The organism is Neotabrizicola paludis, assembly GCF_044142105.1.
Classification (GTDB): Bacteria; Pseudomonadota; Alphaproteobacteria; order Rhodobacterales; family Rhodobacteraceae; genus Pseudogemmobacter.
In genome coordinates this window covers 113,226-168,435 of sequence record NZ_JBGTYM010000001.1, presented here as the reverse complement: position 1 = coordinate 168,435, position 55,210 = coordinate 113,226, and the positions used below count along the sequence as shown (strand labels likewise).

Below are 55,210 nucleotides of genomic sequence, written 5' to 3'. Positions count from 1 at the left end.
CGCGGCGGGAAATTCCTGCTGCGCATCGAAGATACCGACCGCGAACGTTCCACCCCCGAGGCGACTGCCGCGATCCTGAAAGGTCTCACCTGGCTTGGCCTTGACTGGGATGGCGATGTCGTCAGCCAGTTCGAACGCAAGGACCGCCATGCCGAGGTCGCGCATGAGATGCTGACCCGCGGCACCGCCTATCGCTGCTTCTCGACCGCCGCCGAGATCGAGGCCTTCCGCGAAGCGGAAAAGGCGCGCGGCGTCAGCTATCCGGTCTTCCTGTCGCCCTGGCGCGACGCCGCCCCAGAAACTTATCCCACCGGCGCGCCCTATGTGATCCGCATGAAGGCGCCCCGCAGTGGCGAGACGGTGATCCGCGATCAGGTGCAGGGCGACGTGACCATCCGCAACGAGACCCTGGACGACATGATCGTGCTGCGCTCGGACGGCACGCCGACCTATATGCTGGCCGTCGTGGTTGACGACCATGACATGGGCGTGACTCATGTGATCCGCGGCGACGACCACCTGAACAACGCCGCCCGCCAGCAGATGGTCTATGACGCGATGGGCTGGGCCGTGCCGGTCTGGGCCCATATCCCGCTGATCCACGGCCCAGATGGCAAAAAACTGTCCAAGCGCCATGGCGCGACCGGACTCGAGGAATATCAGGCCATGGGCTACCCGGCAGCGGGGATGCGCAATTATCTGACCCGTCTGGGCTGGGCCAGTGGCGACATGGAGATATTCTCGACCGAAGAGGCGAAGGCTGCCTTCACGCTGGAAGGCATCGGGCGGGCACCGGCGCGGCTGGATTTCAAGAAGTTGGAAAACACTTGTGGCCATCATATCGCGATGATGGGCAATGCTGCACTGCTGCAAGAACTGGAAGCTTTCTTGGCAGAGACCGGCCAACCGGCGCTGACCGCCCCGCAGCGCGATCGCATGTCCATCGCGATGGACGCGCTCAAGGAACGCGCGAAGACTTTCCCGGAACTTATTGAAAAAGCGAGATTTTCGCTGATCGACCGGCCCGTCTCGCGCGATGAGAAAGCCGAAGCTTCGCTCGATACGGTATCCCGTGGTATACTGAAGTCCTTGACGCCGCGCCTGCAAAATGCTCACTGGACGAAAGAGTCGCTAGAACCCATTCTGACCGGAATCGCGGCTGAGAACGGCATTGGATTCGGCAAGCTTGCAGCGCCGCTGCGTGCCGCCCTTGCCGGTCGCAGCGTGACACCTTCGGTCTATGACATGATGCTTGCCATCGGTCGGGACGAAACGATTGCACGGCTGACGGACGCCGCCGCCCACTAGCGCGCGTCCCCGCAGCCTTGCGCCTGCTCCTGGACGGGGGCACGAGATTTGGCCACCGGCCGGACGCCGCGCTGCCGCGCGACCGGCCCAGAACGGGGAATGTGCCTATGTCAAACCGCAAAGCCACCTTGACGCTTGACGGGAAAAACTTCGATCTGCCAGTCATGTCGCCGACCGCAGGGCCGGATGTTCTCGACATCCGCAAGCTCTACGGCGAGGCCGATGTCTTCACCTACGATCCGGGCTTCACTTCGACCGCTTCCTGCGAGTCGACGATCACCTATATCGACGGCGATGTGGGCGAACTGCTCTACCGCGGCTATCCCATCGAACAATTGGCCGAGAAGTCGAGCTATCTGGAATGCTGCTATCTGCTGCTTTACGGCGAGCTGCCGACGCAGGACCAACTGGCCGATTTCTCGGACCGCGTGACCAAGCACACGATGGTGCATGAACAGATGCACTATTTCTTCCGCGGGTTCCGCCGCGATGCCCATCCGATGGCGACGATGGTGGGCGTGGTTGGGGCCATGGCGGCCTTCTATCACGACTCGACCGACATCACCGATCCCTGGCAGCGCGAAGTGGCTGCGATCCGCATGATCGCCAAACTTCCGACCATCGCGGCCATGGCCTACAAATATTCAATCGGCCAGCCCTTCGTCTATCCGAAGAACAGCCTCTCCTATGCCGGCAATTTCCTGAACATGTGCTTCGCCGTCCCGGCCGAGGATTATGTGGTCTCGCCCGTGCTGGAAAAGGCGATGGACCGCATCATGATGCTGCATGCGGATCATGAGCAGAACGCCTCGACCTCGACCGTGCGTCTGGCGGGCTCGTCGGGGGCAAACCCCTTTGCCTGCATCGCCGCCGGCATTGCCTGCCTCTGGGGCCCGGCCCATGGCGGCGCCAACCAGGCCTGCCTGGAAATGCTGCGCGAAATCGGCACGGTCGACCGCATCCCGGAATACATCGAGAAGGCCAAGGACAAGAATTCGGGCTTCCGCCTGATGGGCTTCGGCCATCGCGTCTACAAGAATTTCGACCCGCGCGCCAAGGTGATGAAGGAATCCGCCGACGAGGTGCTGGAGCTGCTGGGGGCCCACAACAACCCGCTGCTCCAGGTCGCCAAGGAGCTGGAGCGGATCGCGCTCTCGGATGAATATTTCATCTCGAAGAAGCTGTATCCGAATGTCGATTTCTACTCGGGCATCATCCTCGAGGCGATGGGCTTCCCCACCTCGATGTTCACGCCGATCTTCGCGATCTCGCGCACCGTGGGCTGGATCTCGCAATGGAAGGAAATGATCGCCGATCCGGCGCTCAAGATCGGCCGTCCGCGCCAGCTCTATGTCGGGCCGGTCAAGCGCGACTATGTCGATCTGCGCCACCGCTGAGGACCTTGCATCGCGATCTCTTGAAGGGCGGCCCTAGGGTCGCCCTTTTCATTTGACTTGCCCTGGCCTGACCGATGGCGCAATCAGGGGCCGAACGGGGCAGGAGCAGGCCATGTCCGAAGGCAAGGGGCGCATCCTCGCGCTGGATCTGGCGCGGACGCTGGCGCTTCTGGGCATGGTGACGTTCCATTTCACCTATGACCTTGATCTGTTCGGCTGGGTGCCGCCCTATACCTCGGTCACGGGCTGGTTCTGGTATCACGCGCGGCTCACCGCCGGCTCTTTCGTCTTCCTCGCCGGGGTGTCGCTTTGGCTTGCCCATGGCGCGGGCATCCGATGGCCCGCCTTCTGGCACCGCTTGGGCAAGATCGTCGCGGCGGCTTGCCTGGTGACCGGCGCCAGCGCGCTGGCCATGCCCGGCACACCGATCTTCTACGGCATCCTGCATTCCATTGCGGTGTCAAGCCTGCTGGGACTGGCTTTCCTGCGCCTGCCTGCGCTGGTCACGCTGGCGGTGGCGGCGGCGATCTTCACCCTGCCCTATGTCTTCAGCCACCCCGCCTTTGGTGGCTGGCTGGTCTGGACCGGGCTCGCCGATTACCGCCCCCTGACCCCCGATTTCGAACCCTTCTTCCCCTGGGCCGCGCCCTTCCTGGCCGGGATCGCGACGGGCCGGGTCCTCCAGCATCTGGGTCTGTGGGACAGGTTGCGCCACTGGCCCGCCGAGACGCCGCTGCTGCGCCGCCTCGCCTGGCCCGGAAAACACACGCTGGCGATCTACCTGATCCACCAGCCGGTGCTGATCGGTCTTGTCTTTGCCGCGACCTGGCTGAGCTACCGGCTCTGACCGTCCAGCGAAGCGATACGCCCGTAAAGCTCTACCCGCCGGTCGCGGAACAGGCCCCAGCTGGCCCGTAGCGCGGCGATGGCGTCAAGATCGACCATCGCCACCAGCACCTCCTCCTCCACGCGCCCCGCCTTTGCCAGCACCGCCCCGGTCTGGTCGGCGATGAAGCTTGAGCCATAGAAGGTCACCTCCGTGCCACCCGGCGCCTCTTCACGCCCGATCCGGTTCGAGGCGATCACCGGCATGATGTTCGCCGCCGCATGGCCGCGCATCACCATCTCCCAATGGCTGGCACTGTCATAGCCGGGGCTGGGCGGCTCCGAGCCGATGGCGGTGGGATAAAGCAGCGCCTCGGCCCCCATCAACGCCATGGACCGCGCCGCTTCGGGGAACCACTGATCCCAGCAGATCGCCACGCCGATGCGGCCGAAGGCGGTGTCCCAGACCTTGAAGCCGGTATCGCCGGGCGAGAAATAGTATTTCTCCTCATAGCCCGGCCCCTGCGGAATATGGCTCTTGCGGTAAATCCCCAGATTGCGCCCATCGGCGTCGATCATGGCGAGGCTGTTGAAATGCGCCTGCCCGGCGCGTTCGAAGAAGGAACAGGGCAACACCACGCCCAGCTCTTTCGCCAGCGCCTGAAAGCGCGCGATCAGCGGATGGCCCTCGGCAGGGCGAGCCAGGGCGAAATACTCGGCCCGTTCCTCGATGCAGAAATAGGGGGCCTCGAACAACTCCTGCACCAGGATGACCTGCGCGCCCCTGGCGGCGGCGGCGCGGATAACCCGTTCGACGGCATCGGCATTGGCGGGAAGATCCCAGGAACAGGCGAACTGGGTGGCGGCGAAGGTGACGGGGCGCATGCGGGACCGGCTCTCTGGTTGACCTCTCGCGGGGCTGCCTGCCCCCCGGCGGCGCCAAGAATATTTGAGCCTGGATGAAGGGGGAAGAGCGGTCTCGGCCTATTCTGCCGGGCGGCCTGCGGCAAGGGTGGCAGGCCAGCGGCGGCGGCCGCGCTGCGGCACGCTTTCATGCAGGCGTTCCGAGCGGTCATGGCCGATCCGGCGGCGGCGGCGATAAAGGAACCACTTGCCCCAGCTCATCCAGGTGCCGACCATCGGCGCCATCGGATCGCAGGGAAAGCGCCCGCGCCAGCCCGTCGGCAGCGCAAGGCCACAGCTTTCGGCCCGGTCGAGCATCCAGGTCAGCGGGATATTCGCCAGGGGCCGCGCCGGATCGAAGCTGCCGATCTGCCCGCCGATATCGCCATGCGCGCCCCGGAACCAGACCTGCTCGACATTGCCCTCCCATCCCGGCGGGCAATCCCACAGGACCGGCGAAAAGACGACCCGCGTCTCGTCCAGCGCCAGGGCATGAAAGCCGTGGCGGATCGAGGCGCCAAGCTGATGAGAGTGAAAGTCATTGCGCTTGTCGGCGAACATCCACAGAAGCGGCAGCCTTATGCCCAGAGCCTTCACCGTATCCCAGACCCCCACCATCTCGACCGGCGCCTCGGCATGGCAGTTTTCCCGCGCGAAGGCCCGCGCGGCATCGCTGCCCGGATTCTGGCGATAGTGACGATAGGCCAGGCGTACATTGCGTTCCAGCGCCGCAGTATGGTGCAGAAGACCCACGCGGTCGATCACCCCGGCAAGGCTGCGCACCGCGAAAGCCCCGCGCGAATAGCCGAACAGGAAGATGCGGTCGCCCTCACGATAGTGGCTGGCCAGATGGCCATAGGCCCGCATGATCAGCCTGTTGATCCCGCGCCCCTGAACGATATCCATGCCGCGCCGCCAGCCCTGCCATTGCAGGCCCGGCTGGTAGTACAGCGTCCGATGCACCTTCGGCCCACCTTCGGCCAGAAGCCTGTAGGTCAGACCGGCATTGGATTCCTGCCCCGGCTCAAGCGAGGACATCGTGCCATCCAGGATGATCACATGATCGACCCGCCCCCGCACCCGCCCCGGCTCCGGCGCAGCCGCAGGTTCGGTCTCAACGACCGGGCGGCGGCGGAACCAGCTGCGGAGACGGTCAAGCAGCACCCTTTGCCTCTTCGATCATCTGCCACAGCCGCAAGGGTGTGAAGGGCATGTCCACGCGGGCGACGCCCAAAGGCGCCAGCGCATCGCGCACCGCGTTCGAAATCGCAGCCAAAGCGCCCACCGTCCCCGCCTCGCCGCAGCCCTTCATGCCCAGCGGGTTGGTTGCGGTGATCGTCGGCAGGGTCGAGAAATCCATGCCCGGCACCTGATCGGCCCGCGGCATCCCGTAATCCATGAAACTGCCGGTCAGGACCTGCCCGGTCTCGTCATAGCGGAAATCCTCGGTCACCGCCTGACCGAAACCCTGGGCAAGCCCCCCTTGCACCTGCCCCTGCACCAGATTTGGCGCGATCAGCGTGCCAAAATCATCGACGACGGTGTAGCGGTCCAGCGTCAAAGCCCCGGTCTCGGGGTCGATCTCCACCTCGCAGAGATGGACGCCATTTGGGAAGGACCGTCCCTCCAGCGTGATCGTGGCGCTTTGATCGCAAAGGTCGGCCCGGCCCCTGTCGCGCGCCAAAGCCGCCGCCTCGGCAAAGCCCGCCTTGCGGTTGGTGCCCGGCGCGGCAAATTCGCCTTCGGCATAGTCGACGCGGTCCGCCCCCCATTCCCCCGCCAGAAAGGCGCGGAACCCCTCGACCATCTGCACGATCGTCTTGCGCGCCGCCGTGCCCTGCACGGTGACCGAGCGCGATCCGCCGGTGCCGCCACCCTTGGGGATGGCGTCGCTGTCGCCCTCGACCACGCGCACCAGATCGACCGGCAGGCCCGTCGCGGCGGCAACCATGCGGGCATAGACCGATTCATGGCCCTGCCCGTTCGACTGCGTGCCGACATAGATCGTCGCCCCGCCATCTGCATCCAAGGTGACGCGCGCGGTTTCCTCGGGCGAGCCGAGAATGGCCTCGATATACTGGCAGGTGCCCAGGCCACGGATCAGGCCGCGGGCTTCGCTGGCCGCCCTGCGCGCGGCAAGACCCGGCAGATCGGCGCGGGCCCGCGCGGCATCCAGAACGCCGGTGAAATCGCCCACGTCGATCACTTCGCCCACCAGCGTCTTGGCCGGGAAGGTCTTCACATGGTTCAGGGCCCGCAGCGTGAAGGGATCGGTGCCCAATTGCCGCGCCGCCTCATCGACCAGGCGCTCGATCGTCATGATCGCTTCGGGGCGCCCGGCACCGCGATAGGCATCGACCGGCGCGGTGTTGGTATAGACCCCGACCGCGTGCAGATGCGCCTTGGGAATGTCATAGACCCCGCACAGCACCTTGGCGAACAGCTCCGACTGAATCTCCTGCCCGAATTGGGAATTATAGGCGCCCAGATTGGAGACGAGGTTAACACGGTAGCCCGTCATGCGGTGGCCCGCGTCAAAGCCCATCTCCACCCGCGCCACCAGGTCGCGCCCGCCATTGTCGGTCAGCATCGCCTCGGTCCGGGTCGAGACCCAGGCCACCGGCCGGCCCAGCATCCGCGCCGCCTGCGCGATCACCACATATTCCGGGTAGCACATCGACTTCATGCCGAAGCCGCCGCCCACATCCGGGGTCGTCACCCGCACATCGGCCTTCTTCAGCCCCAGCATCCGGGCAAGTTCCGCTTTCTGGAACCACACCCCCTGCCCCGAGACGCAAAGATGCAGGCGTTTGCCATCCCATTCCGCCCAGGCCGCCCGCGGCTCCATCGAGGCGGCGGTGACCCGGTTGTGCAGCACCTCCATCGCCACGACGCTGTGGCTGGCCGCCAGCGCCGCCGCCGTGCCCGCAGGATCACCGAGATCATAGGTGAAGGCCAGATTGTCCGCCGCCCCCGGATGGAGCGGCGCCAGCCCCGGCTCCAAAGCCAGAACGGGGTCCAACTCGTCGATCTCGACGATGATCGCTTCTGCCGCATCCATCGCCTGCGCCGCGCTCTCCGCCATCACGCAGGCCAGCGCCTCGCCGACATGGCGCACATGGCCCTCGGCCAGCACCGGGCGCGCCGGCGTGGCGCCGCCCTTCACCACCATGGCCCACATGTCCAGCGTCACGCCCGCCGCGCGCAGGTCCTTGGCCGTCAGCACCGCTGCCACGCCGGGCATGGCGCGCGCTTCGCCTGCCTCCAGCGCCGTGATCGCGCCATGGGCCCGGTCCGAGCGCAGGAACTGCGCCACCAAAGCGCCTTCAGGCACGATGTCGCTGACATAGCGCCCCTTGCCGGTCAGAAACCGCAGATCCTCGCGCCGGGTCAGGTTTTGCGCCTGCCCGAACTTCATGTCGGCCGTCATCGGCGATCCTCGCGTCAAGTCCCGCAAAATGGTTACGCCCCCGGCCGGGTTTGTCCAGCCGGGGGCGCAAGCGCGTCAGCGCCGGTCACGGGTTTGCGAAACGATCAGACCTTGAGGCTGAGAACCGTGGCCATTTGCAGATCGCCAAAGCCGTTGAAGCGGCTGTTGGTGACAACCGAATAGCTGCCCATGCCATGCCAGATCACATAATCGCCCTCGGCGATGTCCGACGGCAGTGGCAGCTCGCCCGGCAGCCGGTCGACCGAGTCGCAGGTCGGGCCAAAGACGATGCGGTTTTCCGGCTTGCCAGTGCGCGGCGTGCCATCGGGTGCAACAACCTGGAAGCGGTCGATCACGCCGATCAGCGGCAGTTCGGTCAGCGTGCCATAGACCCCATCGTTCAGGAACACATGCTCGCCATCGCGCACCGATTTGACGCGCGCCGCCAGGGTGAAGGCATCGCCGCACATCGCCCGGCCCGGTTCGCAGACCAGCAGCGGGCGGTTGTCGCCGAAAGCCTCGGTCGCGACGCGGTCGATCAGGCGGAACGTGTCCTCCAGCGCCGGCACCACCGCATGCAGGCGGTGGTTCGGGAAACCGCCGCCCACATTCAGCCGGGCGATGGTCACGCCCGCCTCGGCCGCGATCTCGGCCGCGGCGCGGATATAGGCTTCCCAGGCATGCGGGTCGGTGCATTGCGTGCCGGGATGGAAGGTCAGCGAGGGGATAAAGCCCGCCTCGGCCACCACTTTCAGCAGGTCATCCGCCAGATCCGCCGTCGCGCCGAACTTGGCGCCGAAATTATAGGCCGCGCCCGCCACCGGCAGCTTGAAGCGCACCGAGATTTCCGTGCCCTCGGCCGGCACCAGTTCGATCAGCTTGTCCAGTTCCGAGCGCGAATCGACCGAGTAGCTCTTCACCCCCCGCGCCACCGCATGCTCGATCTCGTAGCGCGCGCGCACCGGGTTGTTGTAGTGGATCGCCGCATCGGGGGCGAGACGGCGGATCAGGTCGATCTCGAAGGGCGAGGCGCAGTCATAGCCGCGCACGCCCGCCGCGGCGAGGTTTTCCACCATCTCTTCGCCCGGGTTCGACTTGACCGCATAGGTCACCATGCCCGGGAAGCCGTCAATGAAGCGGCGCGCCGCGGCCTGCACCGCCGAAGGCGCGAAGAACAGCACCGGGTTTTCCGGTTGCTGCATCCGCAGAAATTCGGCCGGATTGGTCCAGATCGTCTTTGAGAGTCCCATCAGCTTTGTCCTTTCAGCCAATGAAGACGCTTCGCCCTTCCCTGGCAGTGGGCCGGGCACCAGCGTGGTTTCAAGTAAACCAGGCCAGGTGCGTATGAGCCGCCCTTTTCCTGCAGATAGGATGCGCGATATGTGTGACATCTTCACCGATTAAAACTATATAAATGCCGCGAAACATCGTCATAATGACGAAAAACATGATCAAACTGCAAGGTAGCCGCCATGGATGAACTCGACCGCTCGATCGTGGGCCTGCTTTCGGCGGATGCCCGCATGTCGGTGGCCACCCTGTCGCGACGGCTCAAGGTGGCGCGCTCGACGATTCAGGCCCGACTCGAACGGCTCGAGACCAATGGCGTGATCGCGGGCTATACGCTGAAGCTGGGCGAAGGGGCGCGCGAAGGGCGGCTGCGCGCAAGCGTTCTCTTGTCGATCGAACCCCGCGCCCAGGCCGCGATCCTGACCCGACTGAAAGCCATCGCCGAGATCGAGCGCTGCTTCACCACCTCGGGCCGCTTCGATCTTCTGTTGCAGATCGCCTGCCCGAACACCCAGGTGCTGGACCAGGTGCTGGACCAGATCGGCGCGATGACCGGGGTTAAATCCTCCGAAAGCCTGATCCACCTCTCGACCAAGATCGACCGCGCGGTCTAACCTCTTCTCCCGCGCGATCGGCTTGTCGTCGCCCCTGCCCGGGCATGGAAGATCGACGGGCCAGGCGCGCGCGCGCCCAAAGGATCGGCGGATTCCCCCGCCGCCTTTTGCGCGAATCTGCAACTGGCCCCACCCTGGACCTACCCCAGATACAGGAGCGCCCCCATGGCTTATGTCGACGGCTTCCTCATCCCCGTCCAGAATGTCCGCAAGGACGAATACACCGCCCATGAGGCCAAGTGGTGGCCCTTCTTCCGCGACAAGGGCGCGACCGGGCTTGTCGTCTGTTGGGGCGACGAAGTGTCCCCCGGCGAGCACACCGATTTCCTGCGCGCGGTCGATCTGCAACCGGACGAGACGGTGGTCTTCGCCTGGATGACCTGGCCCGACAAGGCGACCCGCGACAAGGCCTTCGCCGATATGATGTCGGACGAGGCCGAAATGGGCGAAATGCCTTTCGACGGCAAGCGCATGGTCTATGGCGGCTTCGTGCCGGTGCTGACGCGAGGAACCGCGCTCTGACAGCTCAGGGCATGGCGCGGCGCAGGATCGTTCCCAGCGCCGCGTCGCGTTCGCCCTCGGGCAGATCTGCAATCTGCGCCAACCGGCCCGACATCATCAGTTCTGCCAGACCATGCGCGGTGGCCCAGAAGGCCGCGATATCGCCCTCGCGCCCGCCCATCGCCATAACGCCATTGGCAAGATGCATATAGGCGGCGCTTCCGGCGTCGACCAATTCGTCCGAGGACTCGTCGATCCGCCGCGAGGTGAAGATCAGCCGGAACAGCGCCGGGCGCGCACAGGCGAAATCGACATAGCCCAGGCCCGAGGCCATCAGCTTCTCGGCCGCGCCATCGCCCGCCTGCGCCTCGCGCGCGGTCTGGGCGGCGACAAAGGCGCGAAACCCTTCCGCCGCCAATGCTGTCAGCAGCCCGGCCGTGTCGCCGAAATGGTGTTTGGGCGCGGCATGGCTGACACCTGCACGCCGGGCGACCGAGCGCAACGAGAACCCCTCGACCCCGGCCTCGGTCAATTCCGCTTCGGCCGCCGTCAACAGCGCCGCGCGCAGATTGCCATGGTGATAGGGTTTGTCCGCCATGTTCCATGCCTCCTGGCCCCGCGGGCCCAGCCTTGACCACCCATCTTTGCGCCGTCAAGTTTTTTCGCGCACACCGGACATATCCGGTGGCTCCAGGCCGGGAGGCGCCGCCTTTTCAGGCTGCGGCAGGCCTGCCGCGCAGCAGGAACGCCCCCACCGCCGCGGCGCAGCCCGCGCCCGCAAGCCCGATGGCAAGCCAGCGGAACACCCCGGCATCCGACGCTTTGTCGCCACGCGCGAATTCGAACAGCGTCGGCTCTTCCGGCAGGTAGTAAAGCGTCACCTTCTGCCCGACCTGCACCGCGTCATAGCGCGTCTGCCCGACCAGCTCATCCGCGGTCACCGCCTCGCCGGAAGGCGGCGTGAAGCTGACGGTCAGATAGTGGTTCGTGCTGCGCCGCCGGTCGCCGTCGCGGTCGTTCTCCTCCCGCTCGACGATGCGTTTGTCCGTGATCACCGCCTCGATTTCCTGCCCGCCCTCGGCCAGCCGCTGCGCGCTGGCGCCCAGCGATTGCGAGGCCAGCCAGAAGATCACTGCCATTAAAGCGAAGAACCCCGCGACCAGCCCCAGCACCAGCGCAGGCGCCACCTTGATCGAAAGCCCCGATCCCCGCGTGAAACCTCGCCGCATGTCCTGCCCTCCTGTCCACCCGCATCCTGCCCGATCCGTGCCGGAAATCCAGCCTCCCCCTTGGCCTTGGGGCCTGGATTCGCTATGCCCGCGCGGACTGCAAAGGATGACGCCCATGCCGATGGAAAAGACCTTCAACGCCGCCGAGGCCGAAGCCCGCATCTCGAAGACCTGGCTCGAGGCCAAGGCCTTCGCCGCCGGCGCCCATGCCAAGCCCGGCCACCCCGCCTTTTCCATCATGATCCCGCCGCCCAACGTGACCGGCAGCCTGCATATGGGCCATGCCTTCAACAACACGCTGCAAGACATCCTGATCCGCTGGCACCGGATGATGGGCGACGACACGCTCTGGCAACCCGGCACCGACCATGCCGGCATCGCGACCCAGATGGTGACCGAACGCGAGATGGCCCTGTCGCAGGAACCCGCGCGCCGCGAGATGGGGCGCGAGAAATTCCTCGCCCGCGTCTGGCAGCAGAAGGTCAAGTCGCGCGGCACGATCATCGGCCAGTTGCAGCGCCTGGGCGCCTCTGCCGACTGGTCGCGCGAGGCCTTCACCATGTCCGGCGCCCCCGGCGCGCCCGCGGGCGAAGAGGGCAATTTCCACGATGCCGTCATCAAGGTCTTCGTGGACATGTACAACAAGGGCCTGATCTATCGCGGCAAGCGGCTGGTCAACTGGGACCCCCATTTCGAAACCGCCATCTCGGATCTCGAGGTCGAGAACACCGAGGTTCCCGGCCATATGTGGCATTTCAAATACCCGCTCGCGGGCGGCCAGACCTACGAATATGTCGAGCGGGACGCCGAGGGCAATGTCACCCTGCGCGAGACGCGCGATTACATCTCCATCGCCACCACCCGCCCCGAAACCATGCTGGGCGACGGCGCGGTCGCGGTTCACCCGTCGGATGAACGCTACGCGCCAATCGTCGGGAAACTTTGCGAAATCCCGGTCGGCCCGCGCGAGCACCGCCGCTTGATCCCGATCATCACCGACGAATATCCCGATCCCAATTTCGGCTCGGGCGCGGTCAAGATCACCGGCGCGCATGACTTCAACGACTATGCCGTCGCCAAGCGCGCAGGCATCCCCTGTTACCGGCTGATGGACACCCGCGCCCAGATGCGCGCCGACGGCGCCCCCTATGCCGAGGCCGCCGCCGTAGCCCAGGCCGCCTCGCGCGCCTGGCTGATCGCCAAGGGCTACGCGCTCCCCGGCATCGCCGAACAGCCCGTCTCGCTGACGGAATCCGAGGTCGACGCCCTGAACCTCGTGCCCGAAGACCTGCGTGGGCTGGACCGATACGAGGCGCGCAAACGTGTGGTCGAACAGATCACCGCCGAGGGGCTGGCCGTCACCACGCTGAAAAAGACCATCGACAAGGAAACCGGCTCGGAACACCTGGAACTGGTGCCTTACGTCGAGTCGAAGCCGATCATGCAGCCCTTCGGCGACCGCTCGAAAGTGGTCATCGAGCCGATGCTGACCGACCAATGGTTCGTTGACACTGCCAAGATCGTCGAACCGGCGCTGGAGGCCGTTCGCACCGGCAAGACCAAGATCATCCCGGCAAGCGGCGAGAAGACCTATTACCACTGGCTGGAGAATATCGAGCCCTGGTGCATCAGCCGCCAGCTGTGGTGGGGGCACCAGATCCCGGTCTGGTATGGGCCGAATTACGATGCCGAGACCATCGAGGGTTTTGCCGCGGACGTGAAGATGCAACGAGGCCAAGTTGATTGGTTTTGTGATCGTATTGCGAATGGGAAGGCCTTCGTCGGCGCAAGTCGGGAGGATGCAGAGGCAGCAGCACGTCTCTATTACGGCGCAAATACAGAGTTTCGTTATGCAGAACTCGAAGAAGAAACCGATGGCGGCGTCGCGAAGTCACTTAAACTGAAACTCGACGCATCGGGTGACACGCCGCACGTTCTGGTCGAACTTCGCCGCGACCCCGACGTCCTCGACACCTGGTTCTCCTCCGGCCTCTGGCCCATCGGTACGCTGGGCTGGCCCGACCAGACCGAGGCGCTGCAGAAATACTTCCCGACCTCGGTCCTCGTCACCGGGCAGGACATCCTGTTCTTCTGGGTCGCCCGGATGATGATGATGCAGCTGGCCGTGGTGGGTGACATCCCCTTCCACACCGTCTACCTGCATGGCCTTGTCCGCGACGCCAAGGGCAAGAAGATGTCGAAGTCGCTCGGCAACGTCATCGACCCCTTGGAGATCATCGACGAATACGGCGCCGATGCGCTGCGTTTCGCCAATGCCGCCATGGCGACGCTGGGCGGCGTCTTGAAACTCGACACAGCTCGCATCGCCGGCTACCGCAATTTCGGCACCAAGCTGTGGAACGCCTGCCGCTTTGCCGAGATGAACGGCGTGTGGGACGGCCACGCCACCCAATCCGCCCCGCCGCAGCCCAAGGCCACGGCGAACCGCTGGATCATCGGCGAAACCGCCCGCGCCCTGGCCGAGGTCAACGCGGCGATGCAGGATTTCCGCTTCGACCAGGCGGCGGATGCGCTGTACAAATTCGTCTGGGGCAAGGTCTGCGACTGGTATGTCGAATTCGCCAAGCCCCTGTTCGATGGCGAAGACGCCGCCGAAACCCGGGCGACCATGGCCTGGGTCCTCGACCAGTCGATGATCCTGCTGCACCCGTTCATGCCCTTCATCACCGAAGAGCTGTGGGGCACGACCGGCGCCCGCGCCTCGCTCCTCGTCCATGCCGACTGGCCCACCTACGGCCTCGACCTGATCGATCCGGCGGCGCAATCCGAAATGGGCTTCGTCACCGCGCTGATCGACGAGATCCGCTCGGCCCGCGCCCAGGTTCATGTTCCGGTCGGCCTCAAGATCGACCTGATCGCCATCGACCTTCCCGAAGCCGCCCGCGCGGCTTGGGAGAGGAACGAGGCGCTGATCCGCCGCCTCGCCCGCATCGACAGTTTCAGCGAAGGCGCCGCCCCGAAAGGCGCCATCGCGCTGACGGTCGAGGGCGCAAGCTTTGCCATTCCCCTTCAGGGCCTGATCGACGTGGCCGAGGAAAAGGCCCGCCTGCAAAAGGCGCGCGACAAGCTCGCCAAGGAAATCGGCGGGCTGAAGGGGCGTCTCAACAACCCCAACTTCGCCAAATCCGCGCCGGAAGATGTGGTGATGGAGGCCCAGTCCAACCTTGAAGCCCGCGAGGACGAGGCGGCCAAGATCGAAGCCGCCCTCAAGCGCCTCGCCGACCTCGCCTGAGGCGGCGACCTGATCCGCAGGGCAGGACGCGCGGCCAGACGCGCCCTGCCCGCTTCATCTGGACGAAAATATGCCGGGGCGCGCGCAGCGGGGGGAAGCGCCCCCCTTGCCCTTCCGCGGACCGAGGCGCATCTTCTGTCCGAAAGGGGCAAGCAGATGTCCTGGCTCTCCCGCCTCGCCGAACGCCAGATTCAGAAAGCCCGCCTCAAGGGTCAGCTCCAGGGCCTTGAAGGCGAAGGCAAACCCCTGCCCGACCGCCCCGGCGATGCTTTCGTCTCTGCGGGCGATGCGGTCGGCTTCCGTATCATGGCGCAGGCGGGCGTCCTGCCCGAAGAGATCACCCTCAAGAAACAGGCCGCCGCGCAGCGCGCCCATCTTGCCACCCTGACCGACGCGGCCGCGCGGAAAGAGGCCATGGCCAGGCTCGCCCAGATCGAGATGCGGCAGGCTATCGCCGAAGAATCCCGCCGCAAGTTTCTCGGATAGTCCACCATGCCCCGGCTCTGCCGCGCCCTGCTGATCGCCCTCTGCCTTGGCCTGCCGCTTGCCTCCTGCGCGGGCCTGTCGCCCTGGGGCGGCTATCGCCAGGGTTTCTGAGGCGGGAATTTCTTTACAGATCGTAAATTCCAGATCGCAAGCTATTGATCTTGCTTGCCCACCCGAATGTCCCTGCGTGAGACACCCCTTGCGCCCGGCCCGTCCCTGGCCGTAACTCTGCCCATCATGACGCGCTTTCTCACCCCCCATGCCACCGCCCTGCCCTCGACCGTGCCCTTCACCGGCCCCGAGACGTTGGAACGCCAGTCAGGCCGCCCCTTCCGCGCCCGGCTTGGCGCCAATGAATCGCTGTTCGGCCCCTCGCCCAAGGCAATCGCCGCCATGGAACTGGCGGCGGCACAGGTCTGGCAATATGCCGACCCCGAAAGCCATGATCTCAAAGCGGCGCTGGCCGCCCATCACGGCTGCACGCCGGCCCATATCACCGTCGGCGGCGGGATCGACACGCTGTTCGGCACGCTCTGCCGCCTGACGCTTGACCCCGGCACCGCCGTCGTCACCAGCCTGGGCGCCTATCCGACCTTCAACTTCCACGTCGCGGGCTGCGGCGGCGCGCTGACCCGCGTGCCCTACAAGGCCAATCACGAAGACCCGGAAAGCCTGCTCGACGCCGCCCGCCAGACCAAGGCGCGGCTGATCTACCTGGCCAATCCCGACAATCCGATGGGCAGCCACCACCCCGGCCGGGTCATCGAGGATATGGTCGCCAACCTTCCCGACCACAGCCTGCTGGTGCTGGACGAGGCCTATTCCGACCTCGCCCCGCCGGATGCCGTGCCGCAGATTTCCCCCGACCACCCGCAGGTCATCCGCTTCCGCACCTTCTCGAAAGGCTATGGCATGGCCGGCGCCCGCATCGGCTATGCCCTGACCAACCCCGAGCTTGCCAAGGCTTTCGACAAGCTGCGCGACCATTTCGGCCTTGGCCGCATCGGGCAGATCGGTGCCCTGGCGGCGCTGGCGGATCAGGACTGGCTTGCCCATGTGAAGGCCCGGGTCATCCGCGCACGCGACCGCATCGCCGCCATCGCCCGGACGAATGGCCTCGAGGCCCTGCCCTCGGCCACCAATTTCGTCAGCGTCGATTGCGGCCGCGACGGCAGTTTCGCCCGCCGCGTCCTGGCCGAATGCCAGGACCGCGGCCTGTTCATCCGCATGCCCGGCGTGGCCCCGCTCGACCGTTGTATCCGCATCTCGACCGGGCCGGAGGCCGCGCTCGATGTGGTGGAAGAGGTGCTGCCGCAGGCCCTCAGGGCCGCGGCAGGCTGATCACTCGGCCGCCAGTTCCGGCTTGACCGGCCCGACCGGCGGCGCCAGCCCGGCGGGCTGTTCTGCCGCGCCCAGCCGCAGGGGCGGCACCGCGGGCGCCGCCTCCGGCTCGATCACGCTGCGCACGAAAGGCACGCTTTCGGCCATCACGCTGGGCATCGCAGCCTCGGTTCCCAGCACCCGGCGGAACACCAGCATGTTCTGGAAACTGGTCTTCACCCCGCCGGTCAGGCCCGCCCGCTCGTCGCAAGGCAGCACATCGGCCCGGACATAGTCCCAGCCCTCGGCCCCCATCTGGTTCATCAGCGTGGTCAGCGCCAGAGCGAACCGCTCCTCGGTGGTCTTGGCCCCCCGCGCCTTCTCGCCCCGGCGCGGCGCCGGGATGACCTTGAATTCATATCGCTGCATCTGGGTCTCCACCGATCCGGGCGGCACCATAACGGGATTCGCGCAACAGGCGCAAATGGACAAAGCGTGACCGACCGGCCTCGACCGGCGGTGCCTTGCCAAGCCCCCTTTCCCCTCACCGCGCTTCCGGCGCAGGATCGCCGGGCAAGATTCTGCGACAAGCGAAGGGGGAACCATGCCGACCGGCTTTTACCATGACGAGCGCTGCATGTGGCATTCGGGCGGCGAGCATGTGCTTTACCTGCCGCTTCAGCCCTGGCTGCAACCGCTGGCCTCGGGCGGCTATGCCGAAAGCCCCGAAACCAAGCGACGCCTGCGCAATCTGGTCGAGGTCTCTGGCCTGCTTGACCATCTGGCCCCGCGCAGCGCGCCCGCCGCGACCCGCGCCGATCTGGAAAGCATCCACCCCGCGGCCTATCTGGACCGATTCAAGGCCCTGTCCGACCAGCGCGGCGGCGACATGGGCGAGGAGGCCACCTTCTCGCATGGCGGATACGAGATCGCGGCGCTATCGGCGGGCCTTGCCAAAGCCGCGCTCTCCGACACCTGGCACCGCCGCGTCGACAATGCCTATGCCCTGTCGCGTCCGCCGGGTCATCACTGCCTGCCCGATCGCGGCATGGGCTTTTGTCTTCTGGCCAATATTCCCGTCGCGCTCGAGGCGCTTCGCGCCGAGGCGGGCCCGCTGCGCGCCGCGATCATCGACTGGGATGTCCATCACGGCAACGGCACCGAAGCGATCTACTATGACCGCGCCGACACTCTGACCATCTCGCTGCATCAGGAACGCTGCTACCCGAGTGACACCGGCGCCGCCGATGCCCTGGGCAAAGGTGCGGGGCTGGGCTTCAATCTCAACGTGCCCCTTCTGCCCGGCGGTGGCCACCGCGCCTATCTGGATGCGATGGAGCTGCTGGTCCTGCCCGCGCTGCACGACTTCCGGCCCGAGATCATCATCATCGCCTGCGGTCTCGATGCCAATGCCATGGACCCGCTGGCCCGGATGCAGGCCCATGCCGGAACCTATCGCGAGATGACGCGCATGTTGATGGAGGTGGCAGCGACCCATGCCCAGGGTCGTCTCGTCGCGGTTCATGAAGGCGGCTATTCCGAGGCCCAGGTCCCCTTCTGCGGCCTCGCCGTGATCGAGACCCTGGCTGGGCAGCGCACCAAGGTCATCGACCCGTTTCAGACCCTGATCGAAGCCGGCCAGCCCGCCGAGGATTTCGTGGCCTTCCAGCGCGCGCGCCTGTCGGCGCAAAACCGCAAGCCCAAGACCTTCCCCTTCGACGGCGTCTGACCGCCACCGCCCTCATCTTGGCAAAACGCCCCGGGCGGAGGCGAAGCCGGGGGCAAAGCCCCCGACGCCCGAGACCGGGGTGCCTTAAAGGCCGAGCTTCTTCATCACCAGATCATTGACGGCCGCCGGGGCCGCCTTGCCGCCCGTCGCCTTCATCACCTGGCCGACGAACCAGCCCGCCAGCTTCGGATTGGCCTTGGCCTTTTCGACCTGGGCCGGGTTCGCCGCGATGATCTCATCCACCGCCGCCTCGATGGCGCCCGTGTCGGTGACCTGTTTCATCCCGCGCGCTTCGACGATCTCTGCCGGATCGCCGCCCTCGGTCCACAGGATCTCGAACAGATCCTTGGCGATCTTACCCGAAATGACTTCCGAAACGATTAGATCCACTATTCCAGCGAGTTGAGCGCTCGTCAGTGGGCTTTGCACTATTTCAAGGCCTTCTTTCTTGAGGCGTCCGAATAACTCATTGATTACCCAGTTGGCCGAGAGCTGTGCAGCGCGAGCCAAGATTGCGGAAACGGTCTCAATCTTTTCAGTGCCTGAGACGGAAACCCCAATAACTATGGGCTTGTTTTCGAGTTTGCCGTGGGCCTGACTAACTGCGTCCTCGAAGAAGGCGGCCGAATCCAGTTCCGCCGTCAGGACCGAGGCGTCGTAATCCGTCAGCCCGAAGGTGGCCATGAAGCGCGCCTTCTTGGCATCGGGCAGTTCCGGCATGGTCGCGGCGATATGGTCGACCCACTCCTGCTCGATCTCCAGCGGCAGCAGATCGGGATCGGGGAAGTAGCGGTAATCATGCGCCTCTTCCTTCGACCGCATCGACCGCGTCTCGTTCTTGTCCGGGTCGTAGAGCCGCGTCTCCTGCACGATCGCCCCGCCATCTTCCAGAATGGCGATCTGGCGCCGCGCCTCATAGTCGATCGCCGCCTGGATGAAGCGCATCGAGTTCATGTTCTTGATCTCGCAGCGCGTGCCGAGATGGCTGAAATCCTGCGTCTCCTGATAGCGCTCATAGGCGCCGGGCTTGCAGACCGAGACGTTCACGTCGGCCCGCAGGTTGCCATTCTGCATATTGCCGTCGCAAGTGCCGAGATAGCGCAGGATCTGGCGCAGCTTGGCCACATAGGCCGCCGCCTCTTCCGGCCCGCGCAGATCGGGGCGCGAGACGATTTCCATCAGCGCCACGCCGGTGCGGTTGAAATCGACGAAGGACAGGTTGGGGTCGATGTCATGAATCGACTTGCCGGCATCCTGTTCCAGATGGATGCGCTCGATCCGCACGCGGCGCGCGACGCCGGGCGCCATTTCCACGATCACTTCGCCTTCGCCCACGATCGGGTGATAGAGCTGCGAAATCTGATAGCCCTGCGGCAGGTCAGGGTAGAAATAATTCTTGCGGTCAAAGGCCGAGACCAGGTTGATCGCGGCTTTCAGCCCCAGCCCGGTGCGCACGGCCTGCTCGACGCAGAACTCGTTGATCACCGGCAGCATGCCCGGCATGGCGGCATCAACGAAGGCGACATTGGTGTTCGGCTCAGCCCCGAAACTTGTCGAAGCGCCCGAGAACAGCTTGGCGTTCGACGCGACCTGGGCATGGATTTCCATCCCGATCACCAGTTCCCAATCGGATTTGGCCCCGGCAATGACCTTGGGCTTCGGCAGCGTATAGGACAGATCGAGCATGGCACCCCTTGCGGCACTCGGGCGATGATCCCCTGCGTTTAGGCCGCATGGCGGCGCGGGGCAAGAGGGGGGCGGTTCCGTCGTCCCGGCTCAGGTCTCCACGGGCCGCGCCTCGATCCCTTCCGACCCCAGATGGATCAGGTCGCCCCGTGCCAGGGCCTGGCTGAAGATCTCGCCCAGCGCCCAATGGATCAGGTCAGTGCCACCTTTCCAGGCCGGCAGGTGGAACTCGCGCAGATTGTCGGTCAGGTGATCGGCCAAAACCTCCATCACCATGCGCTGGCGCAGCGATCCCGGCGCCTCCTCGGTCAGCGTGCGGCCCAGCGCCGCCATGGCCCCGGCCGCGATATTGGCGCGATACTGGCAGCCGGTGGCGTGGAAATAATCCAGCAGCCCGCTCAGATAGAGGCCGTGATCGGCCCCCGGGGGCAACTCGCCCAGCACCTCGGCCGCCGCCATGTTCAGCACGGCATAGGCCGCACCGCCCGCCACATCCTCGGTCCGCCGCGCCGCCGCGCGCGCCTCGGCATCGAACCCCTCCAGGCTGCCATACCACATCGGCAGAAGATGCGGGCCATGGGCGGCATGCGGCTCGGGACAGGTCGGATCCAGATCGGACCAATCCTCATACCAGTCGCGGCACAGCCTCTCGCCATCTTCAAGCCCGCGCAGAAGCTGATAGCGCGTGGCGGCCAGCAGCGGCGAGTTTTCGGCAATCGGATCGAACGGGTCCAACACCGCCTCTGCCATCGCGACATGGCTCAGATAGCCCTGCCAGGGTACATGGCCCGGCCCGCCTTCGGCCGCGACCGAGCGGCGGGCAAGCCCAAGCTCAAGATGCGCCTGTGCGACGATCAGCGCCGCGCCATAGCCATCGCCCTGCGCCGCTGCCATCTGTTCCAGCCGGGCAAGCTCTGCCTCGGCCCCCGCCATGTCCCGCGCCGCGATGGCCTGCGTCAAAGCCGCCCTTGCCCCTTCCGCAGCCAGCGTCGCAAGGCGCCGTCCGCCCGGCGCGGCCGAACGCGACTGATCGGCCGCGACCAGCGCGCCCAGAAGCGCCGCCCAGTCGCCCCGCGCGGCCTGCGCCGCATAGGCACCGGCCATGTCGCGCCAGATCGACACTTCCGGCGCTTCGGCCAGAACCGGCACATGCAGCCGCGCCGAAAGCGGCAATGCCGCCTGTTCCAGCGCCGCGGCCCGCGCCTCGGTCCGGCCTGCCCTGCGCGCGATCTTGCCGATGCGATGGGCAAGATCCCGCGCGGGCCGGACCAGGCGAGTCGCCATATGAGCAGACTTGGGTGTAGGAGCCATGGCTGTTGCAAGATTTCTGGACTGCTGAGGCTCTTCGATGCTCTCGAAAAAAGGCGAATTGATGAAAATGCGACGGAATTCGCGGATGAGCCCTCGGCTCGTGCCCCGCCTCCGTCGTCTCGCCACCCTGGCCGCCCTGCCCGTCATGGCAGGCTGCGTCGCGCCTGACATGCAGTCGGATGCGCTGAATTTCCTCACGCCGCCGCCGATGCGCTGGGACCACCGGCCCGAGGCGACACACTGGACCAGCTCCGCGCTGGTTGCCGTGGCCGCCGAGGATGACGTGCTGGCGAACCGCGTGCCGCGCGACATCACCGCCTGGTGCCCCGGCTATAAAGACGCCTCGCTCAACGAACGCCGCGCCTTCTGGGTCGGGCTGATGTCAGCGCTGGCCAAGCATGAAAGCACCTGGAACCCGCGCGCCTCGGGCGGCGGCGGGCGCTGGATCGGCCTCTTGCAGATCGCCCCCGGCACGGCGCGCGGCCATGATTGCGACGCAAGCTCGGCAGGCGCGCTCAAGGACGGTTCGGCCAACCTGACCTGCGCCGTGGCCATCCTGTCGCAGGATGTCGCCCGTGACGGTCTGGTCGCCGGCAATGGCAAGCACGGCCTGGGACGCGACTGGGCGCCCTTCCGCGCCAGCGGCAAACGCGCCGAAATGGCGAAATGGACCTCGTCGCAGCCCTATTGTCAGGCCGGCTGAGCACGAGCCTGCGCTTCGCGCCACAGGCACCGCGCCGCCTCCGCCGGTTCTCGTCGAAAACCGGCGGTCCGCTTGCGCCTCAGCCCGCCGCCAGCATCCGCCCTGCCATCTCCGACAGGTCGCGCGACAGGCCGGGCGTGCCGAGGATGCGCTGCAATTCGCCCTTCACCCGCGCCTGCCGCCCGGCGTCATAGCGCGGCCAGGTCTCGAACGCCGTCGACATCCGCGCCGCGGTCTGCGGGTTCAGGGGATCAAGCTTGATCAGCCAGTCCGCCACCAGCCGGTAGCCCGCGCCCGACGCGGCATGGAAACCGGCGTGATTGCCTGACAAGGCCCCGATCACGGCGCGGAAGCGGTTGGGGTTCTTCCAGTCAAAGGCCGGATGCGATGTCAGCCGTTCGGTCACTGCCGCCGCCCAGTCGGGCGTGGCCAGCGCGATCTGCAACGCGAACCATTTGTCCATCACATTGGCATCGCCCGCCCAGCGCCCGGCGAAGCGCGCGACCTCCGCCTCGCCTTGCCCGATGTCCAGCAGCGCGGCCAGCGCGCCCACTTCCTCGGTCATGTTGTTGGCCGCGGCAAAGACCTGCCTGGCCGCCGCGCCGCCATCGAGCTTCGACAGGATCTGCAAGGCCACGACCCGCAGGGCCCGCCGCCCCGCCGCCTTCGCATCGGGGGTGAAGGGCCCCTTGTCCGCCAGACGGTCCATCAGCCCAGGCAGGCCCGGCGCCAGCCGCCGCGCCAGCGCCTCGCCCGCCCGCCGCCGCACCGCCCAGATCGCGTCGGGATCGGGCACCATGCCCGCGCCCTGCAAGGTTTGCGCCATATCGTCATCCGAGGGCAGCCGCAGCGCCAGCGCCCGGAAAGCCGGGTCAAGGCTTTCGTCGAAGGCCACCTGCGCCAGGGCCTCCAGCCAGTCCGATCCCGGCTCACCCCCGTCACGCACCATCCGCCCCAGCACATCCTTGGCCAGCGCGCGCCCCGCCTCCCATTTGTTGAACGGATCAGTGTCATGGGCCAGCAGGAAGGCCCGTTCCCCGGCGCCGACCTCGCGCTCCAGCACCACCGGCGCCGAAAAGCCGCGCAGGATCGACGGCACCGGCTTTGCCGCCAGCCCCTCGAAGCGGAAGCTCTGCTTCGCCTCTGTCAGTTCCAGCACCGTGGTCGGCACCACCTCGTCGCCATTGGGGTTCAACAGCCCCACCGCTACAGGAATGACCTTGGGGTCCTTGTGGTCCTGCCCCGGCGTCGGCGGGTTCACCTGTTCCAGATGCAGCGTATAGGTGCCATCCGCCCAGTCGTCGCTGACCTTCAGCCGCGGCGTCCCGGCCTGGGAATACCAGCGCTTGAACTGCGCCAGATCGCGCCCGGTCGCATCCTCGAAGACCTTGAGCCAGTCCTCGATCGTCGCCGCCTGCCCGTCATGGCGGGCGAAATACAGATCCAGCGCGCGGGCATAGCCGTCATCACCGACAAGGCGCTTGAGCATGCCGATCACCTCGGCGCCCTTTTCGTAGACCGTCGCCGTGTAGAAATTGTTGATCTCGACGAAGCTCTCCGGCCGGACGGGGTGCGCAAGCGGCCCTTGATCCTCGCGGAACTGCCGCGCCCGCAAGGTCAGCACATCCTCGATCCGCTTTACCGCCGCCGACCGCATGTCGCCGGAAAACTGCTGGTCGCGGAAAACCGTCAGCCCTTCCTTCAGGCACAGCTGGAACCAGTCGCGGCAGGTGATGCGGTTGCCGGTCCAGTTGTGGAAATATTCATGCGCGATGATCGCTTCGATCCGGGCGAAATCCTCGTCCGTCGCGGTTTCGGGGCTGGCCAGGACATATCTCGAGTTGAAGATGTTCAGCCCCTTGTTCTCCATCGCGCCCATGTTGAAATCATCGACCGCGACGATGTTGAACACGTCCAGATCATATTCCCGGCCATAGACCTCTTCGTCCCAGCGCATCGAGCGGATCAGGCTGTCCATCGCATAGGCGCAGCGGTCCTGGTCGCCGGGCCGCACCCAGATGCCCAGATCGACCGCCCGCCCCGAGGCGGTGGTGAAAGGCGCGTGATGCGCCACCAGATCGCCCGCGACCAGCGCGAACAGATAGGCGGGCTTCGGCCAGGGATCGTCCCATTCCGCCCAGCCCTCGCCGGTGGCGACCGGATTGCCGTTCGAAAGCAGGACCGGCAGGTCCGACTCGATCCGCACCTTGAACGGCGCCATCACATCGGGCCGGTCGGGGTAATAGGTGATCTTGCGAAACCCCTGCGCCTCGCATTGCGTGCAATACATGCCCCTCGACATATACAGGCCTTCCAGCGCTGTATTCGCCTCGGGCGAAATCTCGACCAGGGTCTCCAGCACGAAAGGCGCCTCGGGCAGCAGTTCCGCCGGGATCGACAGGCCGTTCTCCTCGGGCGTCAGGTCCAGAAGCGCGCCGTCCAGCCGCACCGAGACCAGCCGCAATTCCTCGCCATCCAGCCACAGGTGATGCCGGCCCCGCGCCTCGGGATTCGGCCGCAGATGCAGCCGCGCCGCCACCCGTGTTGCGCGCGGATCCAGCCGGAAGCTCAACTCCACCCGGTCGACGATATGCGAGAAAGGCCGGTAATCGGCCAGATAGACGGTGCGGGGATCGGACATGACAGGCTCCGGCAAGGTTCCCCGGCAGGCTAGGCCCATGGGGCGCAGGCGCAAGGGGGCGCTCACGCGGCGGGCCGCGCCCCGCCCAGCCGCCGCGCCAGCGCAGGCAGGCCCAGCGCCGAGGCCGAGGCAAAACCCGCCCCCGCCACAAAGGTGGCCTGCGCGCCATAGGCCTGCCACAGCGCCCCCGCGATCACGCTGGCCAGCAGAAGCGCCACTCCGGTCACCAGATTGTACAGGCCAAAGGCGGTGCCGCGCAGCTCGGCGGGCACACTTTCGGCCACCAGCGCGGCCAAAAGGCCCTGGGTGAACCCCATATGCAGCCCCCAGATCACCACGCCCAAGGCCAGCCCCCACAGCCCCCCGGCAAAGGCCAGCACAAGGTCCGCCAGCACCAGAAGCCCCAGCCCCAACGCCAGCAGCGCCACCTTGCCGCCCCGGTCCGACACCACGCCCACCGGCCAGGCGGTCAGCGCATAGGCGATGTTCATCGCCACCAGCACCAAGGGCAGCAGCATCAGCGCCAGCCCCGCCTCTTGCGCCCGCAGGATGAGGAACGCCTCGGAAAACCGCGCCAGCGTGAACAGGGACGCCACCAGCACGACCAGCCAATAGCGCCCGCCCAGAAGCCCCAGCTCTGCCCGCGCCAAGGGGTTGCGCACCCTGCGGCGGCCCGCCGGGCGCGGCGGCTCGGACACGGCGAAAAGGATCAGCGCGAAGGACAGCAGGGCCGGGATCACCGCCACCCAGAAGACCGACCGGAAGTCATTGGCGAAGACCCACATCAGCCCGATCGCCACGAGCGGCCCCAGAAAGGCCCCGACCGTATCCAGCGATTGCCGCAGGCCGAACGCCGTGCCCCGCCGTCCGTCGGGCGCCAGATCAGCGACAAGCGCATCGCGCGGCGCGCCGCGAATGCCCTTGCCCACCCGGTCCACGAACCGCGCCGCCACGACCCAACCCAGCGACGGGGCGAGCGGAAACACCGGCTTGGTCAGGGCCGCAAGGCCATAGCCCAGCGCCGCCAGCCCCTTCCTCCGCCCCAGCCAATCAGACAGCGCGCCGGAAAACACCTTGGTGATCGCCGCCGTCGCCTCGGCAATGCCCTCGATCACCCCCACGGCCAATGCGCTGGCGCCAAGGCCCAGCGTCAGATAGGCGGGCAGAAGGGCATGGATCATCTCGGACGAGACATCCATCAGCATGGACACGAAGCCCAAGGCCCAGATCCCCGCTGGAAGCCCGCGCCAGCCGCCCCGCCCTGCCATCTTCACAACCTCCACGCGGAACGACGCGCGCCGGCCGGACCAGGCGGCTCAGAAGCGGGAACCGGCCCGCCGGAGGAGAAGACGCGGCGGCTAATCCGCGCCCACTAGTCCGCTCCCACGAACCGCGCCAGCTTGCCCAGCGTCTGATAGCCCAGTTCCACCGCGCCAAAGCCCTTGGCTTCCTCATATTCCTTGGCTGTCACGAAGACCATGCCCAGCGTCACTTTCGTCCCCTCCGGCACCGGCTCGAACGTGGCCCAGGCATCGGCATGTTTGGGGCCATTCTCACCCCAGTGCAGCGTGTATTCCAGCCGGTGCTCGGCCCGCACCACGCCGTATTTGTGGTGATTGGGGAAGACCGTTCCATCCGGACCGATCATGTCGAAAACCCATTCGCCGCCTTCTCGCAGGTCGATCCGGCTTGTCCGGCAGGAAAACCCGTCCGGCCCCCACCATTGCGGCAGGGTCTTGGGGTTCATCCAGGCCCCCCAGACCACCGAGACCGGCGCCCGGATCACCCGCTCCAAAAGCATCGTGCGGTCCGACATGTCCTGGGTGCGGCTCATTTCATCAGCCCCTGCGCATATTCTTCAAGCTGCGTCACCACCGTGCCCCAGCCTTCGTAAAAGCCCATCGCCTTGTGGCTCTCGGCGGTTTCCGCCGTGCGGTGCCGCGCCACGGCGACATAGCGGGTGCGGCCATTGCCCAGATCCTCGAAGGTCAGGATCGCGGTCATGAAGGGATCGGGCTTGGGCTTCCATCCTTCGGTATAGGCATCGGTGAAGACAAGCCGCTCGTTCGGCACGACTTCCAGATAGACGCCGTTATTCTCCATCAGATTGCCCTCCACCTCGAACGTGGTGTTGCAGGCCCCGCCGGGGCGAACATCCAGATGGCATTCGGTCACCCGATGCGGCTTGGGCACGAACCAGTGGACCAGATGCTCCGGCGTGGTCCAGCACATATACAGTATCTCGCGCGGGGCCTCGATCTCGCGCTCCAGGATCAGGTCCAGAGTCGGGTCGTAATCGGTCAGCCACGCCGGAATCGCGGCAGCGCCTTGGGTCGCTTCGGTCATTCTTCCATTCCTTCAATGAAGTTATCCGTCACAGCCGCGCCACCAGCGCCGCAAGTTGTTCTGCCGTCAGCTGCCAGCCCGCCTCGAAGCCCGAGGCGCGGTTCTCGTCGCAATCCCGGGCCGAGCGGTGCCGCGCGACCGAGATCTGGCGCGTTCCCGCCCCTTCGGGCGCCAGCGTCACCACCGCCGTGAACGAAGGGCCAAGCGAGGTGTCGGGCAGGTCGAACGGCGCGAAATCGCCGTCCATGAGATCAGTGAAGACCAGCCGCCGCGCCGGCTCGGCCACCAGGAAACTGCCGGTGACCGGAAAGGACTGTCCCTCGGGCCCCGTCGCCGTCATCGCAAAGCGCCCGCCCGGCCAGGCCTCAAGCACCAGATCGCGCGCTTGCCAGGGCTTCGGCAGGTACCATTCGGCGAAAAGCCCGGGCTCGGTCCAGCAGCGCCAGACCAAGGCGGGTGGCGCGGGCAGCAGCCGCGACATCAGGATGTCCCGCTCAGGATCAATCTTCATCACCCCGTTCCTTCATCAGCTGCATCACATAATCCTCCAGCCGGTCCAGCCGCCCCTCCCAGAGAACGCGCTGCTCTTCCAGCCAGTTCCGCACCGGCACCAGGGCCTGCGGCACCAGCGCGCAGGACCGCACCCTGCCGTCCTTACTGGTCCAGATCAGCCCCGCCGCCTCCAGAACCTCGAGATGCCGCATCACCGTAGGCAGGCGCAGCCCCGTGGGGCGGGCAAGCGCGCTTACCGCCATGGGGCCCTGGGCAAGCTGGGCAAGAATCGCACGCCGCGTCGGATCGGACAGCGCCTGGAACAGCAGGGAAAGGTCGGGATCATGTTTAGCCATGCGGCTAACCAATCACCTCGCCTCCAGACCCGCAAGCAAAAACTTAGCCGATCAGCAAAGTAATGCAATCTTCGCGAAACCAAGAAAAGTGTTTGACGGTTCTTCATGAAAGTCATGCGCCCGCAACGCTTGCCGCTGCCCCGCCTGCGGGCCTAATGTGTGCCAAGGCATACAGAAGACCATTTGGGGGAAAGCGCATGACCGCCCGCATCGAAAAATCCGGCCTCCAGGTCGCCCTCCCCCTTGCCAGCTTCATCGAGGACCGCGCCCTGCCGGGCACCGGCATCACCCCGGCCGCCTTCTGGGCCGGCCTTGCGGCCCTCACCGCCGAATTCGCGCCGAAGAACCGCGCCCTCTTGCAGAAGCGCGACGATCTTCAGGCCCGCATCGACGCCTGGCACATCGCCCGGCGCGGCCAGCCGCATGACCATGCCGCCTACAAGGCCTTCCTGACCGAGATCGGCTATCTCCTGCCCGAAGGCCCGGATTTCCAGATCGACACCGCCCATGTCGATCCTGAAATCGCCCTCGTCCCCGGCCCGCAGCTTGTCGTGCCCATCACCAATGCCCGCTACGCGCTCAACGCCGCCAATGCCCGCTGGGGCAGCCTCTATGACTGCCTTTACGGCACCGATGCCATGGGCTCTGCCCCGCCCTCGGGCGGCTATGAGCGCGGCCGCGGCGCGCGCGTCGTCGCCCGCGCCCGCGTCTTCCTGGACGAAGCCTTCCCCATCGCCGGTGCCTCCCATGCCGATGTGCGGCGCTATGTCGTCAAGGACGGCGCACTGCTGGTCGACGACCTGCCCCTCGTCTCGCCCGAGAAATTCGCAGGCTATCGCGGAAACCCCAAGGCACCCGACGCCATCCTTCTGCGCAACAACGGCCTTCATGTCGAACTGGTCTTCGACCGCGCCCATTTCATCGGCACCCGCGATCAGGCGCTTCTCGCCGATGTGCAGATGGAAAGCGCGCTGTCCGCGATCATGGACTGCGAAGATTCCGTCGCCTGCGTCGATGCCGAGGACAAGGTCCAGGCCTATGAGAATTGGCTCGGCCTGATGAAGGGCGACCTGACCGAGACCTTCCAGAAGGGCGGCAAATCCCTGACCCGCCGCCTCAACCCCGACCGGGAATATCTTGACCCGCAGGGCAAGCCGCTGACCGTCAAGGGCCGCGCGCTTCTGTGGATCCGCAATGTCGGCCATCTGATGACCAACCCGGCGATCCTTCTGCCCGACGGATCGGAGATCCCCGAGGGTCTGATGGATGCCATGGTCACCGTCACCATCGCGCTCCATGACCTGAAAAAGACCGAAGGGCTGCGCAATTCTCACCAGGGTTCAGTCTATGTCGTGAAACCCAAGATGCATGGGCCGGAAGAGGTGGCCTTCGCCGATGCCACGATGGCCCGGATCGAGGCCCTGCTCGGTCTGCCCGCCAATACCGTCAAGTTGGGCATCATGGACGAGGAACGCCGCACCTCGGTCAACCTCAAGGAATGCATCCGCGCCGCCAAGTCGCGCGTCGCCTTCATCAATACCGGATTTCTGGACCGCACCGGCGACGAGATCCACACCTCGATGGAGGCCGGGCCGTTCAGCCGCAAGGATTTCATCAAGCGCAAGGGCTGGATCACCGCTTACGAGAACCTCAACGTCGATATCGGCCTGGAATGCGGCCTTTCGGGCAAGGCGCAGATCGGCAAGGGCATGTGGGCGATGCCCGACTTGATGGCCGCCATGCTGGATGAAAAGGTCGCCCAGCCGCGCCAGGGCGCCAATTGCGCCTGGGTGCCCTCGCCCACCGCCGCCACGCTGCACGCGCTGCATTACCACAAGGTCGATGTCTTCGCCGTGCAGAAGAAGCTGGCCAAGGGCGGCCGCCGCGCCCATGTCGACGGCATCCTCGACATTCCGCTGGCCGCCTTCCGCGCCTGGCCCAAGGCGCAGGTGACGCGCGAGGTCGAGAACAACGCCCAGGGCATCCTCGGCTATGTCGTGCGCTGGATCGATCAGGGCGTCGGCTGTTCCAAGGTGCCGGACATCAACGATGTCGGGCTGATGGAAGATCGCGCCACCTGCCGCATTTCGGCCCAGCATATCGCCAATTGGCTGCATCACGGCGTGGTCAGCGCCGACGAGGTCATGGCCGCGCTGAAGAAAATGGCCGAGGTCGTCGACCGCCAGAATGCCGGCGACCCGCTCTATCGCCCCATGGCGCCAACCTATCAGGGTGTCGCCTTCCAGGCCGCCTGCGATCTGGTGTTCAAGGGACGCGAACAGCCCTCGGGCTACACCGAACCCCTGCTTCATGCCTGGCGGCTCAAGGCCAAGGCGGCGGGCTGACCCGAGGGCCAGCGCGGCACCGGCCCCCGGGGAAACAGGGAAACAGCTTCCCGGGGACCGGTGGCATCCCCGCGGCCTGTGCCGCGCGGATTTGAAGACCGTCTGGCTTAGCCCAGAAGCTGATAGCGCAGCGCGGCCGCGCGGTTGGGGCGCAGATGCACCCAATTGGCCAGCGCCGCAGGCACGCCGATCAACACACCGGCCAGGGCCGCGACGGCAAAGGTCGCCCATGAATAATAACCCAGGACCAGGCCAGCCACGACCGCGGTCCCGGCCACGCACGTCACCCAGAGGGCGATCAGCAGCGTTCTCAGCGGAGCAATCATCCTGTCACCTCGCGGGTTGCGTCTTTGCATCACACAGACCCAACGCCCGGCGCGGCGGGATGGTTCCGGCCCTTGTGGCCCGCCCTTTGCAGAAAGCGCGGGCGGCGCACAGCGGGGCCGATCCGCTAGCCCGCGTCCAGCGCCAGCGCATGGATGCGGCCCATCAGTTCGCCCAGGGCGCGCGTCACGGCCCGATGCCGGTCGACCCGCCCCAGCGCCGCCAGCTCGGCCGCGCGGATCTTCACCGCGAAATGGCTCTCGCCGGTGCCGTCATCCCCCGCATGTCCGGCATGTTTGTGACTTTCGTTCACGATTTCCAGCACTTGCGGGCGGAATGCCGCCTTGAGCCGCGCCTCTATCTCGTCTCTCACGTGCATTTTTTTCCTCCGCCCCTTCAATCCGCTGCCAGAACCCCTAAACTTGGGCGCCCGAGTCGGAAAGCCATTGAAAGGCCCGCAGTTTCCATGGTCAGCAAGTCTCCCTTCGAATTCGACCTGCGCGTCAGCGCCGACAAGAAGCGCAAGTCCGCCACTCGGCGCGGCGGCGCGGCGGCGGCGGCCGATGCCACGGGCCGGGCCTGCGACTATGTCGGCTGCCAGAAACCGGGCGAGTTCCGCGCGCCGAAATCGCCCGATGCGCTCGACCAGTTCTTCTGGTTCTGCAAGGATCACATCCGCGAATACAACCTGAAGTGGAACTACTTCCAGGGCTCCTCGGATGACGACTTCGCCAAGTTTCTGGAAAAGGACCGGGTCTGGGGCCGCGAGACCAAGCCCTTCTCGCGCAAGGATGACGGCAATGCATGGGCGCGGATGGGCGTGAACGACCCGATGGAGATCCTGGGCGAGAAGGCGACGCGCAACCCCGGCGCTCAGCCCCTGTCCGGCGCCACCCGCAAGCTGCCGCCCACTGAACGCCGCGCAATCGAGATTCTCGACGCCCGCGACACCATGTCGAAAACCGAGATCCGCAAGCAATACAAGGCGCTGATCAAGGTCCTCCACCCCGACATGAACGGCGGTGACCGCAGCCAGGAAGAGCAGCTGCAAGAGGTGGTCTGGGCCTGGGACCAGCTGAAGGACAGCCGCTACTTCCGCGACTGACCTAGGTCGCGCGAAACACCAGCGCCGCCCCGTTCATGCAGTACCGCTTGCCGGTCGGCTGCGGCCCGTCATCGAAGACATGGCCGAAATGCCCGCCGCAGCGGCGGCAATGCACCTCGGTCCGGCTGCCGAACAGGCCCGGATCGGCCTTCATCCGCACCGCATCCGGCAGGGGTTGCCAGAAGGACGGCCATCCTGTGCCCGAGTCATACTTGGTCTCGGACGAAAACGCCGCCAGATCGCAGCCTGCGCAGAAGAACGTCCCTTTGCGCGTCTCGTGGTTCAGCGGGCTGGTCCCCGCCCGTTCGGTGCCTTCCTCGCGCAGCACATAGAACTGCATCTCGGTCAGCTTCTTGCGCCATTCGGCCTCGCTCAGCGTGACTTCGAATGTCTCGGCCTGCGCGGGGCACAGGCCAAGGGCCGCGGCGGCGGCACTCAGGTTCAGGAACAGGCGGCGGTTCATCTTCTCCTCCGGGTCGGTCGCGGCAGATATCCCTTGATACGTATCCCGAGAGGAATTTGTTTCACCCCCGGCGCCACCGCAGCCCCGCCCCTTGCACCCCCCCGCGATATGTTCCACAACCTTTTTCATCCGAAAATGCTGCCGAAAGCTGGACCTGACGATGCTGGACACCCCCATGAAGCCCACCGAAGAAATCTCGGTCCGTGATGTCTTCGGCATCGACACCGAAATGAAGGTTAAGGCCTTCGAGACCCGCACCGATCGCGTGCCCGAGATCGACAGCACCTACAAATTCGACCCCGACACCACGCTCGCCATCCTCGCAGGCTTTGCCTACAACCGCCGGGTGATGATCCAGGGCTATCACGGCACCGGCAAATCGACCCATATCGAACAGGTCGCGGCGCGGCTGAACTGGCCCTGCGTGCGGGTGAACCTCGACAGTCATATCAGCCGGATCGACCTGATCGGCAAGGATGCGATCAAGCTGGAAGACGGCAAGCAGGTCACCAAGTTCCATGAGGGCATCCTGCCCTGGGCCTTGCGCAACCCCGTCGCCATCGTCTTCGACGAATATGATGCCGGCCGCGCCGATGTGATGTTCGTCATCCAGCGCGTGCTGGAGCATGACGGCAAGCTGACGCTTCTCGACCAGAACGAGATCATCACCCCCCACCCGTCCTTCCGCCTCTTCGCCACCGCGAACACCGTGGGCTTGGGCGACACGACCGGCCTCTATCACGGCGTCCAGCAGATCAACCAGGCGCAGATGGACCGCTGGAGCCTTGTCGCGACGCTGAACTACCTGTCGCATGACGCGGAAACCGCCATCGTCCTGGCCAAGAACGCGCATTACAACACCGAGAAGGGCCGCAAGACCATTTCGCAGATGGTCACCGTGGCCGACCTGACCCGGACCGCCTTCATGAATGGCGATCTGTCCACCGTCATGTCGCCGCGCACGGTGCTGAACTGGGCGCAGAATGCCGAGATCTTCCGCAATGTCGGCTATGCCTTCCGCCTCTCGTTCCTGAACAAGTGCGACGAGCTGGAGCGCCAGACCGTCGCCGAATTCTACCAGCGCTGCTTCAACGAAGAACTGCCGGAATCGGCGGTCAGCCAGGCGATGAAGTGATGCAACAGCGGGGGGGCGCCGCTGTCGCTTCCCTGCTGGTCCTGTGCTCGCTTCCCGCCGGCGCAGACGAAGATGTCGATACACTCTTGCGGTGTTCGGCCGAATTCTACGCCCGCGCCGAATACAACCGGACCTTGGGATACATCGACGCCGGGCACATCACCTATCTGATGAACCATTCCGAGAGGCTGCTTAGCCTGGCCGAAGGGATCGCTCCACTAGAAGTTTCCGGGTGCCCCGGAGACGGTTACGGGTTGGCCCTGGGGCTTGCCATATGCTCCTATCCCGCCGATCTGGACTTCGAACGCCGGTCCATGGCCCTGGACCGCTTGGCAGAACTTGCGGATGAGACTAACGGAAACCAGCGGCTTTCCGTCTGCATTGAAGACGAAGTCTGTTCGGCCTGTTTGAACATTTCTTCTCATGAGTAGTCTCATGACTGGCACCGGCCTTCACCTGGGCCTGATCGGCGGCATCGGCGCAGCGGCAACGGTGGTCTATTACCAAAGACTCTGCGCCGAGATGGCGCGGCGCGGCCTGCCTCTGGACCTGACCATCGTGCAGGCCGATATCCAGTCGCTGATCGTCCATGCCAATTGCGATGGTCGCGACGCGCAGGCCAGGCTTTTCGCTCCGCTGATCGACCGGCTCGGGGCGGCGGGCGCCGATTGCGCCGTGCTCACCTCGATCGGCGCGCATTTCTGTTTTGCTGAAACGCGCGCGCTGTCCAGCCTGCCCATGGTCAGCGCGATCACCCCTCTCGACACTCATCTGGCACGGCTGGGCCTGGGTTGCGTCGGGATACTGGGCACCTGGGTCGCCATGCGCACGCGGCTTTTCGGCCAGATGAGCCGTACAACCGTGATCGCCCCTGACGCGGACTTTCAGCAGGTCGGCCAGTCCTATCAGGACATGGCCGTGGTCGGCACCTGCCCACCGGACGCGCGCGCGCTGATGTTCGACGCCGGGCGCCGGATGATGGAGCGCGGCGCACAGGCCATCGTGCTGGCTGGCACCGATCTGAACCTCGCCTTCGACGGCCATGACCCGGGCTTCCCGGTGATCGATGCGCTGGATGTCCATGTCGCGCTGCTGGCCGATCTTGCCAGCGGCAAGGTCGATCTTGCCACTGCCGCGGCCTGACCCCCGCCCGCGGCACCCGATTCGCGCGCCATGGTTAACGCCCCGGTCGCCCCCGGCAGGGAAGACGTTGGGAAGACAATCGGAAGACCTTTGCAAGACAGGCCAAGAGCCCGATTCCGCCAGACTTAATCCATCGTTTCCAGTCACTTGCGCAAAGGAAAACGGGCGGGGTCACCCCCGCCCGTTGCATCGTTCCGAACAGACCGGTCTCAGGCCTTGCGGGCCGGGATCGTCGCTTTCGCCCACCACATCACGTCATCCAGCATGGCCTTGGCCGAAGCGCCGATCGAGGCTTCGATGTCGGCCAGATTGCCCGATCCGCCGAAGCCCGGATGGACCTTGAAGAAGTCGCCGCCGGCGATATGCACCGCGCTGCGCGTCGGCACCATCTGCAGCTCGACCGCCATCAGGCGCAGCTGCTCGATCGCGCGGGCGCCGCCCATGGCCCCATAGCCCACGAAACCCGCAACCTTGTGATTCCATTCGACATAGGCCTGATCCAGCGCGTTCTTCAGCGCCCCGGTGATCGACCGGTTGTATTCCGCGACCACGAAGATATAGCCGTCGAATTCGGCCAGCTTCTTCTGCCACTTGATCGCGACCTCGTTTTTCGAAGGTGCCCAGGCATTCGAGGCGACCTCGTCAAAGAAGGGCATCGGATAGTCGCGCAGGTCCAGCACCTCCACGTCCATGTCGCCACGCGCCTCGGCCTGGGCCTTGATCCAGGCGGTCGGGATATCGGCGAAACGGGTCGGGCGGGTCGAAGAGACGATGATGGCGATTTTCGGTTTGGTCATGGCGTAAGTCCTTGATCTGGCGCTTGGTGCCGTTTGAATTCGATGCGGGAAACATGACCATCCCGTGCCTTGCGCGCAATTCCGCAGCCCCGCATCGCTTCTGTGCGGCGCCGCACCGCAAAAGCCCTTTGCCCCGCACGCGAACCACCCTTGCGGCAGCCCTGCGCCGGTGCGAAAGTCGCCGCTATGACGAAGCCCGCAGACAACCCCGCCGACCCGTTCAAGAAGGCCCTCGCCGAGGCGACCCGCACCATGGCGGACGACCCGGAGATGACCGTCTCCTATTCGGTCGATCCGCCAGGCATGAACAAGGAAGGCGTGCGTCTTCCGCAGGTTAGCCGCCGCATGACGCGGGATGAGGTGCTGCTGGCCCGCGGCACTGCCGATGCTTTCGCCCTGCGCCGCAAATATCACGACGACGGCGTTTCCGCCCGCTACGCGCCCGTGGGTCAGCTGGCCCGCGACATTTACGAGGCGATGGAAACCGCCCGCTGCGAGGCGATGGGCGCCCGCGACATGCCCGGCACCGCCGGCAATATCGACGCCAAGATCGGCCATGAGGCCGAGCGCAAGGGCTATGCCCAGATCACCAACAGCCAGGATGCCCCGCTGCCCGTCGCGGCGGGCTATCTGGTGCGCCACCTCGCCACCGGCCGCGACCTGCCCAAGGGCGCGCAGCATGTGATGAATCTCTGGCGCGGCTTCATCGAGGAACAGGCCGCAGGCACGCTGGAAGGCGTCGGCGACGCGCTCTCCGACCAGGCCGCCTTCGCCCGCCTTGCTCGCAAGGTCATTTCCGATCTGGGCTATGGCGACCAGCTGGGTGACGACCCCGACCGCCCCGACGAGGACGAGCTGGGCGACGAGGCCGAAGAAGACCAGGACAACCCGGATTCGACCGGCCAGGACGAGGATGACAGCGACGAGTCGGAAGCCTCGCCCGAACGCAGCCAGGAAGATCAGGACGACCAGTCCCAGGCCGAGGTCTCGATGGAAGACCAGGCCGAAATGGAACAGGGCGACGAGGCGGAACTGCCCGAAGGCGAGGCCCCGCTCGAGCCGCCGCCACCCGCGCCCCATTCCGATGCCGACCCGAACTATACCGTCTACACCACGGATTTCGATGAGGAAATCAAGGCCGAAGACCTTGCCGAACCGGCCGAGCTGGAACGTCTGCGCGCCTATCTGGATCAGCAGCTTGAACCACTGAAGGGCGCGGTCGGGCGGCTGGCGAACAAGCTGCAGCGCCGCTTGCAGGCCCAGCAGAACCGCTCTTGGCTGTTCGATCTCGAGGAAGGCATTCTTGATGCCGGGCGGCTGGCCCGCGTCGTCGCCAACCCGACAACGCCCCTATCCTTCAAATGGGAAAAGGACACCGAGTTCCGCGACACGGTGGTGACGCTTCTCCTCGACAATTCCGGCTCGATGCGCGGCCGCCCGATTTCCATCGCCGCGATCTGCGCCGATGTGCTGGCCCGCACGCTGGAACGCTGCTCGGTCAAGGTGGAAATCCTGGGCTTCACCACCCGCGCCTGGAAAGGCGGCCAGGCCCGCGAACGCTGGCTGGCCCAGGGCCGTCCGCAGCAGCCTGGGCGGCTTAACGATTTGCGTCACATCATCTACAAATCCGCCGACGCGCCCTGGCGCCGGGTGCGGCCCAATCTCGGGTTGATGATGAAAGAGGGTCTGCTCAAGGAAAACATCGACGGCGAGGCGCTGGAATGGGCGCATCGCCGCATGCTGGCCCGGCCCGAGGCGCGCAAGATCCTGATGGTGATCTCGGATGGTGCGCCGGTCGATGATTCGACCCTCTCGGTCAATCCGGCGAATTTCCTGGAGAAACACCTGCGCGACGTGATCTCGCTCGTCGAGCGCCGCAAGGCGGTTGAACTGATCGCCATCGGCATCGGCCATGATGTGACCCGGTATTATCAGCGCGCCGTGACCATCACCGATGTCGAACAGCTGGCCGGCGCGATGACTGAACAGCTGGCCGGCCTCTTCGACAAGGATCCGCGCGCGCGGGCCCGCATGATGGGGCTCAAGAAGGCGGTCTAGGCCGGGATATCCCGGGGGCGCTGCCCCCCGGCCGCCCGGAATATTTTTGCCAAGAAGAAGAGGCACGACGTGTTTCAGACCTTTGAAAGCCATGCCTCGCCCGACCAGGGCCCGCCTCGCCTGGCCGCCCTGCGCGATCTGTTGCGGGCCGAGGGTCTGGCCGGGTTTCTGGTCCCGCGCGCCGATGTCCATCAGGGCGAATATGTCGCCGCGCGCGACGAGCGGCTGCAATGGCTGACCGGCTTCACCGGTTCCGCAGGCTTCTGCATCGTCCTGCCCGACAAGGCCGGTGTGTTCATTGACGGCCGCTATCGCACCCAGGTCAAGGCCCAGGTCGATCTCGCGGTCTTCACCCCGGCGCCCTGGCCCGAAGTGAAGCCCGGCGACTGGATCAAGGATAATCTTTCCGGCGGAGAGATCGGCTTCGACCCTTGGCTTCACACAGAAGATGAAATCGCAAAGCTTCGGTCCTCGCTTGAAAATTCCGGCGTAACCCTGCGCGCCTGCAAGAATTTCGTCGATGCGATCTGGCCGGACCAGCCCGGTGCCCCCCAGGGCCTCGCCTTCGTTCACCCCGATGCGCTTGCTGGCGAGACCAGCGCCGAAAAACGGGCGCGGCTGGCCGAAGCCCTGCGCGCCCAGGGCCAGAAGGCAGCGGTCATCACCCTGCCCGACAGCCTGTGCTGGCTTTTGAACATCCGCGGCGCCGATGTGCCGCGCAACCCGATCCTGCATGGTTTCGCGATCCTTCGCGAAGATGGCCTCGTGCGCCTCTTCACCGATCCCGCCAAGCTGGACGAAACGGTCCGCGCCCATCTTGGCCCGGATGTCACGACCGAGCCGCCTTCGGCCTTCGTACCCGCACTGGGCAGCCTACAAGGCCCGGTCCGCGTCGACCGGACCACTGCACCGCTGGCGGTCTCGACCGAATTGCGCGAGGCCGGGATCGAGGTCGCCTGGGGTGACGATCCCTGCCGCCTGCCCAAAGCCAGGAAGACCGCGGCTGAGGTGCAGGGCATGCGCGAGGCCCATCTGCGCGACGGCGCGGCCATGGTCGAGTTCCTGTGCTGGCTGGATCGCCAAGAGCCGGAAGGTTTGACCGAAATTTCCGTCGTCACCGCGCTGGAAGGGTTCCGCCGCGCCACCAATGCCCTGCATGACATCAGCTTCGACACGATTTCCGGCTCCGGCCCCAATGGCGCGATCATGCATTACCGCGTCACGCGCGAAACGGACCGGGCGCTTCACCGCAACGAGTTGTTGTTGGTCGACTCCGGTGCACAATATCTGGATGGTACCACCGATATCACCCGCACCATGGCCCTGGGCGATCCGGGTGAGGAAGCGCGGGTGCAATATACCCGCGTCCTGCAGGGGCTGATCGCGATCAGCCGGGTGCGCTGGCCCCTGGGCCTGTCAGGCCGCGACCTTGATCCGCTGGCGCGTTTCGCGCTTTGGGCCGAGGGGCAGGATTTCGATCACGGCACCGGCCATGGCGTCGGCGCCTTCCTGTCGGTCCATGAAGGCCCGCAGCGCCTGTCGCGCATTTCCGAAGTGCCGCTGGAACCGGGCATGATCCTGTCGAACGAGCCGGGCTATTACCGCGAGGGCGCTTTCGGCATCCGGCTGGAAAACCTGATCGTGGTGCAGGAGGCCCCGGCCCTGGGCGACAACCGCAAGCAGCTGTCCTTCGAGACGCTGACCTTCGTCCCCTTCGACCTGCGGCTGGTCCAGGCCGAGGTGCTGTCACCTGCCGAGACGCGCTGGCTCAACGCCTATCATGCGGAAACTCTTGCGAAATTGTCTCCGCGCGTCGCGGGCGAGACTCTGGACTGGCTGCGCCAGGCCTGCCGCGCGATCTAGGTAGAGGTCTGGGCGGCGGTCTTGCGGATGCGCTCGACCATGGCGCGCAGCCCGTTCGACCGCTGCGCCGAAAGATGGTCGTTCAGCCCCAGCCGCCCCAGTTCCGCCGTGGCATCGATCCCGTTGACCTCAGCCACCGCCACGCCGGAATAAAGCGCGTGCAGGATGGCGATCAGCCCGCGCACGATCATCGCATCGCTGTCGCCCTCGAAATCGAACCGCCCGCCCTCCAGCCGCGGCCGCAGCCAGACCTGGCTTGCACAGCCATCAACCTTGTAGGCGGGAACTTTGAAGGCATCGTCGAGGGGCGGCATCGCCTTGCCAAGCTCGATCACATGGCGATAGCGGTCCTCCCAATCCTCCAGGAATTCCAGCGTTTCGGCGATCTCTTCAAAGGCTTGCGTGGCCATGGCGGGCTCCCTTGCAGCCCCTCAGGTAATCCCATAGCCGCCAAAGGTCCAGTGCCGGGGAAACGGGTGCTTTTCAAAAGCCGCGCCATGGGCTAGCCAAGACAGGAGAATGAAGGAGCCGGGAATGAAGCGTCTGACGGTCTTTTTGCTTGTGGCGACGCTGGCCGGCTGCGGCGGAATGCGCGACAGCAAGTTGAACCCGTTCAACTGGTTCGGGCGCTCGCAGCCCGCCGAGAAGGTGGCCCTGCCCGCCACGCCGCAGGATGGCCGCGCGCTGGTGGCCGATGTCATCGGCATGGCGGTCGAGCCGATCCCGACCGGCGCCATCGTGCGCGCCACGGGCCGCACCCCGACCCAGGGCTGGTGGAAGGCCGAGCTGGTGCCGCTGCCCCTGTCCGAAGACGGCATTCTGGTGCTGGAATTCCGCCTCTTCCCGCCGGTCGACAAGACCGATGTGAACACGCCGCGCTCGCGCGAGGTGACAGCGGCGATCAGTCTGTCGAACATCAAGCTGGAAAACGTGCGCCAGATCGTCGTGCAGGGCGCAACCAACGCCCGCGTCGCCCGGCGCTAAAGGCCGGGATCATCGCTTTTCCGGTCAGGCCAAGGCACTTGCCGCTTCATCCTGGCCCGAATCATCCCGCCGGTGGCCCCGGCGGGCGGCAGCAATGCCCGGCCTAAAGCCGCACCACGCGCACTTCGCTGCCCTTGGCCGACAGCGCGACCTCGCCTTTGCACAGCCGCAGCGCATCGTCGCCAAAGGCCTCGCGCCGCCAGCCCTTCAGCGCCTCAACCTCGCGCGCGCCCGCGGCGATCCGGCCTAAAGCCGCACCACGCGCACTTCGCTGCCCTTGGCCGACAGCGCGACCTCGCCTTTGCACAGCCGCAGCGCATCGTCGCCAAAGGCCTCGCGCCGCCAGCCCTTCAGCGCCTCAACCTCGCGCGCGCCCGCGGCGATGGCGTCCAGCTCCGCCGCCGAGGCGATCAGCCGCGGCGCCACGCCCAGGCTCTCCGACTTGGCCTTGAGCAGCACCCGCAACAGATCCGCCAGCGCGCCATTGCCCTGCGGCTGGTCGGCGGGTTGGTCGACGCGCGGCAGGTCTTCGGGCCGCGCCTCCAGCCCCGCCTTCACCGCCGCCAGGATCCCCTCGGCGATCTCGGGCTTGCGGCCCTCGCGCAGCAAAAGCCGCGACCGGCCCAGTTCTTCAATGGATTGCGGCCGGGTCGAGGCCAGTTCCAGCAGCGCATCATCCTTCATCACCCGCGAACGCGGCACATTCTGGGTTTGCGCATAGGTCTCGCGGAACCGCGCCAATTCGCGCACCACGGCCAGGAACCGGCCCGAGGTGGTGCGGGTCTTGATCCGCAGCCAGGCCTCTTCAGGCAAGACGGTATAGGTTGCCGGATCGGTCAGCACGGCCAGCTCTTCTTGAACCCAGGGCGCGCGGCCGTTCTTCTGCAACTGCGCCGCCAGCCATTCATAGATCTCGCGCAGATGGGTGACATCGGCGATGGCATAGTCCTTCTGCGCCTCGGAAAGCGGCCGGCGCGACCAGTCGGTGAAGCGTGACGTCTTGTCGAGGCTCGCCTTGGCAATGCGGCGCACCAGCGTCTCATACCCCACCTGCTCGCCAAAACCGCAGACCATGGCAGCGATCTGGGTGTCGAACAGCGGATTGGGGAAGCAATGGCCCTCGACGAAGAAGATCTCCAGATCCTGCCTTGCGGCATGGAAAACCTTGACCGTCGCCTCATGGCGGAACAGGTCGTAGAGCGGCTCGAGGCTCATCGTCTCGCCCTCGATCGGGTCGACCAGAACCGCCTCGCCGGTCTTGCCGGGCAGCGCCATCTGGATCAGGCACAGCTTCGACCAATAGGTCCGCTCGCGCAGGAATTCCGTGTCGATGGTGACATAAGGCTGGTCTTTGGCCGCCGCGCAGAAGGCGGCAAGGTCCTCGGTCGTGGTAATCGTGCGCATCGCGGCCCTTTCCGGCGGTCGCGGGGTCATCCCGCAGCGTTTTCCGCTATAGGGGCGGCGGGCGCGAAAGGAAAGAACTTCTCCCCCCGTATCGGGGCTGTGCGGGGGCTTGTGCATGGACGCGCGCGCGGGCAAGGCTGCGCCCGACACAAGACGGAGCAGCGACATGCGCGGGATCTGGCTGGCCTCGGGTCTGCTGTTCCTGGCCCTCGGGGGGCTGGGCGTGGTGCTGCCGGTCCTGCCGACAACGCCTTTCCTTCTGGTCGCCGCCGCCTGTTTCGCGCGATCCTCGCCCCGCCTGCACGGCTGGCTTCTTGCCCATCCGCTCTTCGGCCCACCGATCCGCGACTGGCAGAACCATGGCGCGATCCGGCCCGGCGCCAAGGCGTTGGCGGTCAGCATGATGGGGTTTGTTTTTCTGGCCAGCCTGCTGATCGGCCTGCCCTTGAAATTGCTTCTGGCGCAGGGCCTGTTGATCGGCATCGGGGCGGCTTTCGTGCTGACCCGCCCCTCCGGTCCGCGCGGCTGATCGCAGCGGGAGGCCCGTTCTTTCGACGAAAAATCGCCCTTCCTGCGGTTGCGTCACCGCGCCAGCAGGGTTAACCTTCCTTAACAGCTGCCCGCCGAAGCGATGGGGATCGCAACGGCACCCCATCGGAACGGAGCAGGCGGCTGGCGACGACAACCCTATATCTTCGCGGCGACCAGATCGGCACCTACGCCAACGCCACCTCGCAGGGCAATGGCAACAACCTTGTGCTGACCGTCACCGGCGCCAAGCCCATCGGCACGGCGAGCGAGATCTACCGCGTGGTCGTGACCCAGGTGAACAATGGCGTCAGTCATTTCCAGAACGGTCAATGGGTCTCGGTCTACAGCTGGTCCGAGGCCGATCCGCAGGGCAAGCTGGTCTATGCGCAGCTCAATCCGCAGGATGACATGTTCCAGGGCCGGGCTTCGGGGTCGGCCTATCAGCTTTTCGGCAATTCCACCAAACTGCTTTTCGACCTGAACGGCATCACACCCGGCACGAGGATCTACAGCAATGCCTTGGGCGAGCCGCTTGGCGCGCGCCTGCCCTTTGCCAGCCTTGCCCAATCGCCACAGGATCTGGTGATCTGCTTTGCCGCCGGCACCCGCCTGCTGACGCCGCAGGGCCTGCGCGTGATCGAAAGCCTGCAACCCGGCGATCCGGTTTGGACGCGTGGGCGTGGCATGCAGCCCCTGGCCTGGATCGGGCGCAGTCAGGTCTGCGGCCTGGGCGCGCTGGCACCGATCCGCATCGCGGCGGGCGCTCTGGGCAATGACCGCCCGGTCCGCGTCTCGCCCCAGCACCGCCTGCTGGTGACCGGCTGGCAGGCCGAGCTGCATTTCGGTGAGCCAGAGGTTCTGGTCGCGGCCTGCCATCTGGTCGATGGCGCGGCGATCCGCCCTGCCCCGGTGGCCATGGTCGATTACTGGCACATCGCCTTCGATCGCCATGAGATGGTCTGCGCCGAGGGAATGCTGGCCGAGAGTCTTTTGCCCGGCCCCATGGCGCTGGCCGCCTTGCCCGCCGCAGCGCAGGCGGAAATCGCCGAAGTGTTTCCAGAGCTTGTCCGGCGCCGCCCCTCTCCCGCGCTGCCCTGTCTGACGGGCCGCGAGGCCGGAGTGCTGCGCGGCGCGCTCGCCTAGGGCAGCAGCAGCGGGCGGCGGTCCCCGGCGGCAAAGCGCGCCAGGACCGCCGGATAAAGCCGATGCTCCATCGCCAGCACGCGCCGCGCCAGCGCCTCTTCCGAATCCCCCGGCAGAACCGGCACCCGCGCCTGACCGAGGATCGGCCCGGCATCCAGATCGGCGGTCACCTCATGCACGGTGCAGCCGGCTTCGGCATCGCCCGCCTCCAGCGCACGGCGATGGGTGTGCAGGCCCGGATAGTTCGGCAGCAGCGACGGATGGATGTTGAGCATCCTTCCCGCGAACCGGGCGACGAAAGCGGGGGTCAGAACCCGCATGAAGCCCGCAAGACAGAGGATGTCGGGCTCCGCCGCCAGAAGCGGCTCCAGCAGCGCCGCCTCGAAAGCCGCGCGGTCGCGGCCGAAGGGACGGTGATCGACCGCCGCCGTGGCGACGCCCAGACCCTGCGCCCGCACCAGCCCGGCCGCGGCGGGATCGTTCGACAGGACCAGCACCGGCCGCGCTGGATGGTCCGGCCCCATGCTTTCGACAAGGCGGATCATATTCGACCCGCCGCCCGAGATCAGGATGGCAACGCGCTTCTGCGCTGCACTCACAGCAGGCGGCCCTTGTAGACCACCGCATCGCCACCTTCCGCCGCGACGATGCGGCCCAGCGTGCAGACCGTCTCGCCCATGCCCGAGAGCAGCGCCGACAGCGCCTCGGCTCGTTCAGCCTCGACCGCCAGCACCAGACCGATGCCGCAGTTGAAGGTCTTCAGCAGCTCTCCCTCGGCCATATTCGCCGTCGCCGCCAGCCAGCGGAAGACCGGAGGCAGGGTCCAGGAGGACAGGTCGATCTCGCAGGCGAGTCCTTCCGGCAGAAGGCGCGGCGGGTTTTCGGTGATGCCCCCGCCGGTGATATGCGCCAGACCATGCACGCCGCCGGCCCGGATCGCCGCAAGCGCCTGCTTGACGTAAAGCCGCGTCGGCGCCAGCAGGGCCGCGCCCAAGCTGCCGTCCGAGAAGGGCGAGGCATCGGCCCAGCCCAAGCCCGACAGCTCCACCACCTTGCGCACGAAGGAATAGCCGTTGGAATGAACGCCGTTCGAGGCAAGGCCCAAAAGCACGTCGCCCTTGGCCACGCCGCGCGGCAGGTCCTGCCCGCGCTCCATCGCCCCGACCGCGAACCCGGCCAGGTCGAAATCGCCCTTGTGATACATGCCCGGCATCTCGGCCGTCTCACCGCCGATCAGCGCACAGCCCGACAGCGCGCAGCCCTGGGCGATGCCCTCGATGATACGAGTGGCCTCTTCGACATCCAGCTTGCCGGTGGCGAAATAATCCAGGAAGAACAGCGGCTCCGCCCCCTGGCAGACCAGGTCGTTCACGCACATGGCCACCAGGTCGATGCCGATCGTGTCGACAATGCCAGTGTCGATGGCGATGCGCAGCTTGGTGCCGACGCCATCGGTCGCGGCGACCAGGACCGGGTCCTGATAGCCCGCCGCGCGCAGGTCGAACAGCGCGCCGAAGCCGCCCAGCCCGCCCATGGTGCCGGGGCGGCTTGTCGCCTTGGCGGCGGGCTTGATCCGGTCGACCAGACGGTTGCCCGCGTCGATATCGACCCCCGCCTCGGCATAGGTCAGACCGTTATGCCCTGCCCCGTTCGGACCCTTCACCATCGCGCGCGTCCCCGTTCATCCCGCATCTGCCGCCCCCATACGCCAAGTGCCGCGCGGCTGCAACAAAGCCTGGAACCGCAGCGGCGGGCGCGGCGTTGGCATGGGGAGCAGGCAATCCGCAAGGGCAGGAGAGCAGGATGCAGGGACCCGTGACGTTTCTGGCCAATGCCAGATCGGGCAAACAGGCCAAGCAGATCGAGTCTTTGCTGGAACCCCTTGTTGCGGCGGGACTGGACCCCGAGCTGCGGGTGATCCGCAAGGGCAAGGCCCTGCCCTTCGAGGCCCGCCGCGCCCGTGACCGTTCGGCGACCGTGATTGCCGCAGGCGGCGATGGGACGATCACGACTGTCGCCGAGGCCGTGGCCGGATCGCAAACCGCGATGGGGATCGTTCCTCTCGGCACGTTCAATTTCTTCGCCCGCAGCCTGGGCCTGCCAGAGGACCCGGCAGCCGCAGTGGCCGCACTAGTGACAGGCGATGTCGCCTCGGTCGATGTGGCCGAGGTGAATGGCCGGCTCTTCCTGAACAATGCCAGCCTTGGTCTGTACCCTGCCCTTCTGCACCAGCGCGAAGCGGCCTATGCCAGATTCGGCCGCTCGCGCCTGGCCGCCTATTGGTCGGCCTTGCGCATCCTGTGCACCTATGACCGTCCCAGCCGTCTGCGCATCACCGTCGATGGCCATGCCACCCATGTCCGTAGCCCGATGGTCTTTCTGGCGCAGAACGCCTTCCAGCTTGACCAATATGGCATGACCGAAGGCGCCGAGCTGATCCGCGATGGCAAGCTTGCGCTTTACGTCGCACCGGAACTGCGGCGCTGGCGGCTTCTGGTTTTCGCTCTGAAGATGGCGCTGCGCCAGGCCCAGCCCTATCGCGACTTCACGCTTGAAGGCGCCCGCGAGGTTCTGGTCGAGACGCGCAGCCCGCGCCGCACCATCGCCCGCGACGGCGAACGGGAAAAGATGACCGCCCCCTTCCACTTTCGCCTTCGTCCCGATGCCCTGCGGGTGATCGTGCCGGCCGGTTCCGCCTTGGCGGCCCCCCGCGCGCCCTCGGATTCGGCTTCGGCGGCCGTGGCGGGGCCCGATAGAGCGGTCAAGACCGCCAGCGGTCTGGCGGCCTGATCGGATGGCGCGTCTTCTTCATATCTCCGATCTCCATTTCGGCATGGAACGACCCGGTCTGCCCGAGGCGCTTGTTCAGCAGGCTCCGGGCTGGGGTGCCGATCTGACCGTGATCTCGGGCGACCTGACCCAGCGCGCCCTGGCGTCGCAATTCCGCCCTGCAGCGGCCCTGGCGGCTGCGCTGCCCGGCCCGGTCCTGTCGATCCCCGGCAATCACGACATGCCGCTGTGGAATCCCTTCGCGCGGCTGTTCTGGCCCTTCGCCGCCTGGCGCCGCCATATCGGCGATGTGCTGGAACCCGTGATCGAAACGCGCGACATGCTGGTTCTTGGGTTCAACACGGCCGATCCCTATGCCTGGGAACGCGGCCGCCTGCCCGGAGATGCCATGGCCCGGATCCTGACCCGGCTGAAAAAGGCCCGCACAGGCCAGTTGCGCATCGTCGCCATGCACCACCCGCTGCACCTGCCGCCGCAATCGGACAAATCGCCCATGCCCGGCGCCGAGGCGGCGACACTCGCCCTGGCTGAAGCAGGGGTCGATATTGTCCTTTGCGGACATCTTCACGCCTGGGCGGCGGCGCCCTATCGCGTGCGGTCCGAGGGACGCAACATGCTTTGCGTGCAGGCGGGCACCACGCTGTCCACCCGTCTGCGCGGTGGCCAGAACGACCTGAACCTGATCGACTGGGATGGCGCGACGGTGAAAGTGACCCGCATGGTGGCCGAGGGTTTGTCGCTCGACTTCGTGCCGCGCGAGGTCACGTATTATACCCAATCCGACACCGCGACGGGCTGGACCAGCCACCCCGAAGACGCCCCGTCCCCGCCTGCCAGCAATGTCCTGCCGCTGCGCCGCAGCCCCGCCCCGCTTGACGCGGCCCCGTCATCTGATACCCAAGGCAAAGACAGGGGCCGGTCTGGGGGCCTGTAGCTCAACGGTTAGAGCAGGGCGCTCATAACGCCTTGGTTGGGGGTTCAAATCCCTCCGGGCCTACCACCCGCCCCTGCCCCTTGTCGCAAAGGACCCCGTTCTGGACCTCATCGTCTCCAAAGCCACGGATGGCGGCCATCGCGCCGAATATGCGGATCGGGTCTGGCCCTGCGCCGTGGGCCGTGCTGGTATTGGCCTGAAACGGGGCGAGGGCGACGGCATCAGTCCGCGCGGCGCCTGGCCGATCCGGCGTGTCCTGTACCGTGCCGACCGACTTGCGGCCCCGCAGACCGTTTTCGCCGTAAATCCGATCGCACCGGATGACGGCTGGTGCGATGCGCCGGATCACCGCGCATATAATCTTCCGGTGAAGCTGCCCTTCGCCGCAAGCCATGAGGAGATGTGGCGGGCGGATGGGCTTTACGACATTGTCGTCGTGCTGGGCCATAACGACGCACCGGTCGTTCCGGCTGCAGGCAGCGCGGTTTTCCTGCATGTCGCGCGGCCCGATTACGGGCCGACGGCGGGCTGCGCCGCGCTGGCGCGCGACGATCTGCTGGACTTTCTTGCGCTGGCCGGGCCTGAAACACGGCTCTGCTTCTGCTAGGATAGCGGGCGCTTGGCGCCGCGCGGGCCAGCCGCCTTTTTTCTGTCTTCAAGGCGGGCGCGGTTTGCCTGCAAAGGGCAAGCCGCACCCGTCCTGTCAGGCCGCCGCCGCGCCACCATCGGGCAGCGCCGGGTCATTGATGCCCTGAAGCCGACCATCCGATCCGCGCGCCACGCCCGACGGGCAGGCATAGAGCTTGGGCATCACTACATTACCCGAAATTTCAAGCCGGTAATGCTGCGCAAGGTGGTCCAGCACCGCCTGGCCAAGACGCGGATCGGCGCGCAGGCTGCCACGATGCGAGGCGTCAAGGCGAGGCGAGTGGAAGGCTTCATCCAGCGTCAGACCGAAATCCAGCATCAGGGCCGCGATCTGCGACACACAGGGCATGATCAGATCGCCGCCCGAGGCACCGACGGCAAACAGCGCCTGCCCGTCCTTCACGGCAACCGTTGGCACCATGTTCGAGGAATTGATCCGCTTGCCGCCCTCCATCGAGGTGCGCAGGCCGGGACGCGGGTCGAAATAGCTGACGCCATTGTTCATGGCGAGGCCGGTGCGCGGCAGAGTGATGCCGGCGCCGAAATGGTCGAGAAGCGTATAGGTGACGGCAACCATATTGCCCTGCGCATCCGCCGCGGCCAAGGCAGAGGTCGAACTGCCAACTTCCGAGAGGGTGCCGTTGCGGGCGCGATGGGCATGCCAGGCCTTTTCCAGCGCATCGGCATAGAGGAGCCAGCTCGCCGCATCGGGGGCCTTGTACGGCGCGGGCAGGTTTGCCGCAATATGGGCCAGGAAATCGCGCTGCCGCAGCCCGCCGCTCTGCTCGCCCGGCGTATAAAGCGTGGCGCCGCGATGCTGCGCCTCCATCGGCGCGTAATCCCAAACCTCATATCCGGCAAGGTCGTCCAGGCTGATCCGGCTGCCCTGCTCTTGCAGATCTGCCACCAGATCGCGCGCCAGAGCCCCATGATAGAAATCGCGCGCGCCATGCGCGGCGATGCGGCGCAGCGTCTCGGCAAGGCCCGGAATCTTCATCGTTTCGCCCGGTTGCAGCGGCGCGCCGCCGGGCAGGTAGATCGAAGCGGAAACCGGGTCCTTGGCGAGGATCGCCATCTCTGACGCAATCATCAGCGTGCAGAACCAGCTTGCCGGGATGCCGGTTTCCGCCAAAGCGATCGCGGGTTGCAGCGTATCGGCCAGCGTCTTGCTGCCATAGCGCGTCAGCGCATGGTCAAAGCCCGCGACGGCGCCCGGCACGGTGATGGCTTTCGCGCCCTGGGTATTGGCAAAATCCTTCACCGCCGGAAAGCCCATCGAGGTCACCGGCAGGCTCGGGTCTGTCGGGTAGTCGGCGGCCGTCAACCCCGCAGCCAGCACGCCCTGAAAATCCAGTGCCACGGCCCGCTTTTCGGCCGCCAGCCAGATGACCATAAAACCGCTGCCGCCGACACCGCACATCCAGGGCTCGACTGCTGAGAGCGCCAGCGCTGCGGCCACTGCGGCGTCAACTGCATTGCCACCCGCCGTCAGCATCTGCGCGCCCGCGCGCGCCGCCGCCACATGCTGCGCCGCGACCACCCCGCCCGCCCCGCTGACCAGGCGTTTCGAGGTGATCCACTGATCCGCCGACGTCGCCTTTGTCTCTGCCATGTCCCTGCCCTTCCGCCGATTTGCGCGACCCGTGGAATCGCTTGCCAGCCGGATCGACTCGAGTATATCGTAAATATATTGAAAGTATATCGACTGGCGACGTGACCATGAGCAAGCGTAAAAGTGATGAAGCCTATGGTGAATTGCGCCGCCGGATCGTCATGGCGGAGCTTCCGCCCGGCGCCCTTCTTGACGAGAAAGCCCTGACAGAAGCGCTGAACATCGGACGCACGCCGCTGCGCGAGGCGGTGTTGCGGCTGGAACAGGAAGGGCTTGTCACCTCGATGGGGCGGCGCGGCTATGTCGTGGCCACGGCCACCCCCGCCGATATGATGCGCATCTACGAGATGCGGCGCGAGATCGAGTGCTTCACTGCGGGCCTTGCCGCCGAACGGCGCACGCAGGAAGATCTTGACCGTTTCGACGCCTTCCTGAACCGCATTGAAGAAGGGCTCAAGGGCGCCTCGCCCGGCGAGGCCTGGGAACTTGCGGCGGACGAAGAATTTCACCGTATCATCGCCGAGGCCTCGGACAACCGCTTCGCCCAGCAATATCTGGCCTTCCTGTTCGGTCTTTCGGTGCGCACGCTTTACGTCTCGCGCATTCCCGTCACGCTGGTGCGCGATGAAATCGCCTCATACCGCAAGGTGCTGACCGCCATTCGGATGCGTGACCCCGCGGCGGCGCGGGCGGCGATGGCGCATCACCTGACGATCAATCCTTTGCAGGCCATGGCCGAAAGCCTGGGCGGCGTGAAACGGCAGGTGTCGTGATGCAAAGAGCCTGGCGCGAACGGATCGAGACCGGGGCGATGCTGGCCCCTTCGGTGGTGCTGCTGGTTCTTTTCGTGCTGGTGCCGCTTTGCGTCGTGGCCGCCTACAGCTTTGCCCTGCGCGATCCCTATGGCGCGGTGCTGCCGGGCTTTACCCTGGACAATTACCGCGAGCTTTTTCAAAGCGTCTACCTGCTGGTCTTCGTGAACAGCTTCAAGCTGGCGGCCGCGACCACGGTGCTTTGCCTGTTGATCGGCTATCCGGTGGCCTATTTCATCGCTTTCCGCGCCGGTCCCTGGGCGCCCGCCCTGCTGATGCTGCTGCTCATCCCGTTCTGGATCAACTTCCTGATCCGCATCTCGGCCTGGGTCGTTCTCCTGGGCCGGGGCGGGCTGATCAATCAGGGAATGCTGGCCACCGGGATCGTCGACGCGCCGGTGGGGATGCTGGGCACATTGGGGGCAACCCTCGTGGGTATGGTCTATGCCTTCCTGCCGCTAACCGTCTTCCCGATCTATGCCGCCCTGCAACCGATCGACCGCCGGTTGCTGGAAGCGGGCGCCGACCTTGGCGCTGGCCCGGCGACAACCTTCCTGCGCGTGACGCTGCCCCTGTCGCTGCCGGGCGTGCTGGCCGCCGCGCTGTTCGTCTTCGTCCCTTCGATGGGCGTCTTCGCCATCCCCGTCCTTCTGGGCGGCGGCAAAGAGATCATCCTGGGCAACCTGATCGTCCAGCTGTTCCTTGAATTCCGCAACATCCCGCTCGGTGCCGCCGTCTCGGTCCTGCTCTTGGTCTTCTCGGGCATCGGTATCCTTATGTACATGCGCGCCCTGCGCCGGGTGGAGGCGATGAAATGAGCGCGCCCCGCGCCCCCGGCTGGGCCACCCGCACCTTCCTTCACGGCATTTCGGGCTGGATCACGCTCTTGACCTACCTGTTCATGCTGGCGCCGATCGTCATCCTGATCGCTTTCGCCTTCAACGCGGGCAAATCGACCGTGGTCTGGCAGGGCTTCTCGCTCGACTGGTTCGGCAAGGTCTGGTCGAACCGCCACATCGCCCGCGCCCTACATGTCAGCCTGATCGTTGCCCTGGCCAGTGCCGCCATCTCGACCGCCATCGGCGCACTGGCTGCGGTGGCGATCACAAGGCGGCAGTTTCCGGGACGCGACGTCCTGGGCGCGGCGCTGGCGGCCCCGCTTGTGCTGCCGGAGATCGTTCTGGGCGTGGCGCTTCTGGTCTTCATGTCCTTTGCCGGAGTGACGCTGGGCTATGGCACGATGATCGTGGGCCACGTGCTGGTCTCGATCCCCTTTGCCACACTGATCATCCGCGCCGCGGCCTCGTCTCTGGACCCCCGTCTGGAAAACGCAGCCGCCGATCTGGGCGCCAATGAATGGCAGACTTTCCGCATGGTGACGCTGCCGCAGCTTGCGCCCGCGCTGTTTACGGCCTTCATCCTTTCGGCGACGCTGTCCTTCGACAATCTGGTCATGTCGACTTTCACGTCAGGCGTCGGCACGACCACTCTGCCCTTGCGCATCTACTCGATGCTGAAACTGGGCATCACCCCCGAAATCAACGCGCTTGGCGCCCTCATGGTCGTCGCCAATGTCGCCATCCTGCTTCTCGTGATGGGGCGCTACTTGCCCCTGATGCTGAAAACCAACCGGCGGTGAACAGCCGGACAACCCGATCCAATAAGGAGCTGCCAAATGACACGTCTTTCCAAAACTCTTGCCGCCACGGTGCTGGCCCTCTGCGCCGCCAATCCGGGTCTTGCCGAAGAACTGCGCATCTTCGGCTGGGCGAATGAGATGCCCGACGAGGTGCTGGCCGATTTCGAAGCCGAAACCGGCATCGCCGTCACCTTCGACACGTTCGACAGCAATGAATCGATGATCGCCAAGCTTGATGCCGGCGGCGCGGGCTATGACCTGGTGAACCCCTCGCAATATGCGGTGCAGATCCTGATCGCGCGTGGCCGGATCGCCGAACTCGACCATGCCAAGATCGAGACATATGACAAGATCGGTTCCTCGTTCAAAGAGGTCTCCTACGATCCGGGCAACAAGTATTCGATCCCCTATGTCTGGGGCACCACCGGCCTTGCCTATAACAAGACCTGCGTGGACGAGCCGATCACCAGCTGGAAGTCGCTCTTCGACGAAAAGTACAAGGGCCGCATCTATATGCTGGACAATATGCTGGCCGCCTATATCGCGGGCCTGCAGGTGAACGGCTTCAGCGCCAATACCTCGGACCCGGCCGAGATCGAGAAGGCGACCGAAACGCTGATCGCCCAAAAGCCGCTTTTGGCAGGCTATAACAGCACCAACTTCGCCGACCTTGTCTCCTCTGGCGAGGCCTGCATCGTGGAAAGCTGGTCCTCCTCGGTGCTGCAGGCGATCAAGGACAACCCGGACGTCGTCTATGTCCTGCCGGAAGAAGGCGGCACCATGTGGATCGACGGCTATTCGGTCCTGTCGGACGCGCCGAACCCCGACGCCGCCTACAAGTTCCTCTCCTACATCCTGCGGCCGGAAGTGGCGGCCAAGACCACCGAACTGACCCAGACCGCAACGGTCGTGACCGAGTCGAAGGCTCTGCTGCCGGCCGAACTGGCGAACAATTCTGCGGTCTTCCCCGATGAGGCGACCATCGCCAATGCCGACTTCATCCTCGATCTGGGCGATGCGATGAAATACTATCAGGACGGCTGGACCAAGGTGAAAGCCGCCCAGTAAGCCTATCGCGGCGGCGGCCCCGCGCGGGCTGCCGCCGCCCCATCCCCAGGGCGATATTTCCCATGCCAGACCAGACCCACGGCCCCGCAGCGGTCGAACTGCGCAGCGTTGTCAAACGCTTCGGCACCATGACCGCCATCGACCGGCTGGACCTGACCATCCGCCAGGGCGAATTCTTCACGCTTCTCGGTGCCTCGGGTTGCGGCAAGACCACGACGCTGCGCCTGATCGCGGGGTTCGACTTGCCCAGCGAGGGCCAGATCCTGATCTCGGGGCAGGATGTGTCCGAGATTCCGGCCTATCAGCGCCCCGTGCATACGGTCTTCCAAAGCTATGCGCTTTTCCCGCATCTGACGATCCGCGAAAACGTCGCCTTCCCCCTGCGGATCAAGGGCGTGAAAAAGGCCGAGCAACGCGAGCGCGCGCAGGCGGCACTGGATATGGTCCAGATGAGCCGCTTCGGCGACCGCAAGCCCAGCCAGTTGTCGGGCGGCCAGCAGCAGCGCGTGGCGCTGGCCCGTGCGCTGGTGAACGAGCCAAAAGTGCTGCTTCTGGACGAGCCCCTGGGGGCGCTCGACCTCAAGCTGCGCAAGGAGATGCAGCTTGAACTGAAGGCGATCCAGAAACGGCTGGGCATCACCTTCGTCTTCGTCACCCATGACCAGGAAGAGGCGCTGACCATGTCGGACCGCATCGCCCTGATGGCAGGCGGGCGCATCGTGCAGCTCGACAGCCCGACCGGCCTCTACAACGCACCGCAAAGCCTCTATGCCGCCGAATTCATCGGCGAGACCAATCTCTTCAAGGGCCGTGTCGCCGCGACCGGCCCCAACGGAACCGAAGTGGAGACATTGGGCCGCCGTCTGATGCTGCCCCCCTCTCCCGTGCCGGTGGGGATCGAGGTGACGCTGGCCCTGCGCCCCGAACGCATCCGGCGTGACGGCACGGCCGATGGTCCCGAGGCCCGGCTGCACGAGGTCGATTTCATCGGCACCGACCAGCGGCTGGTCTATGCCCTTGCCGACGGCACCCGCATGGTGCTGCGCCAGCAGAATTGCGGCGGCGCGATCCCCGCGCCGGGCGAAATCACGCGCCTGGTCTTCGACCCCGCCGACATCCGCCTTTTCCAGAATTGACGCCCTTAAAGACGCAGGACGCTTCCATGACAGACATCTATCGTATCGAACCGCTGCCACCGCAGCTTGCCCCGGAAAGGGCCGCGAGGCTGGCCAGGGTCGAGGCCGCCACGCTGGGCCACTATCTCCATGCGGGCTTTGTCGATACCGCCATCCGGCCCCTGATCGTTGGGCCACGCGTGGCGGGAAATGCGGTCACCGTGCAGATCACCGGCCCCGACTCCACGCTTCTGTATTACGCGATGGACCGGGTCCGTCCGGGCGACCTGCTTGTGATTGACCGCGCGGGCGACCACCGCCAGGCCTGCTGGGGAGGCTTCATGGCGGCGGTCGCCCGCATCCGTGGCCTGGCCGGCGTGGTGATCGACGGCGCGGTTACCGATCCCGCCGCGATCCGCGAGGCCGGCGTGCCGACTTGGGCGCGCGACACTTCGGCCGTGACGACCAAGCTTCTGAACCTGGGCGGCGGCTTCAACGTGCCGGTCAATATCGGCGGTGTCGCGGTGACGCCGGGTGACGCGGTTCTCGCCGATGATTGCGGCGTCGTGGTGCTGCCGCCCACGCGGCTGGACCGGCTGATCGAAACGGCCCTTGCCGATCAGGCCGAGGAAGGCGACTGGGTGGCCAAACTGGAAAAAGGCGCGAAATTGCAGGATCTGATCGACATCCGCGCCATGCTGGCAAAGAACGGGATGGAGGGTGCTGGTGTCTGACCTCGTCTATGCGGAAACACCCGCGATTTCGCCCCATGCGGTCTGGCTTTCGACCCCGCATCATCAACTGGTCGAGATCGCCTTCGGCCTGGGCTGCCGCCGCTTTGTGCTGGATATCGAGCATGGCTATTTCGATCTCGACGGCACCGACAAGCTTGTCGCACTGATCCGGGCGCTGGGGGCCAAGGTCTATGCCAAGGTGCTGGGACCGGAAACGATCCCGATCCAGCAGGCGCTGGACATCGGTTGCCATGGCGTCATCATCCCGCATATCGGCGATGTGGATCATGCGCGCCATGTGACGGCCGCCGCCAAATATCCGGGCCTTGGCCTGCGCAGCTTCTCGGGCACGCGGCCCGCCCGCTATGATGCGGTGACGCAGGACTATTACACCCGCGAGAATGCCGGAACGCTTTGCCTGCCCATGGTCGAAAGCGCCGAGGCGCTGGCGGATATCGAGAAGATCCTTGCCCTTCCGACCGTCGATGGGGTCTTTGTCGGCCCCTCCGATCTGTCGCTGTCGCGCGGGCGCGGCGCCTATATGAAGACCGAGGCCGATTTCGACGATCTGCGCCGCATTGCTGCTGCCGCCAAGGCCGCGGGCAAGATCTGGATCATGCCGGCCTGGGCCGCCGTCGAGCGCAAGCTGGCGGCCGAGCTGGGCGCTGCCTGGCAGGTGACGGTGGATGAATATGGTGCGCTTTGGTCCGGGATCGAAGCCGGACTGAAGGCGTAAGGGGAAA

54 protein-coding genes and 1 tRNA gene (1 of these 55 running past the window's edge) are annotated in these 55,210 nt (G+C 65.9%); 31 read left to right on the top strand and 24 right to left on the bottom strand.

The window, feature by feature from the left end; all coding sequences use genetic code 11:
• From gltX to ACED67_RS00770, 3 genes are all read left to right on the top strand, one after another.
• Nucleotides 1–1,308 carry the 3' portion of a glutamate--tRNA ligase gene (gene gltX, locus ACED67_RS00780; RefSeq protein WP_395539540.1) on the top strand. 102 nt of this gene lie to the left of the window's left edge, so 1,308 of the gene's 1,410 nt are visible here — the last part of the coding sequence; its start codon lies off the left edge, out of view; its stop codon occupies nt 1,306–1,308.
• Between the two features lie 107 nt (nt 1,309–1,415).
• On the top strand, nt 1,416–2,705 hold the full coding sequence (locus ACED67_RS00775; RefSeq protein WP_395539539.1) for a citrate synthase: 1,290 nt from the start codon (nt 1,416–1,418) through the stop codon (nt 2,703–2,705).
• A 112-nt stretch (nt 2,706–2,817) separates the two neighbouring features.
• Complete coding sequence (locus ACED67_RS00770) at nt 2,818–3,552, top strand: heparan-alpha-glucosaminide N-acetyltransferase (RefSeq protein WP_395539538.1); 735 nt, start codon at nt 2,818–2,820, stop codon at nt 3,550–3,552.
• On the opposite strand, the gene aguB is transcribed toward ACED67_RS00770, so the two are convergent.
• The 4 genes from aguB to ACED67_RS00750 form a co-directional block, all read right to left on the bottom strand.
• Nucleotides 3,540–4,415 carry an N-carbamoylputrescine amidase gene (aguB, locus tag ACED67_RS00765; protein WP_395539537.1) on the bottom strand — a complete coding sequence of 292 codons (876 nt, stop codon included), beginning with the start codon at nt 4,413–4,415 and terminating at the stop codon, nt 3,540–3,542. The genes ACED67_RS00770 and aguB overlap by 13 nt on opposite strands.
• Before the next feature lie 99 nt (nt 4,416–4,514).
• Complete coding sequence (locus ACED67_RS00760) at nt 4,515–5,597, bottom strand: T6SS phospholipase effector Tle1-like catalytic domain-containing protein (RefSeq protein WP_395539536.1); 1,083 nt, start codon at nt 5,595–5,597, stop codon at nt 4,515–4,517.
• Entirely contained in the window at nt 5,587–7,863 is a 2,277-nt protein-coding gene (locus ACED67_RS00755) for a xanthine dehydrogenase family protein molybdopterin-binding subunit (protein ID WP_395539535.1), read from the bottom strand. Before ACED67_RS00755 ends, ACED67_RS00760 begins: the two co-directional genes overlap by 11 nt.
• 104 nt (nt 7,864–7,967) lie before the next feature.
• A complete protein-coding gene (locus tag ACED67_RS00750; protein ID WP_395539534.1) occupies nt 7,968–9,113 on the bottom strand; it encodes a type III PLP-dependent enzyme in 1,146 nt (381 codons plus the stop codon).
• A 222-nt stretch (nt 9,114–9,335) separates the two neighbouring features.
• Here ACED67_RS00750 and ACED67_RS00745 point away from each other — a divergent pair, with 222 nt between their 5' ends.
• Complete coding sequence (locus tag ACED67_RS00745; RefSeq protein ID WP_395539533.1) at nt 9,336–9,767, top strand: Lrp/AsnC family transcriptional regulator; 432 nt, start codon at nt 9,336–9,338, stop codon at nt 9,765–9,767.
• Between the two features lie 165 nt (nt 9,768–9,932).
• Entirely contained in the window at nt 9,933–10,289 is a 357-nt protein-coding gene (locus tag ACED67_RS00740) for a DUF1428 domain-containing protein (protein ID WP_395539532.1), read from the top strand.
• Nucleotides 10,290–10,293: 4 nt separating this feature from the next.
• Here the strand turns inward: ACED67_RS00740 and ACED67_RS00735 are convergent, their stop codons facing one another.
• A complete protein-coding gene (locus ACED67_RS00735) occupies nt 10,294–10,866 on the bottom strand; it encodes a TetR/AcrR family transcriptional regulator (RefSeq protein WP_395539531.1) in 573 nt (190 codons plus the stop codon).
• Between the two features lie 115 nt (nt 10,867–10,981).
• Nucleotides 10,982–11,497, bottom strand: a complete 516-nt coding sequence (locus ACED67_RS00730) for a DUF3592 domain-containing protein (RefSeq protein WP_395539529.1) — start codon at nt 11,495–11,497, stop codon at nt 10,982–10,984.
• Nucleotides 11,498–11,612: 115 nt separating this feature from the next.
• On the opposite strand from ACED67_RS00730, the gene ACED67_RS00725 reads away from it, so the two are divergent.
• The 3 genes from ACED67_RS00725 (at nt 11,613) to ACED67_RS00715 (ending at nt 16,577) form a co-directional block, all read left to right on the top strand.
• Nucleotides 11,613–14,750: a valine--tRNA ligase gene (locus ACED67_RS00725; protein ID WP_395539528.1), complete on the top strand. Its 3,138-nt coding sequence runs from the start codon at nt 11,613–11,615 to the stop codon at nt 14,748–14,750.
• Between the two features lie 156 nt (nt 14,751–14,906).
• Nucleotides 14,907–15,236 carry a DnaJ family domain-containing protein gene (locus ACED67_RS00720; protein ID WP_395539527.1) on the top strand — a complete coding sequence of 110 codons (330 nt, stop codon included), beginning with the start codon at nt 14,907–14,909 and terminating at the stop codon, nt 15,234–15,236.
• Between the two features lie 237 nt (nt 15,237–15,473).
• Nucleotides 15,474–16,577 (top strand): pyridoxal phosphate-dependent aminotransferase, encoded by a 1,104-nt coding sequence (locus tag ACED67_RS00715; RefSeq protein WP_395539526.1) that lies wholly within the window; start codon nt 15,474–15,476, stop codon nt 16,575–16,577.
• Here ACED67_RS00715 and ACED67_RS00710 read toward each other — a convergent pair whose 3' ends face one another.
• Nucleotides 16,578–16,985 (bottom strand): DUF4177 domain-containing protein, encoded by a 408-nt coding sequence (locus ACED67_RS00710; protein WP_395539525.1) that lies wholly within the window; start codon nt 16,983–16,985, stop codon nt 16,578–16,580. It lies immediately after the preceding gene.
• A gap of 175 nt (nt 16,986–17,160) precedes the next feature.
• On the opposite strand from ACED67_RS00710, the gene ACED67_RS00705 reads away from it, so the two are divergent.
• A complete protein-coding gene (locus tag ACED67_RS00705; protein WP_395539524.1) occupies nt 17,161–18,285 on the top strand; it encodes a histone deacetylase-like amidohydrolase in 1,125 nt (374 codons plus the stop codon).
• An 84-nt stretch (nt 18,286–18,369) separates the two neighbouring features.
• On the opposite strand, the gene gatB is transcribed toward ACED67_RS00705, so the two are convergent.
• Nucleotides 18,370–19,971: an Asp-tRNA(Asn)/Glu-tRNA(Gln) amidotransferase subunit GatB gene (gene gatB / locus ACED67_RS00700; RefSeq protein WP_395539523.1), complete on the bottom strand. Its 1,602-nt coding sequence runs from the start codon at nt 19,969–19,971 to the stop codon at nt 18,370–18,372.
• A 90-nt stretch (nt 19,972–20,061) separates the two neighbouring features.
• Nucleotides 20,062–21,255 (bottom strand): hypothetical protein, encoded by a 1,194-nt coding sequence (locus ACED67_RS00695; protein ID WP_395539522.1) that lies wholly within the window; start codon nt 21,253–21,255, stop codon nt 20,062–20,064.
• Between the two features lie 112 nt (nt 21,256–21,367).
• Between ACED67_RS00695 and ACED67_RS00690 the strand changes: the two genes are divergently transcribed.
• The gene (locus ACED67_RS00690; protein ID WP_395539520.1) at nt 21,368–21,985 is read left to right on the top strand and encodes a transglycosylase SLT domain-containing protein; all 618 of its coding nucleotides are present in this window, start codon (nt 21,368–21,370) and stop codon (nt 21,983–21,985) included.
• Between the two features lie 79 nt (nt 21,986–22,064).
• On the opposite strand, the gene pepN is transcribed toward ACED67_RS00690, so the two are convergent.
• From pepN to ACED67_RS00660, 6 genes are all read right to left on the bottom strand, one after another.
• The gene (gene pepN / locus ACED67_RS00685) at nt 22,065–24,626 is read right to left on the bottom strand and encodes an aminopeptidase N (RefSeq protein ID WP_395539519.1); all 2,562 of its coding nucleotides are present in this window, start codon (nt 24,624–24,626) and stop codon (nt 22,065–22,067) included.
• A gap of 62 nt (nt 24,627–24,688) precedes the next feature.
• The gene (locus ACED67_RS00680; RefSeq protein ID WP_395539518.1) at nt 24,689–25,894 is read right to left on the bottom strand and encodes an MFS transporter; all 1,206 of its coding nucleotides are present in this window, start codon (nt 25,892–25,894) and stop codon (nt 24,689–24,691) included.
• A 104-nt stretch (nt 25,895–25,998) separates the two neighbouring features.
• On the bottom strand, nt 25,999–26,460 hold the full coding sequence (locus ACED67_RS00675) for an SRPBCC domain-containing protein (protein ID WP_395539517.1): 462 nt from the start codon (nt 26,458–26,460) through the stop codon (nt 25,999–26,001).
• Entirely contained in the window at nt 26,457–26,972 is a 516-nt protein-coding gene (locus ACED67_RS00670) for an SRPBCC family protein (protein ID WP_395539516.1), read from the bottom strand. The genes ACED67_RS00675 and ACED67_RS00670 overlap by 4 nt, the downstream gene beginning before the upstream one ends.
• Before the next feature lie 28 nt (nt 26,973–27,000).
• On the bottom strand, nt 27,001–27,483 hold the full coding sequence (locus ACED67_RS00665; RefSeq protein WP_395539515.1) for an SRPBCC domain-containing protein: 483 nt from the start codon (nt 27,481–27,483) through the stop codon (nt 27,001–27,003).
• The gene (locus tag ACED67_RS00660) at nt 27,473–27,820 is read right to left on the bottom strand and encodes an ArsR/SmtB family transcription factor (protein WP_395539514.1); all 348 of its coding nucleotides are present in this window, start codon (nt 27,818–27,820) and stop codon (nt 27,473–27,475) included. The genes ACED67_RS00665 and ACED67_RS00660 overlap by 11 nt, the downstream gene beginning before the upstream one ends.
• A 197-nt stretch (nt 27,821–28,017) precedes the next feature.
• Between ACED67_RS00660 and ACED67_RS00655 the strand changes: the two genes are divergently transcribed.
• The gene (locus tag ACED67_RS00655; protein WP_395539513.1) at nt 28,018–30,165 is read left to right on the top strand and encodes a malate synthase G; all 2,148 of its coding nucleotides are present in this window, start codon (nt 28,018–28,020) and stop codon (nt 30,163–30,165) included.
• A 107-nt stretch (nt 30,166–30,272) separates the two neighbouring features.
• Here ACED67_RS00655 and ACED67_RS00650 read toward each other — a convergent pair whose 3' ends face one another.
• Both ACED67_RS00650 and ACED67_RS00645 read right to left on the bottom strand, forming a co-directional pair.
• On the bottom strand, nt 30,273–30,491 hold the full coding sequence (locus ACED67_RS00650; RefSeq protein ID WP_395539512.1) for a hypothetical protein: 219 nt from the start codon (nt 30,489–30,491) through the stop codon (nt 30,273–30,275).
• Nucleotides 30,492–30,616: 125 nt separating this feature from the next.
• Nucleotides 30,617–30,868, bottom strand: a complete 252-nt coding sequence (locus ACED67_RS00645; RefSeq protein WP_395539511.1) for a BolA family protein — start codon at nt 30,866–30,868, stop codon at nt 30,617–30,619.
• A gap of 87 nt (nt 30,869–30,955) precedes the next feature.
• Here ACED67_RS00645 and ACED67_RS00640 point away from each other — a divergent pair, with 87 nt between their 5' ends.
• Nucleotides 30,956–31,594 (top strand): J domain-containing protein, encoded by a 639-nt coding sequence (locus ACED67_RS00640; protein ID WP_395539510.1) that lies wholly within the window; start codon nt 30,956–30,958, stop codon nt 31,592–31,594.
• Between the two features lies 1 nt (nt 31,595).
• On the opposite strand, the gene msrB is transcribed toward ACED67_RS00640, so the two are convergent.
• Nucleotides 31,596–32,057, bottom strand: a complete 462-nt coding sequence (gene msrB / locus ACED67_RS00635) for a peptide-methionine (R)-S-oxide reductase MsrB (protein WP_395539508.1) — start codon at nt 32,055–32,057, stop codon at nt 31,596–31,598.
• A gap of 160 nt (nt 32,058–32,217) precedes the next feature.
• On the opposite strand from msrB, the gene cobS reads away from it, so the two are divergent.
• Genes cobS through ACED67_RS00620 form a run of 3 tightly spaced genes read left to right on the top strand, consistent with a single transcriptional unit; the run spans nt 32,218 to nt 34,335 of the window.
• The gene (cobS, locus tag ACED67_RS00630) at nt 32,218–33,192 is read left to right on the top strand and encodes a cobaltochelatase subunit CobS (protein WP_395539507.1); all 975 of its coding nucleotides are present in this window, start codon (nt 32,218–32,220) and stop codon (nt 33,190–33,192) included.
• Nucleotides 33,192–33,623 carry a hypothetical protein gene (locus ACED67_RS00625; protein WP_395539506.1) on the top strand — a complete coding sequence of 144 codons (432 nt, stop codon included), beginning with the start codon at nt 33,192–33,194 and terminating at the stop codon, nt 33,621–33,623. Before cobS ends, ACED67_RS00625 begins: the two co-directional genes overlap by 1 nt.
• A gap of 4 nt (nt 33,624–33,627) precedes the next feature.
• A complete protein-coding gene (locus tag ACED67_RS00620; RefSeq protein ID WP_395539505.1) occupies nt 33,628–34,335 on the top strand; it encodes an aspartate/glutamate racemase family protein in 708 nt (235 codons plus the stop codon).
• Between the two features lie 209 nt (nt 34,336–34,544).
• On the opposite strand, the gene ACED67_RS00615 is transcribed toward ACED67_RS00620, so the two are convergent.
• Entirely contained in the window at nt 34,545–35,132 is a 588-nt protein-coding gene (locus tag ACED67_RS00615) for an NADPH-dependent FMN reductase (protein ID WP_395539504.1), read from the bottom strand.
• Between the two features lie 186 nt (nt 35,133–35,318).
• On the opposite strand from ACED67_RS00615, the gene cobT reads away from it, so the two are divergent.
• Together cobT and ACED67_RS00605 are read left to right on the top strand one after the other, a co-directional pair.
• Nucleotides 35,319–37,190, top strand: coding sequence for a cobaltochelatase subunit CobT (cobT, locus tag ACED67_RS00610; protein WP_395539503.1), 1,872 nt, complete (start codon nt 35,319–35,321; stop codon nt 37,188–37,190).
• A gap of 69 nt (nt 37,191–37,259) precedes the next feature.
• A complete protein-coding gene (locus ACED67_RS00605; RefSeq protein WP_395539502.1) occupies nt 37,260–39,053 on the top strand; it encodes an aminopeptidase P family protein in 1,794 nt (597 codons plus the stop codon).
• Here ACED67_RS00605 and ACED67_RS00600 read toward each other — a convergent pair.
• Nucleotides 39,050–39,463, bottom strand: a complete 414-nt coding sequence (locus ACED67_RS00600; protein WP_395539501.1) for a SufE family protein — start codon at nt 39,461–39,463, stop codon at nt 39,050–39,052. The two genes, ACED67_RS00605 and ACED67_RS00600, sit on opposite strands and share 4 nt — an antisense overlap.
• Before the next feature lie 124 nt (nt 39,464–39,587).
• On the opposite strand from ACED67_RS00600, the gene ACED67_RS00595 reads away from it, so the two are divergent.
• Complete coding sequence (locus tag ACED67_RS00595; protein WP_395539500.1) at nt 39,588–40,037, top strand: hypothetical protein; 450 nt, start codon at nt 39,588–39,590, stop codon at nt 40,035–40,037.
• Between the two features lie 246 nt (nt 40,038–40,283).
• On the opposite strand, the gene rnd is transcribed toward ACED67_RS00595, so the two are convergent.
• Entirely contained in the window at nt 40,284–41,441 is a 1,158-nt protein-coding gene (gene rnd, locus ACED67_RS00590) for a ribonuclease D (protein WP_395539499.1), read from the bottom strand.
• A gap of 166 nt (nt 41,442–41,607) precedes the next feature.
• Between rnd and ACED67_RS00585 the strand changes: the two genes are divergently transcribed.
• Nucleotides 41,608–41,970 (top strand): YbaN family protein, encoded by a 363-nt coding sequence (locus tag ACED67_RS00585; protein WP_395539498.1) that lies wholly within the window; start codon nt 41,608–41,610, stop codon nt 41,968–41,970.
• Between the two features lie 227 nt (nt 41,971–42,197).
• Nucleotides 42,198–43,115 carry a Hint domain-containing protein gene (locus ACED67_RS00580; protein WP_395539497.1) on the top strand — a complete coding sequence of 306 codons (918 nt, stop codon included), beginning with the start codon at nt 42,198–42,200 and terminating at the stop codon, nt 43,113–43,115.
• Here the strand turns inward: ACED67_RS00580 and purN are convergent.
• The gene (gene purN, locus ACED67_RS00575) at nt 43,112–43,714 is read right to left on the bottom strand and encodes a phosphoribosylglycinamide formyltransferase (RefSeq protein ID WP_395539496.1); all 603 of its coding nucleotides are present in this window, start codon (nt 43,712–43,714) and stop codon (nt 43,112–43,114) included. The genes ACED67_RS00580 and purN overlap by 4 nt on opposite strands.
• On the bottom strand, nt 43,711–44,781 hold the full coding sequence (gene purM / locus ACED67_RS00570; RefSeq protein WP_395539495.1) for a phosphoribosylformylglycinamidine cyclo-ligase: 1,071 nt from the start codon (nt 44,779–44,781) through the stop codon (nt 43,711–43,713). The genes purN and purM overlap by 4 nt, the downstream gene beginning before the upstream one ends.
• A 137-nt stretch (nt 44,782–44,918) precedes the next feature.
• Here purM and ACED67_RS00565 point away from each other — a divergent pair, with 137 nt between their 5' ends.
• From ACED67_RS00565 to ACED67_RS00550, 4 genes are all read left to right on the top strand, one after another.
• The gene (locus ACED67_RS00565) at nt 44,919–45,905 is read left to right on the top strand and encodes a diacylglycerol/lipid kinase family protein (RefSeq protein ID WP_395539494.1); all 987 of its coding nucleotides are present in this window, start codon (nt 44,919–44,921) and stop codon (nt 45,903–45,905) included.
• 4 nt (nt 45,906–45,909) lie between these two features.
• Nucleotides 45,910–46,839, top strand: a complete 930-nt coding sequence (locus tag ACED67_RS00560) for a metallophosphoesterase family protein (RefSeq protein ID WP_395539493.1) — start codon at nt 45,910–45,912, stop codon at nt 46,837–46,839.
• Nucleotides 46,830–46,905 (top strand) — tRNA-Ile (locus ACED67_RS00555). The genes ACED67_RS00560 and ACED67_RS00555 overlap by 10 nt, the downstream gene beginning before the upstream one ends.
• Before the next feature lie 7 nt (nt 46,906–46,912).
• Complete coding sequence (locus ACED67_RS00550; RefSeq protein WP_395540442.1) at nt 46,913–47,446, top strand: L,D-transpeptidase family protein; 534 nt, start codon at nt 46,913–46,915, stop codon at nt 47,444–47,446.
• 96 nt (nt 47,447–47,542) lie between these two features.
• On the opposite strand, the gene ACED67_RS00545 is transcribed toward ACED67_RS00550, so the two are convergent.
• Nucleotides 47,543–49,099 carry a gamma-glutamyltransferase gene (locus tag ACED67_RS00545; RefSeq protein ID WP_395539492.1) on the bottom strand — a complete coding sequence of 519 codons (1,557 nt, stop codon included), beginning with the start codon at nt 49,097–49,099 and terminating at the stop codon, nt 47,543–47,545.
• 107 nt (nt 49,100–49,206) lie between these two features.
• Between ACED67_RS00545 and ACED67_RS00540 the strand changes: the two genes are divergently transcribed.
• From ACED67_RS00540 to ACED67_RS00510, 7 genes are all read left to right on the top strand, one after another.
• Nucleotides 49,207–49,872 (top strand): GntR family transcriptional regulator, encoded by a 666-nt coding sequence (locus ACED67_RS00540; protein WP_395539491.1) that lies wholly within the window; start codon nt 49,207–49,209, stop codon nt 49,870–49,872.
• A complete protein-coding gene (locus ACED67_RS00535) occupies nt 49,872–50,729 on the top strand; it encodes an ABC transporter permease (protein WP_395539490.1) in 858 nt (285 codons plus the stop codon). The genes ACED67_RS00540 and ACED67_RS00535 overlap by 1 nt, the downstream gene beginning before the upstream one ends.
• Nucleotides 50,726–51,550 carry an ABC transporter permease gene (locus tag ACED67_RS00530; protein ID WP_395539489.1) on the top strand — a complete coding sequence of 275 codons (825 nt, stop codon included), beginning with the start codon at nt 50,726–50,728 and terminating at the stop codon, nt 51,548–51,550. Before ACED67_RS00535 ends, ACED67_RS00530 begins: the two co-directional genes overlap by 4 nt.
• Nucleotides 51,551–51,586: 36 nt before the next feature.
• Nucleotides 51,587–52,618 (top strand): ABC transporter substrate-binding protein, encoded by a 1,032-nt coding sequence (locus ACED67_RS00525; RefSeq protein WP_395539488.1) that lies wholly within the window; start codon nt 51,587–51,589, stop codon nt 52,616–52,618.
• A gap of 62 nt (nt 52,619–52,680) precedes the next feature.
• The gene (locus ACED67_RS00520; RefSeq protein WP_395539487.1) at nt 52,681–53,754 is read left to right on the top strand and encodes an ABC transporter ATP-binding protein; all 1,074 of its coding nucleotides are present in this window, start codon (nt 52,681–52,683) and stop codon (nt 53,752–53,754) included.
• Between the two features lie 26 nt (nt 53,755–53,780).
• The gene (locus tag ACED67_RS00515) at nt 53,781–54,467 is read left to right on the top strand and encodes an RraA family protein (protein WP_395539486.1); all 687 of its coding nucleotides are present in this window, start codon (nt 53,781–53,783) and stop codon (nt 54,465–54,467) included.
• Nucleotides 54,460–55,203, top strand: coding sequence for an HpcH/HpaI aldolase family protein (locus ACED67_RS00510; protein ID WP_395539485.1), 744 nt, complete (start codon nt 54,460–54,462; stop codon nt 55,201–55,203). Before ACED67_RS00515 ends, ACED67_RS00510 begins: the two co-directional genes overlap by 8 nt.
• Nucleotides 55,204–55,210 lie beyond the last annotated feature (7 nt).

Excerpts from the sequence above, each read along its gene's own strand:
- msrB (WP_395539508.1), bottom strand. The coding sequence starts at position 32,057 with ATGAACCGCCGCCTGTTCCTGAACCTGAGTGCCGCCGCCGCGGCCCTT.
- ACED67_RS00695 (WP_395539522.1), bottom strand. The coding sequence starts at position 21,255 with ATGGCGACTCGCCTGGTCCGGCCCGCGCGGGATCTTGCCCATCGCATC.
- ACED67_RS00720 (WP_395539527.1), top strand. The coding sequence starts at position 14,907 with ATGTCCTGGCTCTCCCGCCTCGCCGAACGCCAGATTCAGAAAGCCCGC.
- ACED67_RS00735 (WP_395539531.1), bottom strand. The coding sequence starts at position 10,866 with ATGGCGGACAAACCCTATCACCATGGCAATCTGCGCGCGGCGCTGTTG.
- ACED67_RS00655 (WP_395539513.1), top strand. The coding sequence starts at position 28,018 with ATGACCGCCCGCATCGAAAAATCCGGCCTCCAGGTCGCCCTCCCCCTT.
- ACED67_RS00680 (WP_395539518.1), bottom strand. The coding sequence starts at position 25,894 with ATGGCAGGGCGGGGCGGCTGGCGCGGGCTTCCAGCGGGGATCTGGGCC.
- gatB (WP_395539523.1), bottom strand. The coding sequence starts at position 19,971 with ATGCTCGATCTGTCCTATACGCTGCCGAAGCCCAAGGTCATTGCCGGG.
- ACED67_RS00560 (WP_395539493.1), top strand. The coding sequence starts at position 45,910 with ATGGCGCGTCTTCTTCATATCTCCGATCTCCATTTCGGCATGGAACGA.
- ACED67_RS00585 (WP_395539498.1), top strand. The coding sequence starts at position 41,608 with ATGCGCGGGATCTGGCTGGCCTCGGGTCTGCTGTTCCTGGCCCTCGGG.
- ACED67_RS00650 (WP_395539512.1), bottom strand. The coding sequence starts at position 30,491 with ATGATTGCTCCGCTGAGAACGCTGCTGATCGCCCTCTGGGTGACGTGC.
- pepN (WP_395539519.1), bottom strand. The coding sequence starts at position 24,626 with ATGTCCGATCCCCGCACCGTCTATCTGGCCGATTACCGGCCTTTCTCG.
- ACED67_RS00710 (WP_395539525.1), bottom strand. The coding sequence starts at position 16,985 with ATGCAGCGATATGAATTCAAGGTCATCCCGGCGCCGCGCCGGGGCGAG.
- ACED67_RS00755 (WP_395539535.1), bottom strand. The coding sequence starts at position 7,863 with ATGACGGCCGACATGAAGTTCGGGCAGGCGCAAAACCTGACCCGGCGC.
- ACED67_RS00525 (WP_395539488.1), top strand. The coding sequence starts at position 51,587 with ATGACACGTCTTTCCAAAACTCTTGCCGCCACGGTGCTGGCCCTCTGC.
- ACED67_RS00540 (WP_395539491.1), top strand. The coding sequence starts at position 49,207 with ATGAGCAAGCGTAAAAGTGATGAAGCCTATGGTGAATTGCGCCGCCGG.
- ACED67_RS00690 (WP_395539520.1), top strand. The coding sequence starts at position 21,368 with ATGAGCCCTCGGCTCGTGCCCCGCCTCCGTCGTCTCGCCACCCTGGCC.
- ACED67_RS00775 (WP_395539539.1), top strand. The coding sequence starts at position 1,416 with ATGTCAAACCGCAAAGCCACCTTGACGCTTGACGGGAAAAACTTCGAT.
- ACED67_RS00535 (WP_395539490.1), top strand. The coding sequence starts at position 49,872 with ATGCAAAGAGCCTGGCGCGAACGGATCGAGACCGGGGCGATGCTGGCC.
- ACED67_RS00640 (WP_395539510.1), top strand. The coding sequence starts at position 30,956 with ATGGTCAGCAAGTCTCCCTTCGAATTCGACCTGCGCGTCAGCGCCGAC.
- purM (WP_395539495.1), bottom strand. The coding sequence starts at position 44,781 with ATGGTGAAGGGTCCGAACGGGGCAGGGCATAACGGTCTGACCTATGCC.
- ACED67_RS00705 (WP_395539524.1), top strand. The coding sequence starts at position 17,161 with ATGCCGACCGGCTTTTACCATGACGAGCGCTGCATGTGGCATTCGGGC.
- ACED67_RS00620 (WP_395539505.1), top strand. The coding sequence starts at position 33,628 with ATGACTGGCACCGGCCTTCACCTGGGCCTGATCGGCGGCATCGGCGCA.
- ACED67_RS00645 (WP_395539511.1), bottom strand. The coding sequence starts at position 30,868 with ATGCACGTGAGAGACGAGATAGAGGCGCGGCTCAAGGCGGCATTCCGC.
- ACED67_RS00730 (WP_395539529.1), bottom strand. The coding sequence starts at position 11,497 with ATGCGGCGAGGTTTCACGCGGGGATCGGGGCTTTCGATCAAGGTGGCG.
- ACED67_RS00725 (WP_395539528.1), top strand. The coding sequence starts at position 11,613 with ATGCCGATGGAAAAGACCTTCAACGCCGCCGAGGCCGAAGCCCGCATC.
- cobT (WP_395539503.1), top strand. The coding sequence starts at position 35,319 with ATGACGAAGCCCGCAGACAACCCCGCCGACCCGTTCAAGAAGGCCCTC.
- ACED67_RS00595 (WP_395539500.1), top strand. The coding sequence starts at position 39,588 with ATGAAGCGTCTGACGGTCTTTTTGCTTGTGGCGACGCTGGCCGGCTGC.
- cobS (WP_395539507.1), top strand. The coding sequence starts at position 32,218 with ATGCTGGACACCCCCATGAAGCCCACCGAAGAAATCTCGGTCCGTGAT.
- ACED67_RS00660 (WP_395539514.1), bottom strand. The coding sequence starts at position 27,820 with ATGGCTAAACATGATCCCGACCTTTCCCTGCTGTTCCAGGCGCTGTCC.
- ACED67_RS00770 (WP_395539538.1), top strand. The coding sequence starts at position 2,818 with ATGTCCGAAGGCAAGGGGCGCATCCTCGCGCTGGATCTGGCGCGGACG.
- ACED67_RS00515 (WP_395539486.1), top strand. The coding sequence starts at position 53,781 with ATGACAGACATCTATCGTATCGAACCGCTGCCACCGCAGCTTGCCCCG.
- ACED67_RS00715 (WP_395539526.1), top strand. The coding sequence starts at position 15,474 with ATGACGCGCTTTCTCACCCCCCATGCCACCGCCCTGCCCTCGACCGTG.
- ACED67_RS00565 (WP_395539494.1), top strand. The coding sequence starts at position 44,919 with ATGCAGGGACCCGTGACGTTTCTGGCCAATGCCAGATCGGGCAAACAG.
- ACED67_RS00600 (WP_395539501.1), bottom strand. The coding sequence starts at position 39,463 with ATGGCCACGCAAGCCTTTGAAGAGATCGCCGAAACGCTGGAATTCCTG.
- ACED67_RS00520 (WP_395539487.1), top strand. The coding sequence starts at position 52,681 with ATGCCAGACCAGACCCACGGCCCCGCAGCGGTCGAACTGCGCAGCGTT.
- ACED67_RS00750 (WP_395539534.1), bottom strand. The coding sequence starts at position 9,113 with ATGGGACTCTCAAAGACGATCTGGACCAATCCGGCCGAATTTCTGCGG.
- ACED67_RS00675 (WP_395539517.1), bottom strand. The coding sequence starts at position 26,460 with ATGAGCCGCACCCAGGACATGTCGGACCGCACGATGCTTTTGGAGCGG.
- ACED67_RS00665 (WP_395539515.1), bottom strand. The coding sequence starts at position 27,483 with ATGAAGATTGATCCTGAGCGGGACATCCTGATGTCGCGGCTGCTGCCC.
- ACED67_RS00545 (WP_395539492.1), bottom strand. The coding sequence starts at position 49,099 with ATGGCAGAGACAAAGGCGACGTCGGCGGATCAGTGGATCACCTCGAAA.
- rnd (WP_395539499.1), bottom strand. The coding sequence starts at position 41,441 with ATGCGCACGATTACCACGACCGAGGACCTTGCCGCCTTCTGCGCGGCG.
- aguB (WP_395539537.1), bottom strand. The coding sequence starts at position 4,415 with ATGCGCCCCGTCACCTTCGCCGCCACCCAGTTCGCCTGTTCCTGGGAT.
- ACED67_RS00745 (WP_395539533.1), top strand. The coding sequence starts at position 9,336 with ATGGATGAACTCGACCGCTCGATCGTGGGCCTGCTTTCGGCGGATGCC.
- ACED67_RS00530 (WP_395539489.1), top strand. The coding sequence starts at position 50,726 with ATGAGCGCGCCCCGCGCCCCCGGCTGGGCCACCCGCACCTTCCTTCAC.
- ACED67_RS00740 (WP_395539532.1), top strand. The coding sequence starts at position 9,933 with ATGGCTTATGTCGACGGCTTCCTCATCCCCGTCCAGAATGTCCGCAAG.
- ACED67_RS00615 (WP_395539504.1), bottom strand. The coding sequence starts at position 35,132 with ATGACCAAACCGAAAATCGCCATCATCGTCTCTTCGACCCGCCCGACC.
- ACED67_RS00670 (WP_395539516.1), bottom strand. The coding sequence starts at position 26,972 with ATGACCGAAGCGACCCAAGGCGCTGCCGCGATTCCGGCGTGGCTGACC.
- ACED67_RS00625 (WP_395539506.1), top strand. The coding sequence starts at position 33,192 with ATGCAACAGCGGGGGGGCGCCGCTGTCGCTTCCCTGCTGGTCCTGTGC.